Here is a 55,258-nt window from a genome sequence, read left to right as displayed (position 1 = left end):
TGACCGGCGCCGTGCCTGAACGCACAATGGCTCGCATTGCAAAAGACTTACAAGACGATCTGGAAGCACTGGATTCGGTGCTTGAGGCCGGTATCGCGGGCAATCGCGACGAAATGCTTGAGGTCATCATCGACCCCCTGCGGCTCGAGGCCTACAATATCTCGGCCGATGAGTTGATCACTGTTGTTCAGAACAACAACCAACTGATTGCTGCCGGTGAGGTTGATACAGCGCAGGGCACATTCTCGGTCAAGATCCCGTCCTCATTCAAAACGGCCGAGGATGTCTACAGCCTGCCCGTCAAGGTCAACGGTGATCGCGTCGTGACAATGGGAGAGCTGGCGCAGATCAACTACACCTTCGAAGACCGTGAAGGCACCGCCCGTTTTGACGGCGAGTCCACGGTGGCCCTGCAGGTCGTCAAACGCAAGGGTTTCAACCTGATCGACACGGTGGCACAGGTCAAAGAAGCCCTGACCGCCGCACAGGAGAAATGGCCCGCCGAACTGCGTGCTGCGGTGGACGTGGGCACATCGAACGACCAGAGCCGTATTGTTGACTCGATGGTACGCCAGCTTGAGGGCTCGGTTCTGACCGCCATCGCGCTGGTGATGATCGTCGTGCTGGCCTCGCTGGGTACGCGCGCGGCGCTGCTGGTTGGTTTTGCAATCCCGACCTCGTTCCTGCTGAGTTTTGCGTTCCTGGCCATCATGGGTGTCAGCATTTCGAACATGGTGATGTTCGGGCTGATCCTGGCCGTCGGCATGCTGGTCGACGGAGCCATCGTTGTTGTCGAATACGCTGACAAACGCATCAAGGAAGGCATTGGCCCGATGCATGCCTATGTCGAGGCAGCGCAGCGGATGTTCTGGCCCATCGTGTCGTCCACCGCGACGACGCTCTGCGCCTTCCTGCCGATGCTGTTCTGGCCCGGCGTTCCGGGCGAATTCATGAAGATGCTACCGATCACGCTGATCTTCGTACTGTCCTCGTCGCTGATCGTGGCGCTGATCTACCTGCCGGTGGTGGGCGGCGTCTCGGGTCGCCTGAGCCGCATCTTCGACCGCGCGTCGAACTGGCTGCGGGCGGCCGCGCCGTGGTGGCTGCGTGCAGTTCTGGTTCCGCCGTCGCTGTATATGATCTTCCTCGGCGCAATGCAGATGCTGAACCCGGCTTATCTGATGCCCGAAGGCAGCGCAGGCGGGGTGGTCTTCGGGGCCCTGCTGCTGGTTGCGGGCGGATTTGCAGGCTCTGTGACCCTCAGCGCGGCCAAGATCGAACGCCACCGGGAAGAGCGTGTGCATACCGCCAAGGAACACACGCTGTTTGGCTATATCGTCAAGTTTCTGGTCGGCAACCCGATCATGCCGATCGTATCGATCATTGTTGTCGGGGTCGCTGTTGTGTCCGTCATGACCGCATTCGGGAACAACAACCGGGGCGTGGAATTCTTCGTCGAAACAGAGCCGGAACAGGCCACAGCCTATGTTCGCGCGCGTGGCAACCTGTCGCTACAGGAAAAAGACGCGCTGGTGCTTGCCGCCGAAGAGGTGATCAGCGCACATCCTGCCGTGACCAATGTCTTTGCGTTCGCTGGGCAAGGCGGCCTCAACCAGAACAACGGCGGTGCCGAAGCCCCGGCAGATACCGTCGGCCGCGTACAGTTCGAGATCACCCCATGGGAAGACCGCCCCAAGCAATCAGAGCCTATCTTATTCGGGTTGTTCGACCGCGAGATCATCGTACCGGAATATGACGGAGATTTTGTTCTGGACGAACTGAATGCAGAACTCGCCCAGTTGCCCGGTTTCATCGTGGAAATCCTGCCTCTGGAACAGGGTCCGGCCTCGGCCAAGCCCGTGCATCTGCGCATCAAAGGGGATGGCTGGGAAGACCTGACCGCCGCCGCCCTTGCTGCCCGCGCGGTCTTCGACGAAACACCCGGCCTGATCAAGATCGAGGACACGATGCCTCTGCCCGGCATCGACTGGCAGATCGACGTGGATGTCGCGCAGGCCGGTCGGTTCGGCGCCGATGTGGCCACGGTCGGCGCGATGGTGCAACTGGTCACGCGCGGTATCCTGCTGGGTGAAATGCGCCCCGACAACACGGATGAAGAGGTCGAAATCCGCGTCCGCCTGCCCGAAGAAGACCGCGTGCTGTCCACGCTGGATTCGCTCAAGGTGCGCACCCCGGACGGCCTTGTGCCGCTGTCGAATTTCGTCACCCGCAAACCGGTGGCGAAACTGGCCGAGATCAACCGGATTGATCAGGAACGGTATTACGACGTCAAAGCCGATGTCGAACCCGGCCTGTCCAAGGTGGTTGTCGACGGGCCGGAAGGTGCTGAACAACGGCTGGCCGTTGTTCGCGCAGTGGCCGAAGGGGCCGAGCCGACGGGCACGGTTATCGCCAGCCCCGATGGCACCCGGTTCGAACTTGTGCAACTGACCGGCGCCGAAACAACCGAGGGTCTGCGCGCCGCCATCGACAGCGGAGACGCGCGCTTTGCGCTGATCAACCCGAACGAGCGGATCGCCGTTCTGACCGAGTGGCTGGACACAAGCCCTTTCTCGACCGCCATAAGCTGGGAATGGACCGGCGATCAGGAAGATCAGGAGGAATCCGGTGCGTTCCTGATGAACGCCTTCGCCGGTGCGCTGGGGCTGATGTTCGTGATCCTGCTGGCCCAGTTCAACTCGTTCTACAACTCGATCCTGGTGCTGCTGGCGGTGGTTCTGTCCACCACCGGGGTTCTGATCGGGATGCTGGTGATGCAACAGCCTTTCTCGATCATCATGACCGGTACGGGCATCGTGGCGCTGGCGGGGATCGTGGTGAACAACAACATTGTTCTGATCGACACCTATCAGGAATACAGCCGCTACATGCCCCGGATCGACGCCATCGTCCGCACGGCCGAGGCGCGTATCCGTCCGGTTCTGCTGACCACCCTGACCACAATGGCGGGCCTGACACCGATGATGTTCGGCCTGTCGCTGGACTTCATCAACGGCGGTTATTCCATCGACAGCCCCACCGCGCTGTGGTGGAAGCAACTGGCGACCGCCGTAGTGTTCGGGCTTGGTATTGCCACGGTGCTGACGCTGATCGTCACGCCTTCGTTCCTGGCGCTGCGGGTCTGGGTGACAACCTATGCAGTTTGGCTGGGCAAGGTGCTGGCGCGGGTCACTGCTGGCCGGTCCAGCAAGATCGCGCAGGACATGGCCATCGGACGCAGCGCGCGCGACATGCAATCGACCGAGATTGTCTGGAGCGACTCGCCCGCCCCGTCACCGGATGCCGCAGATCATCGGGACGATCTTCCGCCCGGCACACCGCTCAAAGCCGCAGAATAGCACCACAAGTGCCGGAGATTCCGGCCCTTGTTGCTTTCAAATGCCACGGGAAACAGGCCCCGCTTATCTGGCCTGTTTGACCTTCAGTGTACCCTTGGGCAGGAAAATTTTGTACTTCACCGCCATCGAAGAGGATTCCTCGACTGATTTTGCGGTCGTCAACTCCGAGCCACCTTTTACCACTGTAAAATCAACACCAAGCGTTCCTTTCACACTTTTGCTTTGTACTGCTTTCGCCCCGCTCGTGGCGGTGGGTTCCAATATGATGGGTTCTTCGGCGGCGTCGATCAGCAGCGTCTTCCCGCTGACCATGCCCTTGTAGGTCAGGTTCTGCTTCATAACCGGCTTGACCTTGCGCCGCATGTGCAACTCGATATTCACCTTGCCCGAGGGTTCCATCATAATACCGCGAAACCTGACCGCGCCGCGCTGCAACGTCTCTTTCAGCTTCACGCGGCCTGGCTTGGAGTCCACGGTCAGGATAACCGTTCCGCGACCCAGTTGTCTGTTGTAGAAATCCGTCCCGCTAAAGCTGATGTCACATTCGACAAGCTTGTTCTTCCGGCCCTGTGCATCGTCGGCCTTTTCCGCCTTGGTCACCAACTGAATAGATTTTCTGATCTTGGGGATCAGGTTTTTGAGGCCTTTTTCAACAGGTGTCCTTTTTGCCAGCTTGTGGCTGACCAGCTTTCTGGTCGCCTTGAGAGCGATGTTAAGCTCGATGAGCATCTGATTGAATCTTGGCGGCTTCAGGCCCTGCAGTACCACGTAATACTGGTTGAACAGGCCCTCGAATTCTTTCGCTTCCCCCTTTTTCAGATTGGGGTGGGCCTTGGCGAGAGGACTGTAAACGTTCTTCAAGTAATCGTCTGCCAACTTTGCAAACCCAAATTGGTCAGCCATTGGTAAATTCCTTTCAGTCAAATAACTTGAGCGATCAGAGGGCAAAAAGTCTTGGGTCCTGAATATCGCTCTGGAAAAAAGTAATTTTCTAAATCGCGTCGGTGCCGGTCTCGACACAGACGCCAGTGCAGTATCACGACGTCGCGCCTGATACAGTTAACCAAGTCACACATTGGACATGTCCTCGGTGTTGCCCGGCGGAGAGCCGCCCATTCAGCAGTGTGCTAGCTTTGGCAAACGCCGTTGATCAGATGTCTCGCTAGGTTTCCACAGCCAAACCCTCTGACAACATGAGTTCGAGATGCGTGCCGCCATCGCCCTCAGGCGCAGGATCAAGCCGCCTGACTGTCCGATTGCTGACGGTTCCACAGCTGAGCATAGCGCCCCTGCTGCGACAGCAGCTCGTCATGCGTGCCCTGCTCGATGATCTCACCGCTTTCCAGAACCACGATCCGGTCGGCCTCGGCGATGGTGCTTAGGCGATGCGCGATGGTGATCACCGTCCGCCCCTCACCGGCGCGGGCCAGGGCATCCTTGATGTCCTGTTCCGTATCCGTATCGAGGGCCGAGGTCGCCTCGTCCAGCAGCAGGATCGGCGGGTTCTTCAGCAGGGTCCGCGCGATACCGACGCGTTGTTTTTCACCACCGGACAGTTTCAGGCCGCGTTCCCCGACCTTGGTGTCGTACCCTTCGGGCAGTGTCGCGATGAAGTCGTGAATCTGAGCGGCCCGGGCCGTCGCCTCGACATCCTCCTGCGTGGACCCGTCACGTCCATAGGCGATGTTGTAGCGGATCGTGTCGTTGAACAGCACCGTATCCTGCGGCACGACGCCGATAGCCGCGTGCAGGCTGGTTTGGGTAACGTCCCGCACATCCTGACCATCGATTTTCAACGCGCCGCCGGTCACGTCATAGAACCGGAACAACAATCGCCCGATGGTCGACTTGCCCGATCCGGTCGCCCCGACAATCGCCACCGTCTGTCCCGCCGGAACGGACAGCGACACGCCTTTGAGGATTTCGCGCTCCGGGTCGTAGCCAAAATGGACATTCTCCAAGGTCACTTCACCGCCGTTCACAGCAAGATCAGGCGCATCGGGTTTGTCCTTGACTTCGGCCGGTTGTTCAAGCAGATCGAACATCTGCCCCATATCCACCAGCGATTGCCGGATTTCCCGATAGACCGTGCCCAGAAAGTTCAGCGGCACGGTGATCTGGATCATGTAGGCGTTGACCATGACGAAATCGCCAACGGTCAGAGACCCGTTCTGCACCCCAATCGCCGCCAGAACCATGACGCCGATCAGGCCGCAGGTGATCAGGAACGACTGGCCGAAGTTCAGAAACGCCAGCGAATACGCCGTCTTTAGCGCGGCCCCCGCATAGGCCTTCATCGACACATCATAACGTGCGGCTTCGCGCTGTTCCGCGTTGAAATATTTGACGGTTTCAAAGTTGAGCAGGCTGTCGATGGCGCGCTGGTTGGCCTCGGTGTCCTGATCGTTCATCTCGCGCCGCAGCTTCACCCGCCACTCGGTCACCGCAAAGGTGAACCAGATGTAAAGGGCGATGGTGACGGCGACGACGACCAGATACCACACGTCGAACAGCCACATCAGGATGATGGCCACCAGCAGCAGTTCCAGGATCAGCGGTCCGATCGAGAACAGCAGGAAGCGCAGCAGGAACTCCACACCCTTCACGCCACGCTCGATAATGCGGCTTAGCCCACCGGTGCGGCGGGTGACGTGATAGCGCATCGACAGTTGGTGGATGTGCTGAAAGGTCTCCAGCGCCAGTGCCCTTAGCGCACGCTGCCCGACCGGGGCAAAGGCTGCATCGCGCAGTTGCTGGAACCCCACGGTCATCATACGCGCCACGCCATAGGCAACGGTCAGCCCCACGGCCCCAAGCGCCACGGGCGGCACGCCCTCACCGGCCAAGGCATCAACCGCGCCCTTGTACAGGATCGGGGTATACACCGCGATCAGCTTGGCCAGCACCAGCATACCCAGCGCGATGACCACCCGGCGCTTGACCCAGGGCTCATCATCCGGCCAGAGATAAGGCGCGACCTTGCGGATCGTGCGCCAGCCGGACTGGCGTTCGTCGGTGTCCGGCTTGGTGTCCGAAGTCATGGGGGCTGTCCGTCTCATCACGTACCTTGTCTGCGGTCAGAGGTAGACCCCGGCCCGCGCCGGGGCCAGAGGTGATTTTATTCGGGAATTGTAAAAATCTGCCCCGGATAGATCAGATCGGGGTCACGGATCAACTCGCGATTGGCCTCGAACAGCCGCACATACAGTACGCCGTCGCCAAACCGTTCGCGCGAGATGGCCCAAAGCGTGTCCCCCCTTTGAACCGTGACCGAACGGATCGGCGCCACCTGTTCCTGCGGCGCGCCCTCTGTCGCGGCCTCGGCGGCCTGCAATACCTCGACAGGTTCGCGTTTGAACGGGGTTTCAACGCGGCTGAGCACGGTTCCGTCCGTGTTCACTTCATCCACGCGCAAGGTGTAGACGCCCGGGTCGATCCCTTCGATCTGGCCCCGCCAGTTGCCGTCTTCCTCGGGGTCCAGATCTGCGACAAGGCGGTTGTCCAGATAGAGGCGCACAGCCGACCCGTCCGGCGCGCGCCCGGTCAGTTCGACATCGCCGGTGTCCGAATAGCCGATGGTGTCCAAAGCGATCTGTTCGGGCACGTCATTTGAAGCGGCCGGGGGTTGGACCAGTTCGACGCCTTCTTCACCAGACCGCAGCACAGCGATTTGCTGGTCTTCGCTGGCCTTTTCCGGCGCGGCCTCGGTTGTTTGCGGTTCGGCACCGGCGGTCTGCGTTTCTTCGGGGGCTTCGGTCAGGGTTTCATCGGATGCTTCGGTCGTCGTCTCACCGGAAACTTCTGGCTGAGCCTCGGTCTCGGCAGCGGTGGCGACCTCAGTTTCACTGGTCGGCTCGGCATCTTCGGGCTGCTCATCCCCTAAGGGCGGTTCAGCGGCGGCGATCTGCTCTTCTTCCGGTTTGGGCAGGGCAGCAATCAGATAATCATCCGATTGGGCCGTCCGCTCACCATCCGAGTTTTCCAACACAAGACCCCGCGCCGCATCGCTGAACGGGATCGTGACGAATTCCGCAAACTGACCTCCGGGCCCGACGGTGAATTCGTGCAGCAATGCCCCGTTCAACAGCACCCGCATCCGGCTGCCGGGTTCCGCATCGCCGGACAGCAAGGCATTGCCATCTTTCTCGACAAATATCTGGTCCAGAACCGGCGGCGTGAGAGGGGCAGTTTCCGCTTCCCCTGCCTCATCAGCAGCAACCTCCGCCTGCGGCTCTGACACGGTTTCCTCTGCCTGATCAGCGGCGGGTTCCGCAACCGCCTCTTCCACTGGCTCGGCAGAGGGCTCCTGCTCGGCAGCCTCTTGCACCGGCTCAGCGGTCTGAGTGCTGTTGTCAACGGCTGCGGGTTCCTCGGACGGCTGGCTTTCCGGTGCCGGGGCTTCTGCGGTCTGCTCCTGTTCTGGCTGTTCGACCTCGGGCGGAGTGCTGAAAACGCCCGACAGGTACAGACCACCCGCACCCAAAACTGCGACAAGACCGGCAATCACTCCCCAGACAAAATTCCCAGAGCTTCCGTTTCCCGATTTGGCGTCCATTCTTTTCCTTTCGCTCCGCGGCGCAAATGCTTTGACTTACACGCATTCCGGCGGACAGTTGAGCCAATCTATCAATCTCGCTATCACGGGTCAAAACGTCTGACACAAGCCCGGAGACCCCCTTAGATGTCCCAGAAATCCGTCTGTGTGTATTGCGGGTCACGCAATGGTGAAAATGCTGCATATTCCGACGCCGCGCGGCAGTTCGGCACTTTGCTGGCAAACGAAGGCTGGCGGCTGGTTTATGGCGCCGGAGATGTCGGTCTGATGGGCGAAGTGGCGCGGGCCGCACAGACTGCCGGAGGGGATACGTTCGGCGTGATCCCCGTCCACCTTTTGCAGCGCGAGGTCGGCAAGACCGACCTGACCCGTTTCGTCGTCACCGAAACGATGCACGAGCGCAAGAAGGTCATGATCATGAACGCCGACGCCGTTGTGGTCCTGCCCGGAGGCCCCGGTTCGCTGGACGAGCTGTTCGAGGCGCTGACATGGCGGCAACTGGGCCTGCACGACAAACCCATTCTGGTCATGAACGTGGATGGATACTGGGACGCGCTGCACAAGCTGCTGGATCAGGTGATCGATCAGGGCTTCGCCGATGCCTCGCTTGGCGCGTTCATCACCTGGGTCGAAGACGCGGATACGGCGATGTCCGCCTTGCGCGAAAAACTGAAGTAATGCCGGAATCGGGCGGCCTGCGCCGCCCGAAGGATCGATCAGGCCAGGCGCGCTGCGGGCTTTAGCCGGTTCGTCAGAACCTTTTCGACCTTGTGCAAAGGATGATTGGTCAGCGTCTTGTCGACCTCGGCCACGACCTTGGCAAGAACTTCACTGTGCAGCCGGCGGCGCAACAGGCCAAGTACGTGCGGGCTGGCCACCAGCACCAAACGCTTAAAGGCCCCTTTCAGCCCTTTGCGGTTCAGCAGATTGGCAAGATCCTGCACGAACAGGGATTTGGCATGGGTTTTCCAGCTTGCGTCCTCGACGGCTGATTTCTGGTTTGGACCGTTGTCATTTCGACGCCCGGCCCGGTCGGTTGGTTTCGGTTTCGGGCTGTCTTGTTCTTCGACCGAAAGGACAACCAGATTCGGGTCCTCGGCATCGGTGATGTTCTCCATGAACAACGCCTTCTCCCCGTCTGCAATGATAACCCATGTTCCCTGTGCAAGTGCGACCATCGTGATCTCCTGTTAAGGTTTCTTTTGGGTATCCCTCGCCTGCCGGACACAATTATTGTGTCACGCGCCAGTCGAAGCAGGCGCGCCGCCCGGTGTTTTTGAATTTGCGGATTTCTCCCTCCCGCACAATATAAGCTAGGGATCGCGGGGCCGCTTACAATGGGTGGGGGTGCCGAAAGTTAACGCATCGGCAGGTTTTCACCCGCCCCCGGATCAGGCGGACAGTTCGATCACCGTAATTTCCGGGGTCACGCCAAACCGAAGCGGCAGCCCCGAGCACCCGATTCCGCCGGACACCACCAGATCGCGACCATCTTCGCGCATATGGCCATACGCGTACCGATTGCCGAACCGGGACGGCACGTAAGGTGCCCAGCCAAAGAAATTGATCTGACCCCCATGCGTATGTCCTGACACTGTCAAGACCACCTGATCGGGCACGTCGGGAAACACGTCCGGCTCATGCGCCATCATGATAACCGGGGCATCATCGGTAATCTGCGCCAGGGTTGCAGGCAAATCATCCAGCCCCTGAAACTGGCGGCGCCCAAGCGGAAACGCGCGTTGATCTTCCAGCCCCGCCAACCAAAACCCCGCGTCCTCAAGCTTGATGGCCGCATTCGACAGCACCGGTATTCCGTTCCGTTCAAGGGCCTCACCATAAATGTTCGGCCTGCCCTTGCGCCTTTTCGCGGCTTCGTCTTCACACCAGTCATGGTTTCCCAGAACGGCATGCACACCAAGCGGTGCGTCCAGCCCGGCCAGAATCGAGGCCAGTTCGTCAGGGTAGACCTCGCGCGTCTCGAACTTGTGCCCGCGCGCAAAGTCGCCCAATAGCAGGATAAGGTCGGGGGCAATCGCATTTGTGCGCCGGACGATCTGCATAAGTCGCTGGCGGCCGACAAACGGCTCTCCGACATGCAGGTCCGAGACCATGGCAATCCGAACCGGTCTGGCCGTCCAATCGTCGCGCCGAATGTGCCATCTGCGGACGCGCAGGCTTAAGGATGGTTCTACGAAATAGCCATAGCCGGATCGAAAAAGGCCTGCTCGCTTAAGCGCCAGCAGGCCTTTAAAAAGTCTTCTTCGGTTCAACCGATCACATCCGCGATGCGACGTTTTCCCAGTTCACCAGATTGTCGAGGAAGTTCGACAGGTAAGCCGGACGCTTGTTGCGGAAGTCGATGTAATACGAATGCTCCCACACGTCGCAGCCCAGCAGCGCGGTCTGACCAAAGCACAGCGGGTTCACGCCGTTCTCGGTCTTGGTCACGGCCAGCGAGCCATCGGCGTTCTTGACCAGCCAAGCCCAGCCCGAGCCGAACTGACCTGCGCCAGCGGCGCTGAACTGCGACTTGAATTCGTCAACCGAGCTGAAGCTTTCGGTCAGCGCCTTCTCCAACTCGCCGGGCATGGCGTTGTCGCCGGGGCCCATCATCTCCCAGAACTGGTTGTGGTTCCACAGCTGGCTGATGTTGTTGAAGATACCGTTCTGCGCGACGGCGTTCGCGTCGTAGGTGCCGGTGATGATCTCTTCCAGCGACTTGCCGTCCCACTCGGTGCCCGCGATCAGCTTGTTGCCGTTGTCGACATAGGCCTTGTGGTGCAGGTCGTGGTGATATTCCAATGTTTCCGCGGACATACCCTTGGCTGCCAGCGCGTCATGTGCATAAGGAAGATCAGGAAGTTCAAAAGCCATCTCGGCCCCCTGTTGAAATGAATGTTGCGGTTTCCAAAGGTTACATGCTTTGGCAAGCGCCGCAGGTCAAGGGCAGAGACGATAAAACCCGGAGGTCCGCGATGCTGACACAGGCGCGCAAGATGTTCTACCGCGCCCGCGGGTACTATGCTGGGCGGCTGAACGGTGAGCCGTTTCGTCTGGACCCCTACCATTCCAAGTTCTGGCGCAAAGCCTCTGCCGGCGACTGGGAGCCTGAAACCTTTGCCGTGCTTGACCGGTTCCTGACCCCTGAAAGCGACTATCTGGATATTGGCGCGTGGATCGGCCCGACCGTCCTCTTTGGCAGCCGAAGGGCGCGCCACGTCTGGTGTTTCGAACCGGACCCCACCGCGTACCGGCATCTGGCGTGGAATCTGGACCTGAACGACATTCGCAACGTCTCGGCCTTCGGCGTGGCGCTGTCGGACCAGTTCGGCGTGGCCCGCATGGCCTCGGTACGCGGCGAGCCGGGAGATTCCACCAGTTCGCTTTTGCACGACGGCGCGCATGGGTCGGATGCGCTGACAATTGGTTGGGACAAGTTCGAGGCCGCGACGGACCTTTCGCGCGTGTCTCTGGTCAAGATGGATATCGAGGGGGCAGAGTTTTTTGTTTTGCCAACCCTCATCCCGTTTCTCAAGAAGCACCGACCTGCATTGCTTCTGTCAACGCATGCGCCCCTTCTGGATGAGACCAAACGCAAGGGCAGGATGGCAAACTTAGAGGATTTGCTGTCCTTCTACCGTTTCTGTCACAAAAGCGACGGAACCGCCGCAAAAACAGAAACCATAACCGACGGGACAGCACTATCCGGGTTTCAGACCTTTTTGTTTACTGGCTGAGCGAGACCAAAATCCACCCAGCCAGCCATGGCCTTAAAACAAGTTTGGAGAAGCCACCGACTTGCAGGATCCGACCCCGCTTGGGCGGTTCAGGATGTTGGCTTGCGGGAAACTCGCTGTCATTTTGAAAACAGAGGTCTTGGGATCCACTGTCGCGGTATAGGCCACCCGAAGACGACCAGAACTGGACGCCATAAGATTAATGCGCCACGACATTCTGTATTCACCCTTACGCGTTAACTTGAGCTTTGCTTGGGCAGGCGTTTCATCCGGCAGGTTTGCCAGCTCATTCGACGTCCGGATCGCACCATCATACGCCCGGGCCTGATTGGCGTCGGCATCAACGCTCAGCAGAACTCTGCTCGGAATCCATCCTTGGTCTTCAATGCTGTGCAACTCGCAATCATAGTTTTGGATATCGGCCTGGGCCGTTCCAGCGGCGCACGCCAAAGTGAGTACAGAGAGTAGAGATTTCATTTACTGTTGACCTTCAAATCTACTTAGGTGTCGGAATTGGTTTGCACCGCCCGTTCGCGAAACCGTCACGCGGAAGGTATGTGGCTGAGGTGCGCGACTTGGCGATGGCTTTCATGGTTTTGCGGTTCAAGTTGACTGAGAACTCCAGATCAAGCAGGTCGATCGCGTCGTACCGGTTCTCGTTTGATGCGTAGGTACGTCCTGATGCCGTGTAAACTTAGTTCGAACCAACCCACGCAATAAGCAGAACCTTGGGCGTGTCTCGTGACACCCGGCCGACTCCGGCGGCTGTGGTGATCTTGGGAATCTTGACATCGTGCAGCCGGACTGACCGGCCAAATTCATCTACCGAAAACACCAAGCGTTGTGGCGTTGGACGGTTCACAAGACCGGGTTCAAAAGTACATTCAAAACTTTCTTTGAAAGTCTCTGCAGCAGCAGTCCATGGAGCAGCGGAAAAGGCCGCCAATACAATCGCTAACGTTTTATGAATATTCATTGATTCTCTATTCTCCTAATATTCCCGCCCAAGATTTTAGTACTCGGATCATGTCTTCGCTACATGTAATGCGATAGCTTTTTGCAAGCCCACTCTTACTAAAAGTGTGAGGAGGCGCCACCCAATACCGGAGTTTGAGGTGGTTCTTCAGAATTTCTTTCAAACTGAGACATTGGTGTCACAAAAAAACCGCCCGTGCAAACGGGCGGTCTTTTGTCGGGCACGCAGGCGGAAGCTCAGTAAACCCCAACCTCACTGCCCGGCTGCGCCGCGACCTTGAGCAGTTTGAAGACATAATCCGCCGTCGAGCGGAAGCAGACCACGCGGAAGGTCTCGGCGTCGTCCATCCAGAACGCGCCCGCCACCTGTGCCAGACGCGAGCGGCGGATTTGGCCGGGTTGGAAAGCGCCCGCCGACAGATCGACCGGGGCCAGCTTGCCCAGCACCTCGCGCGCGCTGCTGCCCGAGATGCGGAAGACCGCGCGCGCGTCCGAGACGTTGACGGCCAGAGCATGAGTGCCGCTCAGGGCACCCGCCATGTCTGCCAGTTTGGCCTCGACCTCGGCGTAAGGCACCAGCACCAGCAACTCGTCGGGGGACATCCAGCAGACGCCGGTGTCGCCCTTGACCTGCGCTTCGCGCTGGCCGGGGACTTTCTGCCCGGTGGCGTCCTTGACGGCCTTGGCCAGAACCTTGTCGGACAGATTACCCCGCAGGGTGATCATGCCCTGCAGGCCGCATTCCTCGACCCTTGCGATGCCGTCAAAGCTGGCATGGTTCAGTGCGCTGATGGGTTCAGACATTCTGCTTCTCCCCGTCCTTGTCGTAGAAGACCTGATCCACGATCTTGGCTTTATAGATTTTACCATCGGTGCCCGGAAACTCGACAATCTCACCCATCCGGTCGGGGCCGTGCTTGATCAGGCCCATGGCAATGCCCTTTTCCAGATTGGCCGAGTAATAGGTCGAGGTCACGCGCCCGATCATATTGCGCTGACCGTTGGCGTTGACGCCCTCGCCCACCGCATAGGCACCGTCCGGCAGAACCGATCCATCCACAGTCTCAAGACCGACCAGTTTCCAGCGGTCGGGGTCGGCCATATGGGTCCGCGAATGGGCGCGTTTGCCCAGGTAGTCCTCTTTCTTCTTGGACAACGCCCAGTGCAGCCCCAGATCCTGCGGAATGACCGTGCCGTCGGTCTCATCCCCGATCATGATAAAGCCCTTCTCGGCCCGCAGGATGTGCAGACATTCGGTGCCGTATGGCATCACGCCGAACTCCTGCCCGGCCTCCATCAGCGCATCCCAGAAAGCCTGCCCCTGCGATGCGGGGACCGCGATTTCGTAAGAAAGCTCGCCTGAGAACGAAATGCGGTAGGCCCGCGCGTCGAAGGCGCCGATCTTGCCATCTTGCCACTCCATGAAGGGCAGCGCCTCTTTCGACAGGTCCATACCGCCGAGTTTCTCCAGCACCTTGCGGGCGTTGGGGCCGACCACGGCGACCTGCGCGTATTGCTCGGTCACGTTCGCAACATAGACTTTCCAGTCCCACCATTCGGTCTGCAGCCACTCTTCCATGTGGCCATGGATACGCTCAGCCCCGCCGGTGGTGGTGTGGCACAGCCATGTGTCCTCATCGATACGGGCGACAACACCGTCGTCGACCAGAAAGCCGTTTTCCGAGCACATCAGGCCATAGCGGCATTTTCCGACCTTCAGCGTGGACATCATGTTGGTGTACAGCATGTCCAGGAACTTGCCGGCATCCGGGCCTTTGACGATCAGCTTGCCCAGTGTCGAGGCATCCAGCAGGCCGAGGTTTTCGCGGGTGTTCTTCACCTCGCGGTTCACGGCGTCATGCACGGATTCACCGGGACGGACATAGGCATAGGTCCGGCGCCAGTGACCCACGGGCTCCCAATCGGCGCCGTTCTTGTCGTGCCAGTTGTGCATCGGGGTTTGACGGATCGGCTGGAACACATCACCGCGTGCTTCACCGCCGATCGACGCCAGCGAGATGGGCGTATAGGGAGGACGGAAGGTGGTGGTGCCCACCTTCGGAATTTCCGAATCCAGTGCATCAGCAAGGATCGCCAAGCCGTTGATGTTGCTCAACTTACCCTGATCGGTTGCCATGCCCAGCGTGGTGTAGCGCTTGGTGTGCTCGACGCTTTCGTAACCCTCACGTGCCGCCAGTTGCACGTCCGAGACTTTCACGTCGTTCTGGAAATCCAGCCAGGACTTCATCCGCAGCTGAACCTCGGCATTGGCGGGCATAAGCCAGACGGCTGCCATCGGCGCTTCCTCGGTGGTTTCGCCGACCGGAGCTTTAGTGCGTTTCGCGGTCAGCCCGACTGCCTTTGCCGCCGCCTTACCGGCTGCATCCGCGTCTTTCAGCACGTCGCCCAGCGCCAACGGCCCGTTCGAGGACCCTGCGGCCAGCACAAACCCTTCGCCATCAGCACCCAGCGGAGGGCGGTCGGGATCGGGGCGGAAATGCGCGTGGGCCTCATCCCAGATCAGCTTGCCGCCGCAATGGGACCACATATGCACGACTGGGGACCAGCCACCCGACATGGCGACCGCATCGCAGTCGACCTCTTCCCGCGCGCCGCCGATGCCGTCCTGATTGCAGATGGCAACTTTCTTGACGCGCTTGCCGCCTTTGACTTTGGCGATGGCCTTGCCCGGGTCGACCCGAATACCCAGTTGGCGGGCTTCTTCCGCCAGCGGTCCGGCGGTTGCCCTAGCGTCAACAACGCGCAAAACATCCACACCCGCCTGTTTCAGGGTAATCGCGGTGCGATAGGCGTCGTCATTGTTGGTCGCAACGATGACGCGTTCACCCGGAGTCACCCCCCAGTTGACCACATAGTCGCGCATGGCCGAGGCGAGCATTACACCCGGCACATCGTTACCCGCGAAGGACAATGGGCGTTCTATCGCACCGGTTGCAGTGACAATCTGCTTGGCCCGAATGCGCCACAGGCGATGGCGCGGGCCTTGCGTGCCCGGCTTGTGGTCGGTCAGCCGTTCGTAACCAAGGGCATAGCCGTGGTCGTAAACACCTGCGCCCATGCAGCGAAATCGCATGGTAACACCGCCCATTGTTTCGAGTTCGGAAACCAATTGTTCCACGAACTTATCCACAGGCTCACCATTGATCGTCCCGCCATCAACCGGAGCGCGACCGCCCCAATGCGCGGTCTGTTCGATCAGCATGACTTTCGCGCCCGACGCAGCCGCCACTTTGGCCGCCTGCAGGCCCGCGACACCGCCGCCGACCACCAGCACATCGGTGAAGGCATAGAAATGCTCGTACGTGTCCGCATCGCGGCTGTCCTTGTCGGGCGCTTTGCCCAGACCGGCGGACTGGCGGATGAACGGCTCGTAGACATGTTTCCAGAACGGCTTCGGATGAATGAACATCTTGTAGTAGAAGCCAGCCGGCAGGAAACGCGCCAGATGGGTGTTGATCGCGCCGATGTCGAATTCCAGATTGGGCCAGTGGTTTTGCGAAACGGAAGTCAGTCCGTCGAACAGCTCGGTCGTGGTGGCGCGCTGGTTCGGCTCGAACCGGTTGCCCTCGCCCAGACCGACCAGCGCGTTGGGCTCCTCTGCGCCGCTGGCGACCATGCCGCGCGGGCGGTGGTACTTGAACGACCGGCCCACCATCATCTGATCATTGGCCAGCAGGGCCGAGGCAAGCGTGTCGCCTTCGTAGCCCTGCATCGAGGTGCCGTTGAACGTAAAGGTGACCTGTTTCGACCGGTTAATCAGCCGGCCCTGTTTTGCGAGGCGGGTGCTCATGGTGCGGACCTTTCGCATGTGGAGACGTCGGAGCCTCCGGCGGGAGTATTTTTGAAAAGATGAAGCATCAGGAGAGCTCTCTCCACGTCCAGCCGGGACGTTTGGCGGTGATGGCATCTTTGATGTCTTGCGGCGGCTCGGTGGTCTGGGCCGAATACGTGCCGAACACCTCGAGCGTTTGGGTGCAGCGCGCGGCGTGGAACCACTTGCCGCAGCCATTGGCGTGGCGCCAGCGTTCGAAATGCACGCCCTTGGGGTTTTCGCGCATGAACAGGTAGTCGTGGAAGTCGTCATCCGACGAGCCGGGGCCATAGCGCTTCAGATGCGCCTCGCCACCCGCGGCCAGTTCGGTTTCTTCGGCATCGACGCCACAGTAGGGGCAATTCAGGATCAGCATGTCGTTACACCATTCTCGGGCATTTCAGGTTGCGACCGACTGCGTCTCAGCAGTCAAAGGCACAAAGTTGTTGAAGTGGAACATGGCCTCGACCGGTACTTTTATTTCGCCCGGACGAATAGCAACGATGTCGGCGGCGACCTTAAACGCGACCAGACCGGCCGCATTCAAGATGGAAACGATTGCAAGCTCTTCGTCTCTATTACCACTATTGCTTTCGATAATCGCAAGCTTGATGTTCAAACCGTTCAGATCAACACTGTTTAAAACCGGAAGTTCGTGGCCTTCCACATCAATGACCAGCAGATCGGCAGAGGCTATGTTCAGTTCAGCCAATATGTCGTCAAGCCGACGCGCGACCACGTTGGTCTCATCGATAATAGAATGAGGCAGCGCGTCCTTCTGACGTCGATTGGCCATTTCGACAGCCGCAATCATACGTTCTTTATCCAAAGACGCACAACCGCGCAGCCAAGCCGGGCCATCATTGCGATGCGCTTCATTCAAATGATACAGTTTGATCTGCCCCGCTGCCTCGGACACCGCCGCATTAATTAGACTCACGTTGGGATTTTGGCCATGGCGCGTTTCAAGATCCGAGAAGTACACAGGATGCGGCTCGACAAGAACTCCGCTCCAGGTATCTTTAGACCAATAGGCCGAAATCGGGTCATCCAGCTGTCCATCGTTCGCGCCAATCTGGATGACACGCACCGCGTCAGACTGAGCATCGAAACACGCCAACACAAATCTCTGCAACGCCAATTTTGTCAAACGCGGTCGATCGGGGATGGCAGTTGGAAGAGTGTCAATCTCCATCAGTGAGCCACCCCGGCGGCGACGCTTTCGTCGATGAAGCGGCCCTCTTTGAAGCGGTCCAGCGTGAAGGCTTCGGTCAGCGGCGAATGGCCCGTGGCCATCAGCTGCGCCATCCCCCAGCCCGATCCGGGGATCGCCTTGAAGCCGCCGGTGCCCCAGCCGCAGTTGATGAAGCACCCGCCCAGAGGCGTTTTCGACAGGATCGGAGACCGGTCGCCGGTCATGTCCACGATCCCGCCCCACTGGCGCAGCATCTTCAGGCGCGAGATCATCGGGAAGGTTTCGACCAGCGCCCGTACGGTTTCCTCGATATGATGGAAAGAACCGCGCTGGGTGAAATTGTTGAACCCGTCGGTGCCGCCCCCGATCACCATCTCGCCCTTGTCCGACTGTGACATGTAGCCGTGCACGGTGTTGGCCATCACGACCACGTCCATGCAGGGTTTGATCGGCTCGGACACCAGCGCCTGCAGCGCGATGGCTTCCAGCGGCAGACGGAAGCCTGCCATCTCGGCCAACTGGCCGGAATGGCCGGCCACAACGATGCCCAGCTTGTCGCAATCGATGGCACCTTTTGTGGTGTCCACGCCGACGACACGACCGTTATCCTGGCGCACGCCGGTGACTTCGCATTTCTGGATGATGTCCATGCCCATCGCGGAACAGGCCCGCGCATAGCCCCAGGCCACGGCATCGTGGCGCGCGGTGCCGCCGCGTTCCTGCCAGAGCGCGCCCAGAACCGGATAGCGGGGGCCGTCGATATTGATGATCGGCACCAGTTCTTTCACACGCTCGGGGCCAATCCATTCGGTTTTCACGCCCTGCAGCGCATTGGCATGCGCCGTGCGCTGATAGCCGCGAATCTCGTGCTGGGTTTGCGCCAGCATCATCACGCCGCGCGGGCTGAACATGACGTTGTAGTTCAGATCCTGGCTCAGATCCTCGTACAGGCCCCGCGCTTTTTCATATAGCGCCGCCGAAGGGTCCTGCAGATAGTTCGACCGGATGATGGTCGTGTTCCGGCCGGTGTTGCCGCCGCCCAGCCAGCCCTTCTCGATCACAGCGACATTCTGGATGCCGTAGTTCTTGCCCAGATAATACGCCGTCGCCAGACCATGCCCGCCCGCACCGACGATGATCACGTCGTATTTCTTCTTGGGCTCGGGCGAACGCCATGCGCGTTCCCATCCGGTGTGATAGCGAAGCGCTTCCCGCGCCACAGCAAAGGCTGAGTAGTGTTTCATAAGCGAATCCATCCGGTTCGGTGATTGCACGCAGATATGCCGTGTGGCGGCATAATACCCCCGCCATGCAACGTCACAATACATCGTTATTGCGACATGAACCCGCCTCGCGTCTATTTGTCCCTTTTTTCCGGACGCGCGCAGGTCTAAGTCAGGACAACCATTCCGGAGGGACCATGACGTTCTGGGTTCTGATATTCCTCATCGCGCTGCTGATTGCGGGTTTCCTGAGCTATTCATTGCTGCGCACCCGTCGCGGTGCCGAGCCTGCAGCGGCTTATGATCTGCGTGTTTATCGCGAACAGCTTGCCGGTGTTGACCGGGATCTGGCGCGTGGCGTGATTGGGGAAGCCGATGCCGAGCGGGTGCGCACCGAAATCTCGCGTCGCATTCTGGCGGCGGATGCACAGATGCAGCAGGACGGGAACCGGGCCGGGCCGTCTCGGGTGACATCCGTGATCGCCATTGCGGGCCTGATGTTGGTCCTGATTGGCGGGGCGATGGCGCTGTATCACAGGATGGGCGCGGTCGGCTTGCCCGACATGCCGCTGGAGGCGCGTTTCGAAATGGCCGAAGACGTGCGCGCGAACCGCCCGGGCCAGGCCGCCGCCGAAGAACTGACGACCCCGCCGCAGGCGCGCCAGTTGGAAGAAAACTATGCGTCCCTTCTCAAGCAGTTGCGCGACACGGTCGCAGCGCGGCCCGACGATCTGCAGGGGCATATGCTGCTGGCACAACACGAAACCAACGCCGGGAATTTCAAGGCCGGGTACACCGCTCAGCAGCGGGTGATTGAACTGTCAGGCGACGGCACGTCGGCGGATGCCTATGCGGACCTTGCCGAGATGATGATCCTTGCAGCCGGCGGCTATGTCTCGCCCGAGGCCGAGCAAGCGCTGGAACAGGCGCTGGATCGCGACCCCCAGCATGGTCCGGCCCGGTACTACGTGGGTCAGATGCTGGCGCAGGTTGGACGCCCTGACATTGCCTACCGCGTGTGGGTCGAAACCCTGCAGGATGCGCCAGCGGGCGCGCCCTGGGCGGATGCAATCCGCGCGCAGATCAACGAACTGGCCTTCCGCGCTGGCGTCTTCAACGCACCGGACCTGAGCGTTGCCCCATCCGGCCCCAGTCAGGAAGACATGGCCGCCGCCGCGGAACTGACGCCCGAGGAACGGCAAGAGATGATTCAGGGCATGGTGGATCAGCTATCTGACCGTCTGGCCACCGAAGGCGGATCGCCCGAGGAATGGGCCCGCCTGATCGCCGCCCTCGGGGTTCTGGGCCAAGCCCAGCGCGCCATCGATATCCGGGACGAGGCCATGACCGTCTTCGCCGGTGACGCGGATGCACTGCAAATGATCGACGCCGCCGCCCTGCAGGCCGGGATCGCGCAATGATCCACGATGAATTCGAAGACTTCGCCGCGAGCCTGCCGCCAATGACCGCTTTGATGGGTCTGGACCTTGGTGAAAAGACCATCGGCGTTGCAGTGTCCGACCGGATGCGCGGGGTGGCCAGCCCGCTGGAAACGGTGCGGCGCAAGAAGTTCACGCTGGACTCGGCGCGCCTGCTGGAAATCGTCGCGGATCGCGAGATCGGAGGCGTCCTGCTGGGCCTGCCCAAAAACATGGACGGCACCGAAGGCCCACGCTGCCAATCGACCCGTGCCTTTGCCCGCAACATGTCACGCCTGACCGAATTGCCCATCGGTTTCTGGGACGAACGGCTGAGTACTGTTGCGGCAGAAAAAGCACTGCTTGAGGCGGATACGACCAGAAAACGTCGCGGACAGGTTATCGATCACGTTGCGGCTGGCTATATCCTGCAGGGAGCCTTGGACAGGCTGCGCTTTTTGTAACCGGTCGGAGGCCGCCAATGACGAACATGGTTTGGAAACGAAACGAGGTCGAAAGCCCTTGTATCCAGATCTGTGTTGTGCACCCGACCGAGCGGATCTGCACCGGCTGCTATCGCACCATCGACGAAATCTCGCGGTGGTCGAAAATGGACAGTTCCGAGCGCGCTGAAATCATGCAGGAGCTGCCCGCACGCAAGCCGCAGCTTTCGAAACGGCGCGGTGGCCGCGCGGGGCGTCTTAGCGGGTCGTAATCCAACTTTTTGCAGCGTTCTACGCGCTTTGGCGTCGCTTGCAAGGCGGCAACGCGTGAATTGCGCCGCCGGGATCAGGCCCGGGTTCCGAGGGGGTGAGGAACCCAAGGACTTGGAGTCGAGTAGGCGACGACCCACGGCGGCGCGGCGCGGCCACGCGGCTTCCCTTTGGGTTGGGAAACGCCTGCCTTCTGTTGGTTTTTGACCAATCAATCAAGAAACAATCCCCGCAATCTGGACGTTCCCTTGCGTCATGTCAGGCCTGCTCAGGCGAATGGTTTTTTAACGCCTAACCGGCGGCCAGCCAGGCTTTGGCGTCTTCGACATCTTCCGACGGAAAGAACTGGGTTCGGGTGCCCAGAATATGGCTCGCGACCCGCTGCGCCATATGTTGCCAGGCCTTGTCCCCGACAATCGCTGCGCGGTCGAGCATTCCGATATGGCGGCTGGCCACCCGGAAATGCGCGGCCAGCGCCGACAGGCCCTGCCAGCCATCAAATTCGCGCAGGTCAATCAACAGGCGAAACCCCTCGCGGTCCCGCAGCAGCGTGTCCAGATCGGTTTCAGCCTGACGGTATTCCTCGGGGTCGAGCTTCCCCAGCAGGCTGATCTGCACACATGGCCCGCCCAGATCGGTAACGTGGACCGCGCCCAGCGATTCGCGTATCCAGCGGCGGGCTTCTTCCAGTTCCGCCAGTTCGAAGACCTGCACCGGGCATGGCAGGATCGGGGCCGCCAGCCGGATGCTGGTCTGCACCCAGCCCTGATCCGCAACCACGCCGATCCGGTCGAACCCGCGCCAATGACTGACACCAAGCTTGGTGTCGGACCAGACCGCGCCCAGATCGTAGCCTTTGAATTCCGGCTGCACGATGGCCAGCAGACGCACCGCGTCATGTTCGGCCAGCGCTACCTCGATCGCGGGGACCAGAGTGTCTGAGTAATCGGTGCTGGTGACTTCGCCCGACAATTCGACCTCGATCAGCGCACCATCCGTGTTCGTGTGAACCGTAATCATGACTCAAATCCTCCGAAATCAAAGAATGACAGGAGGTTATGGGGATTCGATCCATTCGGCCACTCCCCCGGCGCATTGCGGGCGGAAATACACGATCATCCGCCCATCCGGACTTGCCGAGGCCCCCTGCCCCCACGGGGCCACGCCGTGCAGGCAATGGCGGTGGAGCAGGTAGGATTCACCGGGTTTCGCGGGCAGTTCGATCCTTGGGCAGGTTTCAAACACCTGACGCCGGGCGGCTTGGTAGGTATCGGTGATGTCCACCAGATGCAGCGTTTCGCGCGGGTGATCGGCCAAGGCGCGCGCGAACGCTTGTTGCAGGATAATGTGGCTGCCTTCCCACAGAACCATTGGCGCGGCATCCGCACTGGCTTCGGTCAACGGGATGCCCAGTATCCACGCATGCGGCTCGTCCACCCGGCGGCGGCGATCCGGCCCCATCGGGCGCAAGCCGTCCACATGGGCGGCATCCCGGTTGCGGCGATAGCGCGTGGCAGCTTCGCCCTCACCCCGGCGCGGGCGGGGATAGCCCGGATAGATGACCGAGACCTGCCCCTTGTGCAGCGGCAATTGCCCATAGTGCTGCGCGATGAACTCTGCCGCCTGCCCGGCCAAGGGGCCGGATTGCCCCACCCGGCCCAACTCGTCGTTCGGCAGGGCATCGACGCCAATGAACCACGTGCCTTCACAGTCCAGCCACTCGGCATGGGCAGGATCGGTGGTCGCGGCGCGGGCAATCGGCAGGGCGTGGTCCACCCACGTGGCCAGTGCCGGATCATAGGGAAACCTGATCCACCCTCTGGTTCGGAAGTCGGTCATAGCCCCAACGCCTTGCGCAGCATGTTCAGGGCAACCAGCGTCAGGAACACAGCAAAGACCCGTTTCAACAGCTTGGAATCCATCGCGTGGGCCAGTTTCACGCCCCAAGGCGCGGTGATCATCGTCATGGTCACAACAACGGCGAAGGCCACAAGGTTGACGGCCCCGATGGTCAGCGGCGGGCGGTGTTCCGGTGCGATGTCGAGAAACAGAAACCCGATCACCGAGGGCACCGCGATGATCACTCCGAACCCGGCAGCGGTTGCCACGGCGCGGTGGATGGGCGTGTTGTAAAGGCTCATCAGCGGCACCCCGAAACTGCCGCCTCCAATCCCCATGAGCACGGACAGAAACCCGACCAAGGGCGACAGCACCGCGCGTTTGATCCCTTTGGGCATCGCATCCCCCAGCCGCCACTCGGACCGGCCGAGCCCCAGATACGCACCGATCACCATGCCCAGCACACCGAACAGTGCCTGCAACATCTCGGTCCTAAGGGCCGAGGCGACCAGAACCCCGATCACCGACCCGATTGCAATCCCCAGGCCCCATCCGCGCAGGATGTCCCAATCCACCGCGCCTTTCTTGTTGTGGGCCAGAACCGAGCGGAGGGAAGTGACGATAATCGTCGCCAGAGAGGTCGCCAGACACAGTTGCATCAACTGCGGCCCGCCATAGCCCAAGGTTTTGAAGGCGTAGAAAAAAGCTGGCACCAGCACGATACCACCGCCGACGCCCAGCAATCCGGCCAGCACACCGGCCAGCGCCCCGATTACAAGCAAAAGGCCCAGCATCTGGGCCAGCAACATCGCGTCGGGCATCTTCCCCCCCCAGATCGGCCATCGGGGCCGTGGTTCAGTTCCTTCAGACCTCGGCCATAGACGCCACGTGATCCAGCGCCTGCAGCATGAGTTCGGGCCCGGCCCCATCGCGCACGGCGCCTTCGGACAAGGCGCGCCGCCACGCGCGCGCCCCGGGACGGCCAGCGAACAGACCCAGCATGTGCCGGGTGATCTGATGCAGCCGCCCGCCCCTGACAAGGTGCTGTTCGACATAGGGCACCATTTGCCGGACGATGGCAATCGGATCGCTGACTTCGCCGGTCTGGTAGATCAGAGGATCGGCCGAGGCCAGAATGTCGGTCGGCTGATGATAGGCCGCGCGTCCGATCATCACGCCATCCAGACCTGCATCCAGATGCGCGCGCGCGTCATCCAGCGAGGTGATACCGCCGTTGATCGAAATATGCAGACCAGGGAAATCCGCCTTCATCCTGTGTACAAGGTCGTAATCCAGCGGCGGGATATCGCGGTTTTCCTTCGGGCTCAGACCCTGAAGCCACGCCTTGCGGGCATGGATCGTCACGCGCCGGCAGCCTGCAGCGCTTATCTGATCCAGAAAGCCGGGCAGAACCTGCTGCGGATCCTGCTCATCCACGCCGATACGGCATTTGACGGTCACATCGACCTCGACTGCCTCGCGCATGGCGGCGACGCATTCGGCGACCCGTGCGGGGTCTTTCATCAACACGGCCCCGAACGTACCCGACTGAACCCGGTCCGAGGGGCAGCCGCAGTTCAGATTGACCTCATCGTACCCGGCCTCGGCCCCCAGCTTTGCGGCCTGCGCCAGTTCATCCGGGTCCGACCCGCCCAGTTGCAGGGCGACCGGGTGTTCTTCGGGGCTATAGTCCAGCAGATGCAACGCGCCGCCCCGCACCAGCGCGGGAGCCGTCACCATTTCGGTATACAGCAACGTCTTTGAACTCAGCAGCCGATGCAGATAGCGGCAATGGCGATCCGTCCAATCCATCATAGGTGCCACGCTCAGGCGAGCGGCAATTTTCAGATTATTTTTCAACCCACTACCCTCACAACGGCCAACTGCCCCTGCAGCAATATTCCCCGGTATCTCCCAATGTCGGCGCAGGCGTCCGACTCGCGCGCGCTAGGCTTTAACACATTCTTTTTGGGAAACAGACCCGAAGCATATTCCGGTCGGAGATTCAATTCACAAGACGCAGATGCCGCGTGATGGCCATCGCCTGCAATCGCTCACCCATTCGCGGCGATGCCATAGCGACTGATCATCATCTCGACGCTGTTCTCAATCGTGTCAGCCATCTCGGACTGGCTTAGAACAGAGCCCGAAAACAGCAGCGGCCAGAAGGCACGGGCCTTGATCAGACCGATGAACTCGCGCCCGGCTTTTTCCGGGTCGTCGATCTGCAACTGGCCGTCTGCGGCGGCGTCCCGAAGCATGGCAATAAAGGCGGCGGTCTTGTCCAGCCTGCCCTGCGCCTCGGCCGCAAGAACCGGGTTGCGCAAAGTTTCGCTGATCACCATCCGGGACATCGCCATCACGTCCGGCGACATCAGAATGCGGCCCTCAGCCCAGGCGAGCTCGGTCAACTGCTCGCGCACATCACGCCCTTTTTCGTACCGGATTTCCACCACTTCGGCAAAGCGTCTGGACAGCTCGATCACGATTGAGCGGAACAGATTTTCCTTACTTTCGAAATACTTGTACAGCGTACGCTTGGACACCTCGGCCTGGGCCGAGATGCGATCCATGCTGGCGGCGGCAAAGCCCTTTTCCTGAAACTCGGCCACGGCAGCTTCGATGATCTGCGCGTGCTTCGACGCATTGGGTGCGCTGCATTCACTCATGTCAGAGCTATAGACCCATTGACGGGTCGTGGTCAAACGCCAGGTAAACGCAAGAGTTTACAGGCTCGATTTTCTGTGCCACTAGTAAACCCGTGAGTTTACCGACTCAGGTAACCAGCCCAACATGGAGATCCCCCTCATGCCACTCACACTGAAACTGAACGGCGAGACCCACACGGTTGACGCCGAACCCGGCACCCCGCTTCTGTGGGTGATCCGGGATGAGCTTAAGCTGACCGGAACCAAATTTGGCTGCGGCGTTGCGTCCTGCGGTGCCTGCACCGTGCATCTGAATGGCGAGCCCGTGCGCTCGTGCCAGACCTATGTTGAAGACGTCGAGGATGCTGAAATCACCACGATTGAGGCAATCGGAGACGACAAGGTCGGGGCCGCTGTCCAGCAGGCCTGGGTCGAACTGGACGTGGTGCAGTGCGGTTACTGCCAGTCGGGTCAGGTGATGTCGGCGGTGGGTCTGCTGTCCGAAAACCCCAAGCCCAGCGCCGAAGAGATCGACAGCTACATGCACGGCAACGCCTGCCGGTGCGCCACCTATCAACGTATCCGCGCCGGTGTCCAGCGCGCGTCCGAAATTCTGGAGGCCTGATCCATGACCATCAACACCTCTCGCCGTGGATTTCTGAAAGGGGCCGCAGCTGCCGGTGCCGTTCTGCTGGTTGGCGCCCGTCCCGATGGCGCGCTGGCGGTGGCGTCGTCCGAAAGCGCCATGTTCAATCCGTTCGTGAAGATTGACGCCGATGGCACTGTGACCGCCATCGTCAAGCACTTTGAAAAGGGTCAGGGCCCTGCGACCGGTCTGCCGACGCTGATCGCCGAGGAAATCGGCCTGACCATGGATCAGATCGAGTACGAATTCGCACCCTCTGATCCCAACGTCTACAACAATCTGGCGCTCGGTCCGTTTCAGGGGACCGGCGGCTCGACCGCGATGGCGAATTCCTGGCTGCAATACCGTCAGGCCGGTGCCGCCGCGCGCGAGATGCTGATCAACGCCGCCACCCAAAGCTGGGGCGTGGATGCTTCGGGCGTCACCATCGAAGACGGTATCGTCAAAGCGGGCGACAAGTCGGCACCGATTGCGGAGTTTGTGGCTGCGGCTTCGCAACTGGAGGTCCCGGCTGAGCCACGCCTGAAGGACGCGTCCGAGTTCCGGCTGATCGGCAATGAAGCCGTGCGGCGCAAGGACTCGGCGATCAAGGGCAATGGGCAGGCAATGTACGCGATGGATGTTCATCTGCCGAACCAGATGGTCGCCATGATCAAACGCCCCGAGGCCCGCGGCAGCATCGCCCTTGGCTTTGACGACAGCGCGTCGAAAGACGTCAAAGGCTATATCAACGCTGCCGTTCTGCCCAATCAGGCGGGCGTTGCGGTTTATGCCGAAAATACCTGGGCCGCGATTCAGGCACGCGATGCGCTTGACGTCGAATGGGACCTGTCGGGCGCGGAAACCCGCGATTCCGACCAGATCAAGGCCGAGATCATGGCCGCGCTGGACGCTGAGCCGACGTTTAACGTCAACAAGGCAGATGTCGCGGCAGTGTCGGCGGCGATAGACGGGGCGGATAAGGTCATCGAAAAGACCTGTTACTTCCCGCTGCTCGCCCATGCGCCGATGGAGCCGTTGAACTGCACCATCGAACAGACCGCAGATGGTGACATCGTCCTGCATGATGGCGCGCAAATGCCGACCGGGCCGCATATGGCCTATCAGCAGATCTTCCAACTGCCGGCTGAGAAGATTCACATCAAGACAATGCTGGCCGGTGGCTCTTTCGGGCGTCGCGCCACACCGGATGCGGATTATCAGGTCGAGGCTGCTTTAGCCTTTGTTGTCACCGACCGTACGCGCCCGGTGAAACTGGTCTGGACGCGCGAGGATGATATCCGCAGCGGCTACTACCGCCCCGCCTTTGGCCACAAGGTGCGCGTGGGTCTGGATGCGGATGGCAATATTGTCGGATGGCAGCATCAGGTGGCCGGGCAGTCGATAATCAAGGGCACCGCGTTCGAGGCCATTGCGGTGCATGATGGCATCGATCACACCTCGATCGAAGGGATCGGCGACAGTCCCTACACGATCCCCGGCATGGCGGTAGGCTTGACCGATACGCCCAAGGCGACCTCGGTTCTGTGGTGGCGGTCGGTGGGGCATACCCACACGGCCTACGCGATGGAAACGATGATGGACCTTGCGGCACAGGCCGCCGGTCGCGACCCGGTTGAATTCCGGCTGGCCCATCTGGCTGACGACACCGACGCGGACCAAAAGCGCAAGGCGGGCGTGCTGAAACTGGCGGTTGAAAAGGCCGGTTGGGGCAACGCGCCAGCGGGCCGGGCGCAGGGAGTCGCGGTGCACAAGTCCTTCGGTTCCTACGCCGCGCAGGTGGTCGAAGTGTCCGGCGACCCGGAAAACGGCATTCGGATCGAAAAGGTGACCTGCGCCGTGGATTGCGGTATCGCCGTGAACCCGGACGTGGTGCGCGCCCAGATGGAGGGTGGCATCGGCTATGGCATCGGCCATGTGATGCGTGACCAGATCACGCTGACCGGTGGCACCGTGGACCAGTTCAACTTCCCGGATTACGAGCCGCTGCGGATCGGTGACATCGCCGCCATCGACGTGCATATCGTGCCGTCCGCCGAAGCGCCCTCGGGCGTTGGGGAGCCCGGCACGCCCCCGTCCGCCCCGGCGCTGGCAAACGCGATCAACGCCCTGTCCGGGGTACAGGTCGCCGAAATGCCGATGGCAGAGAACGGTGTTAACTTCGTCTGACCCTCTGGTCCCCGCGCCCTGGCCACAAGGCGCGGGGATTACCACTCAGGGACCCGTCATTAAATTTGATCAAATTTAGTGACAAGCGCGGGCGGCTCCAGTACATCTCGGAAAACGAGAGCAACGGAGGCCCCCATGGACCTGAGCGCCCTGCACAGTTTTCGCGTCGCCGCCTGTGACCTGAACGGTCAGTTGCGGGGCAAACGTGTGCCGCCTGCATATGCCGACAAGCTGGACAAGGGCGCGGTGCGGATGCCGCTTTCGGCGCTGAACGTGGATTTGTGGGGGGCTGACATCGACGGCAGCCCGCTGGTTTTCGAAAGCGGGGATGCCGATGGCGTTCTGCGGCCCACCGAACGCGGCCCCGTCCCGGTGCCCTGGCTCGACGCCGAAACGGCCCTGGTGCCGATGTGCCTGTACGATGACACGGGCCAACCCTTCCCCGGCGATCCCCGGCACGCCCTTTCCGCCGTGCTGGACCGCTACGCACAGCGCGGTTGGTCCGTGATCGCCGCGACCGAGCTGGAGTTCACGCTGATCGACGCCTCTGGGGCGCAGCCGCAACCTCCGATCAACCCGATCACCGGGCGCAGGCTGTGCGATGAGGCGGTCTTGTCCGTTGCCGAAATGGACGCGTTCGAGGCCTTTTTCACCGACCTCTACGATGGCTGCGCGGCAATGGGTATCCCGGCCCAAACCGCGATCTCGGAAAGCGGCATCGGCCAGTTCGAGATCAACCTGAATCATCAGGACGCAATGCGCTGCGCCGATGATACATGGCTTTTCAAGGCATTGACGCGCGGTTTGGCACGGAAACACGGGTTCTGCGCGACCTTCATGGCCAAGCCCTATGCCGACGAAGCGGGCAACGGGATGCATGTGCATTTTTCGGTGCTTGATCGGGATGGGCGCAACGTCTTCGATGACGGCGGTCCAAAGGGCACGGACCTTCTGCGTTCGGCCGTGGCCGGGTGCCTAGCGGCCATGCCCGGCAGTACGCTGATCTTCGCACCACATGGCAATTCCTACACCCGCCTCGTGCCCAGCGCCCATGCGCCAACCGGGGCAAGCTGGGCCTATGAGAACAGAACCGCCGCCATTCGCATCCCCGGCGGCGCCTCGGCTGCGCGGCGTATCGAGCACCGCGTTGCGGGCGGGGACATCAACCCGTATCTGATGCTGGCAGCCGTTCTGGGCGCGGCTCTGGTGGGGATTGAAGATGGTTTGAAACCCCCTGCCGCAATCTCGGGCAATGCCTACGACATCAAGGGCCTGCCGCAATTGGCCAGTGATTGGACCGCTGCCGTTGCGGCCTATGAATCAGACCCGATGGTCGCCCGCCTGTTTCCGCCCGACCTGATCCGGTATATGGCTATGACCAAGCGGCAAGAGATCGCGCGCTTTGCGGACCGCCCCGCCCAGGACCACTGGCTGAGCTATCTCGAGGCTGTCTGACCCCACTTGCCCGACCAAAACAACTCGGGTAGGCTAAATTTGATCAAATTTGGTGAACCATGAAAATCGGTATTCTACAAACCGGCCACTCTCCTGATGGGTTGAAAGACGAATTCGGGGATTATGATGAACTGTTCCCGGCGCTTCTGGACGGCAACGGATTCGACTTTGAAACCTTTGCCGTTGTCGACGGGGTGTTTCCAGACAGCACAGCGGATGCGGATGGCTGGCTGATCACCGGATCACGGTACGGCGCATATGAGGACCTGCCATGGATTCCGCCGCTCGAGCAGTTGATCCGCGACATCCATGCCAGTGGCAAACCGATTGTCGGCGTGTGCTTCGGCCATCAGATCATCGCGCAGGCCCTTGGGGGCCGGGTCGAAAAATTCTCGGGCGGGTGGTCCGTGGGGCGGACTGAGTATGACTTTGACGGCAAAAAGGTCTGGCTGAACGCCTGGCATCAGGATCAGGTTGTCGAGACCCCCGAAGGAGCGGAGGTCGTAGGGCAGAACGACTTCTGCAAGAACGCGATGCTGTCTTATGGCGATACGATCTGGACGGTTCAGGCCCATCCGGAGTTTTCGAACGATTTCGTGACCGGGCTGATGCGGACGCGCGGCAAGGGTCTTGTGCCCGACACTCTGATGGAAGCCGCCACAAACCGGCAAACCGCCCCGGACGACAATGCCGGGATCGCCCGCTACATGGCCGAGTTTCTCAAGAAAGCGAGGGCCTGATGGCCGACTGGACAGATCAACTGCCGCAGGCAGCGCGCACCTATATTGACGGGCACCGACTGGATGAGGTCGAATGCATCATCTCGGACCTGCCCGGCATCGCGCGCGGCAAGGCGGTGCCTGCGTCGAAATTCGCCAAACAGGCTTATTTCCATCTACCCGACAGCATCTTCTACCAGACCATCACCGGTGACTGGGGCGAGGCCGCAGGCGAGGACGGGTTCATCGAACGGGACATGATCCTGAAGCCCGATTTCTCGACCGCATCCGCCGCACCGTGGACCGGCGACTGGACGCTGCAGGTGATCCATGACGCCTATGATCGCGACGACAAGCCGATCCCGTTCAGCCCGCGCAACGTGCTGAAACGCGTCGTGCAGCTGTACCACGACAAGGGCTGGAAACCGGTTGTCGCACCGGAGATGGAGTTCTTTCTGGTCGCCCCCAATGTGGACCCGGCGCAGGGGATCAAGCCGATGATGGGCCGCTCGGGTCGTCCGGCGGCAGCCCGGCAGGCCTATTCGATGACCGCAGTGGATGAATTCGGCCCGGTGATCGACGACATCTACGATTTCGCCGAACATCAGGGGTTCGAGATCGACGGCATCACGCAGGAAGGCGGGGCCGGTCAGCTTGAGATCAACCTGCGTCACGGCAATCCGGTAAAACTGGCTGATGAGGTGTTCTATTTCAAACGCCTGATCCGCGAGGCCGCCCTGCGGCACAACTGTTTCGCCACTTTCATGGCAAAGCCGATCGAGGACGAGCCGGGCTCGGCCATGCATATCCATCACTCGATCATCGACATGGAATCCGGTCAGAATATCTTTTCGGGTCCTCAGGGCGGCGAGACGGATGCGTTTTACAATTACATTGCAGGTCTTCAGAACCACCTGCCCGCGGGGCTGGCGGTGATGGCGCCCTATGTGAACTCGTACCGGCGCTACGTGAAAGACCATGCCGCGCCGATCAATCTGGAGTGGGCGCGCGACAACCGTACGACCGGCATCCGCGTGCCCCTGTCGGGACCCGAGGCGCGGCGGGTGGAAAATCGCATCGCCGGGATGGATTGCAACCCGTATCTGGGCATCGCGCTGTCGCTCGCTTGCGGCTATCTGGGCCTGACCCAGCAGGAACGTCCGCGCCGCCAGTTCTATGGCGACGCCTATGAGGGCGATGGCGACATCCCGCAGGTCATGGGCAGCGCGCTGGACCTGTTCGACGAAGCCACCGCCTTGCACGAGGTTCTGGGCACCGAATTTGCCCGCGTTTACGGGATCGTAAAACGCGCGGAATACGAAGAGTTCCTGCAGGTGATCTCTCCTTGGGAGCGAGAGCATCTTTTGCTGAATGTCTAGGCCTGTGGGACCGTTCGGAATGTCCGTATTTGGCACGAGAAGAAGCCGGGGCGCGGCATGAACCTGCTGTATTCCAATGACCGAAAGGCCGAGTATCCGGCCAGTTGGTACGCGGCGACGGCCAATCCGATGGACCGGTTTCCGGTGTTGGGACGCGACAGTAAGGCGGACGTCTGCATTGTCGGCGGCGGTTATACCGGTTTGTCGGCGGCGCTACATCTGGCCGAGGCGGGGTTTGACGTTGTCCTGCTCGAAGCGCATCGCGTGGGTTTTGGCGCGTCGGGCCGAAATGGCGGCCAGCTTGGCAGCGCGCAGCGGATGGATCAGGAGGATCTGGAGCGGCTGGTTGGCGATGACGATGCCGCCAAGCTGTGGGACCTGGCCGAAGATGCCAAGACGCTGGTCAAATCCCTGATCTCGCGCCATCAGATCGACTGCGATCTGAAACCCGGCGTCGCCAACATGGCGCTGAGCGATGGCGAGCGGCGGGAATTGCATGAACACGCCGCGCATCTGTCCGGACGGTACGGGTATGGGCAGATTGAACCGCTGGACGCGGAGGCAGGCCATGCGTTGTGCCCCTCGCCCGCCTATAAAGGTGGGTATCTGGATAAGGGGGCGGCCCATTTGCACCCTTTGAACTATGCGCTGGGTCTGGCACGGGCCGCCGCGCAGGCGGGCGCGCGTATCCATGAGGGCACCGAGGTTCTGGACATCGAACAGGGTCCCCGCGCTACCGTTCGGACGGCGCAAGGCACGGTCACCGCGGATCACGTCATTCTGGGCTGCAACGGGTATCTGGGCGGTTTGAGCCCGCATGTCGCGGCGCGGGTCATGCCGATCAACAACTTCATCGCCGCGACCGAACCGCTGGGGGCGGATGCGGCCAAGATTCTGACGCAGGACGTGGCCGTCGCCGATACCAAATTCGTGGTGAATTATTTCCGACTCAGCGGTGATGGCCGGTTGCTGTTTGGCGGTGGCGAAAGCTATGGCTATCGCTTCCCCTCGGACATCGCCGCCACCGTCCGCAAGCCGATGGCGCAGATTTTCCCGCATCTGCGCGATGTGAAGATCGACTATGCCTGGGGCGGCACGCTGGCCATAACCATGCGGCGGATGCCCTATCTGGCGCGGGTTGCCCCCAACATCCTGTCGGCGTCGGGCTATTCCGGTCACGGCGTCGGCACGGCCACCCATGCCGGTCAGCTTATGGCCATGGCCATTCAGGGACAGGCCGAAGGCTTCGACACTCTGGCCCGCGTGCCCGCTCTGCCCTTTCCGGGCGGTTCTGCGCTGCGCAGCCCTTTATTGGTGCTGGCGATGACGTGGTACGCGCTGCGGGACCGCTTGGGGATCTGACCCTTCTACCATTGCGACAATTTGGTGAAATTTCGCCGACCCGGCGAAAGGGGACTTGGCATCGGCGGGCTCTTCGATTTAGATAAACAAAAGTTAGAATTCGGGATTTCCAAATATGACACTGCCACCAAACGTGCATGATGCCGAACCCATCCCCGCAGCCGCCCGAGCGGCCATTGACGCCTTGATGCAATCCGGCGACCTGTTCCGCTATACCGCGCCGCAGGACGCCCCGGTTGCCTTGCTCGAGGCTGAGTTTGCTGAACTGCTGGGCTCGAAATACGCGCTGGCGGTGTCATCCTGTTCGGCCGCTTTGTTCCTGTCGCTAAAGGCGCTTGGCCTGCCCCGCGACGCGCGGGTGCTGATACCGGGCTTTACCTTTGCCGCCGTGCCCTCATCCATTGTGCATGCAGACTGCATCCCGGTCCTGTGCGAAGTGGGTGAAAACTATCGCATCGATATGGCAGACTTTGCCGCCAAGCTGGACGATGTTCAGGCGGTGATCATCAGCCACATGCGCGGGCATACCTCGGACATGGATGCGATCATGGCGCTGTGCGATGCGCGCGACATTCCGGTGATCGAGGACGCGGCCCATTCGCTGGGCACAACCTGGCATGGGCGCAATATCGGCACCATTGGCAAGGTCGGCTGTTTCTCGTTCCAGTCCTACAAGATGATCAACGCGGGCGAAGGCGGCATCCTGATCACCGATGACGCCGATTTGGTTGCGCGTGCCGTGATCATGTCGGGCGCCTATGAGCATAACTGGAAAAAGCACAAAGGCCCGCACGGCGACAATTCGCCCGAGTTGCAGCAGGCCTTTGCCCGCTGGCAGAACCAGTTGCCGCTTTATAACCTGCGGATGAGCAACCTCAGCGCCGCCGTGATCCGCCCACAAATCCCCGAACTGGCGCGGCGTGTGCGGGATGGGCTGGCGAACCACGATTACGTGGCCGACCGCCTGAACACATCGCCCTATATCGACGTCCCTGCCCCGCTGGCCCCGGAACTCCGCGCGCCGGATTCGATCCAGTTCAATCTGGTCGGGTTGAGCGAGGATGAAATCCGCGCCTTTGCCGCAGCCTCGGACGCGCGGGGCGTCAAGGTTCAGGTCTTTGGTCTGAGCGAAGACAACGCCCGTGCCTTCTGGAACTGGCAATTCCTGCCCGAAAAGTTCGACCTGCCGCAGACCCGCGAGATGCTGATGAAGGCCTGCGACGTGCGCCTGCCGGTGCGCCTGACCCGCGAGGAACTGGACGTGATTGCTGACATCCTGCTGGCCTCGGTCGGCGAGGTGATCGGGCCGGTTCCTGCCTACGGGACCTGAGCTTTAATCTGCAATCGCATCAACCGATACAAACATCGCCGTGATCCCTTCGGGGGTCGCTGCGATGCGTGACAGGATACCTGCCACCTGCAAACCGGATGGGGCTTGGATCAACAGCGGCGCGCCGGAATCGCCCATCATCACCGGGCAGGTCGCAATCATCAGCCCGTCAGCCAGCGGACGCGGAAAACAGTCCTGCGTCCGGCTCTGGACATGAGGCCGCAGGCCGGGGTAACCGGCAACTGTTCCGGCGGTGAGCCCGGCGCTGGTTTCTGCGAGTTCGAAAAACCCGAGCGATTGTCCTAAAGGCTCAACCAGTTCAAGCACCGCCCAATCCAGTTCGGGGCGGCTGTCAAAACCTTCGGCGGTTTGATCAGGGTGCAAACGGTAGCTTTCGACGGTTGAAACCAAAACGGCTTCTCCGCGCTGATAGCCGGCGGCAAAGCGGATGCTGGCGGCGGGAATCCAGCGGTTGCGGGTTCTGTTGTAAAGACAATGGGCGGCGGTCAGGACCAGCCTGTCAGAGATCAGAACGCCGGTGCAGTGCGACCGCTGATCCCGGCTGGCAAAGTTGACCCGCCCAATCGCACGCCATGGTGTGGCAAAGGCATCCAGAATCTCGCGTGCGCGGATGTCATCGCATCCGGCATCCGACTTGGCACCCAAGGTGCACACAGGCGACCAGACTTCGGCAAAGCGGCCCTGGGCCAGCGCCATTTGCCCGCAAAGCAAAGCGACGCAAATGGCAAGCCAGCGCATCGCGTGAGGGATCAGTTCAGCTTGGACAGCTTCTGCTGCAACTCGGCGAGTTGCTTTTTGATGTCATCCAGATCCTCTTTGGGTTCGGGCTTTTCCTCATCGCCTTCGGGACCGGACCAGTTGCCCGACAAACCGCCGGTCATCGCCTTGAGGAATGCCTTTTGCTGCGCCTGCATCGCCTCGAACCCCGGAATCTGGGTCATCGGGTTCATGGCGTTCATGTTTTCCATCATCTTGGACTGGCTTTCGCGCAGCATCTCGAACGAGCTTTGCAGGAACTGCGGCATCATCCCGCCGCCCGGAATCATGTAGCTGCGCACAAGATCATTGAGAACGTTGACCGGCAGAACATTTTCGCCCCGGCTTTCGTGTTCGGCAATGATTTGCAGCAGATACTGGCGCGTCAGGTCGTCGCCGGTTTTCAGATCGATAATCTGGACTTCACGCCCGTCCCGGATGAACCCCGCGATATCTTCAAGCGTGACATAGTCGCTGGTCTCGGTGTTATACAACCGGCGGCTGGCATAACGCTTGATCAACAGCGGTTTTTCCTGGTTCGACACCCTTAACCCTCCCAAGGATGATGCATTGCAGCACAGGTTATGCGACTGCAGCACAAAAAGAAAGGGCAGGTCAAGCGACCTGCCCAGCGCAACTGCACCAGTTGGGAGGAATGGGTGCCCGTCGCGCCCCTTCCTTACTTGGCGGCGGCCGCTTTCTTGGCAGCGGTCGTCACTTCGGTGGTTGCTTTCTTGACAGCAGCAGTTGCTTCTTCTGCAGCGTCTTTACCAGCAGCCATCAGCAGCTCGACGGTTTCGGTCTGAACTTTTTTCGCGATTTCAGCGAAAGCAGCCATGTTTTCGGCAGCAACTTCAGCCGACGCGCTTGCGAAGTCGGTTGCAGCTTTTGCGTAGTCAGCAGGCTCGGCCTTTGCTTTCGACATGTCGCTCAGCTTGGCCAGAGTTTCTTTGGTCCATTTGTTCGAGATTTCAGCCGATTTCTCAGCTGCTTCCAGAGCAACGCCCGACAGCTTTTCGTTCAGCGAAGCGGTCGATTTGAATGCGTCTTCCATTGCGGCGGTGTCTACCGGAAATGCACCCATCATGTCTTTCATGATCGCGGTGAAGTCTTGCGTCTTTGCCATTGTCCTAATCCTTTTTGCCGAACCGGGCCCACCCCGGTTTTCATCAGCTTGAGGACAATATGGTTTCTGCATCGCAGCATTGCAAGTATTTTTTGCTGCAATGCAGAAAAAATAGTTTCAAAATGAAATCAGCGGTTTGCCTTGACCAGCACATAGGTTCCCGGTGCCGGGCACAGGGGCGGATGATCCGAATCGCCGGTATCGCGGGCTGGAACCTGCTTGCCGGACCGCTTCTTCAGCCAGGCCTCCCATAGCGGCCACCACGAGCCCTCGTGGAAGTCCGCCTCTTTCAGCCAGGTCTCGGCATCGCCCTTCAGGTCGGGGTTGGTGTAGTGGCCGTATTTCTTCTTGCTGGGCGGGTTGATGATGCCCGCGATATGGCCGGATTCCGAGACCACAAAGGTCTTTGATTTCGACCCGGTCTGCTGAAACCCGCGATAGCAGTCTTTCCAGGTGGCGATATGATCGGTCTCGCAGGTGATCGCCATCATCGGAACATCCACGTCGCTGATGCGCAGCTTGTGGCCCATCAGTTCGAACCCGTCCCCGACCAGATCGTTGCCCTGACACAGACCGCGCAGATACTGGACGGCCATCTTTCCGGGCAGGTTGGACCCGTCGCCGTTCCAGAACAGCAGATCGAATGCCGGCGGAGTTTCACCCATCATGTAGTTGCGGATGGCGGGCGTATAAACAAGGTCGCGCGAGCGCAGGAAGGACATGGTGCGCCCCAGAATCCAAGCGTTCAACAGCCCCTCTTTGGCGACGTGCTCTTCGATCCCGTCTACGAAATCGTCCTGCAGGAAGGGCGTGAACTCTCCCTGCTCGCCAAAATCCGTAAGGGTCGTGAAGAATGTCGCCGATTTGACCGATTTGTCACCGCGCTGCTTGAGCAGCGACAGCGTCAGGTTCAGCGTCGTTCCCGCGATACAGTATCCGACCGCATTGACCTGCTTGACCTTGCAGATCTTCTTGACCTCTTCGATTGCAGTCAGGAACCCTTCCTCGATGTAGTCTTCCATACCCACATCGGCATAAGAGACGTCCGGGTTGATCCAGCTGACCACAAACAGGGTATAGCCCTGTTCGGTAATCCACTTGATCATGCTGTTCTGGGCCTTCAGGTCCAGAATGTAGAATTTGTTGATCCAGGGCGGGAACAGGACGATTGGGGTTTCAAAGACGGTCTCGGTCGCAGGCTTATACTGGATCAGTTCCATCATGCGGTTGCGATAAACCACATCACCCGGAGTGGTCGCCAGATTGCCGCCGACCTCAAAGGCGCTGTCATCCGCCAGCTTGACCACCAGTTCGCCGTCATTGGCCTCGAGGTCCGATACAAGGTTCTCAAGTCCCTGGATCAGCGACTGCCCCTCGGTCTCGATCGCCTTTTCCAGCGCGTCGGGATTGGTGGCCAGGAAATTCGTCGGCGCCATCATGTCGATGATCTGCTGCGAGAAATACTGCAGCCGCTGCTTGTCGTTGTTATCCAGGTCTTCGACCGAGGCCACGGCCTGCTCCAGCGCCTTTGCGTTGGTCTGATACTGCTGACGGATCAACCGGAAATAGGGGTTGCTGTCCCACAAGGGGTTCGAAAACCGTTTGTCACTGGGCCCGGGTTCTTCGTCGTCGACCTCGCCAGTGGTCAGCGCCTGTTGCGCTTCGGCAAAGTTCAGAACCGATTTGCCCCAATATTCGATCTGCTGTTCCAGAAGTTTGGCGGGATTTTGCCAAGCCTCGGCCCAATAGGTTGTTGCTGCTCGTGCGAAAAGCTCTTGATTCGGACCGTCCAGAGCGGTCGTGCGGGGTTTCTTGACCGCCATGACCTCGACCAGGCGCTTGGAGAGTTGTTCGACCTTTTCCATATTTTCTTTAAGTCGTTCAATATGTTCTTCGCTAACGTCAGACATTTGGCCTTCACTTGTTGTCATTTTAACAATTCCCACCTAGTCTTGCTGCCATGCAGAATAACGTCGTGGGTGTCGGGGGGCAAAGCGACGAATGGTCCGAGTTTACAGGATAATACACCGGAGGTCCCTTCGATGCGCTACATGATGACCTACGACTTGATGGAAACCGTGCGAAACACGAACCAGTGGCTTGGCGCGACCGCCAGCGCAATGGCGTCGTACCCGCTGTTTTCCATGGCCCCGAACCCTGCGTTCGGCTGGATGGCCGCCTGGGGCGAGGTGACGGAACGCACCTTCCAGCGCATGGTCGTCAAACCCGACTGGGGTATCCGCACTTACACCTGTGAAGACGGCAAGGATCACCTGGTCGAGGTTACCACGGTTCTGGAACGCCCGTTCGGAGACCTTGTTCATTTCAAGGTAAACGGGCGTGAAACCCAGCCCCGCAAAGTGCTTTTGGTTGCGCCAATGTCCGGCCACTATTCGACTTTGCTGCGGTCGACGGTAAAAAGCCTGCTGGTCAATTGCGAGGTTTACATCACTGATTGGCATAACGCGCGCGATATTCCTGTGTCCGCGGGTAAGTTCGATGTCGAGGACTACACCCTCTACCTTGTCGATTTTATGAAAGAGCTCGGCCCCGACACGCATGTTGTCGCCGTGTGCCAGCCCGCCCCGCTGACATTGGCCGCCACCGCCTATCTGGCCGAGGTCGAACCCAAGGCCCAGCCCAGCACTCTGACGCTGATCGGCGGCCCGGTCGATCCCGACGCCACCCCGACGGACGTGACGGATTTCGGTCGGCGCGTGACGATGGGCCAGTTGGAAAAAACCATGATTCAGCGCGTGGGCTTCAAGTACAAGGGCGTTGGCCGGATGGTCTATCCCGGCCTGCTGCAACTGGCATCCTTCATGTCGATGAACGCGGATCGCCACTCCAAGGCGTTTACGGACCAGATCCAGCGCGTCCTCAGGAACGAGGCGTCGGATCATGACGCCCACAACCGGTTCTACGACGAATATCTGGCAGTCATGGACATGACGGCCGAGTTCTACCTTTCCACCGTCGAACGCGTCTTCAAGAACCGCGAAATCGCCCGCAACGAATTTGTGGTTGCCGGTCACAAGGTGGATATCGGCAAGATCACCGATGTTGCGGTCAAAACCGTCGAGGGCGCGAATGACGATATCTCGGCCCCCGGTCAGTGCATTGCCGCGCTGGATCTTTGTACCGGCCTGCCGGAGAGCAAGAAAGCCAGCCATGTCGAACCCGGTGCCGGCCACTACGGTATTTTCGCAGGGCGCAGTTGGCGGGACAATATCCGCCCTCTGGTGATCAATTTCATGAATGAAAACAGCCGCAAACCGCGCCGCCGGGCGGCCAACAGCAACAAAGTCGCCTGAGGCAGATGGGCGAGAGGGCGCTAGCCGACCTCGCCTTTGCCTGCTCCTGCGGGACCATGAGCGGTCGCATCGCGGCGTCAGCTTTGCCGCAAAGCACACATGTCGTCTGTTTCTGCCGTGATTGCCGCGCGGCGCAGTTGTATTTCGGGCAGCCCGACCCAGCCCCCGGCCCTGTCGACATCCTGCAAATGGCGCCCGAGGCCATCGTGGTCGATCAGGGCGCGAAACATCTGGCTGTGATGCAACTTAGCCCCAATGGCATGCTGCGCTGGTACGCCAAATGCTGCAACGCCCCGCTGGCGACCACGCCGCACAACCCGAAGTTTCCGTTTGCCGGGTTTATTGTCAAACGGCTTGCCGACCCCTCGGGCCTCGGCCCCGTTAAAACGCGGGGGTTTATTCAACTGCCGAACGGCAAGTACAAGCATGAAAATCCAACACCGGCCGCCATCGGGTTGGTGCGGCGCGTTTTCAAATCCCGATTGTCCGGAAGCTGGAAAAACACGCCATTCTTTGATCCGAAGACCCTTGCGCCGGTCGCCCGGCCCACAGTCATCAGCAAAAGCGAGCGGGCCGCACTTTACACGTAAGCCATCATCTGAGGCGCGCTCAGCCAATCCCGCATCGCGTCATTCACGATGTCCGGAGCCTCAAGCGTTGGCAGGTGCCCCGCATTTTCAAGGATTTGCAGCGAGGCTTCGGGGATCAGCTCTGCCATGAAAGCGTGTTTTCGAACCGGCGTCAGCGTGTCGTGGGCACCGCATAGAACCAGTGTCGGCACCTTGATCCGGCGCAGCGCGCCCTGCTGGTCGGGCCGGCGCTGCAACGCCCGCATCTGACGCACGAACACCTCCGGCCCCAGATCCGTCGCCATGGCCAGAAGGGTGTTCAGATGCGGTATCCGCTGCGGTCCCGGAGCCAGCGCATCCGACCCCACGACCCGGCGCATGACCTCTTCCAACCGACCGGCCTGCGCACCGATAATCAGTTCCTCGCGTCCTGCCGCCATTTGCGGCGTGTCCGCCTGCGCGTCGGTCGCCATGAGGCACAGGCGCGAGACCCGCTCGGGCGCGCGACGGATCAGTTCCAGCGCCACAACACCACCCATGCCAAGCCCTGCCAATGCAAACCTGTGCGGCACCTGATCCAAAAGGCCCGAGGCGATTTCTTCGATGCGCTCACCCTGCGAAATCGGCGCAACAGTCACCGCCCGATCCCGCGACAGCACCTCGATCTGAGGGCGAAACAGCCGGGCATCGGCCATGAAATCAGGTAAAAACACCAGCGGCTCGATCACGCGGGTCCTCCCTTTGCTCGGTTCTCCGAGTCCTTTCAGATTGCTCTGAGGATGAAAGTTTTGCCCCGGTGGGGCAAGGAAAACTTCACGGATACCGGATGCCGCGAAAAGCCGGGAAATCCGCGTATCGGGATTGCCGTTTGCGCAGGTCTTCCCCGGGCTCGGCCCCGGGTCGCAACAGGCACCCGCGCGGGGCAATGTAGCTGTCGATCCGGCGATGCGGTTTGGGCCGCCACACCAGATTGAAGGCGCAGAGCTTGGGGAAGAACCAGATCTCGGAATAGTCCAGATGGTCATGCATCCACCACGCCAGATCGCGCCAGTCGCGGCCCTGCGCAAAGCGATCCGCAAACCACGGGATCACGATGGATGCGCCCGCGATGCGCGCCTCGCCCTCGCCCCGATCCCAGATATGGCATTCCATCGGATTGTCATTGCGGGCGCAGTTCAGGCGGTTTTCATTTCCGAACCGGTTCAGCGACGGGGAACGATAGCCCGAGCGCACGGCGATCCGGCCAAAGGTCTCCTCCAAAGGGTCCAGCAGGGTTTCACAAAGGGCACGGCCGGTTTCAATGGCCAGATCGGGATTGTCGGGGATGTTCTGTTTCTGATGAAAACTCCCGATCTCGGAATACAGAAAATCCCGCATGTAGAAATGCCGGGACAGGCGCACGCGGCCAAGCGTCTCAAGGCTCCACATGCTGCCCGGCTTGCGCATCGTCACGTTCGGCTGGGTTGAGAAATGGTCATTCGATCCCCTGCCCCTTCAGCCAAGCCAACATCACCTCGACCGCCGCATCGGTCTGGCCCGGCGACATCAAGCGGCCCGCGATGACATGCGACATCGGATCATCGCCCGGGCCCATCGTCACCGTTTCGACCGTCACCGGCCCTCCCCAGGCTGCGGCCACCTTATGGGTCCGCTTTGGCCGCACGACCTGATCATCATCCGAGAACATGAACAACGCAGGCACCCTCGCGCCCGAGAAATCAAGCGCATAGACCGTATCCACAAGAACCGTCATCGGTACCACTGCCACCCAAGGGTAAACAACCGACCAATATTTGTTCTTCTCGGGGTCCGAGCTGGAAACATCGCGTTCTTCCCCCATCACCAGCGGCAGCCACTTCCGCGCCCAGGGCAGGCCCGGAATGAAGGCAACCGGCGAATTCACGCCAAAATTGGGCGATACGAAGATCATCGCCGCCACATCCGCGCTGAGTTCTGGATCAAGCGCCGCCGCCGCCGTCAGCGTACCCCCGGTCGATGTCGAGATGACGACCACCTTGTCGCCAACGGCCTTGGCTGCGGCCAGTCCCTCGGCCATATCCTGCATCCAGCCCAAGGCGGTCGCCTCGCCCATCGCGGCGCCGTCACGGCCATGCCCCCGCAGGCGGGTGTAGACCAGATTGGCCCCCAGCGCGTCCGCGACCCGGTCAGGCACGGGGCGGATTTCCTCGGAACTGGCCGAAAACCCATGCATATACAGCACCGAATACGGCGTGCGCTGTTCCTTGAACCCGTCCTGCCAGATCACGCGTTTCTCGACGCCGGGCGTGATGTCGTCAAAACCCGACTCGACGCTTTCGAAATAGACCTGCACACCTTCGCCGAACTTGCGGGCATCGAAAGAGGGGTTCAGGTCCACCTCTTCCCGTGGCCCGAACCAGTAGATCAGCCCGCCGACCACGATCAGCGCCAGAAGCAGACGCCCCAATATCCACCCGAAACGCCGCATCAGCCTGCCCCCAGTACGTCAAGTACCGCCTCTTCGATCAGGCCCAAACACGGCCCATCCGAGAACCGATGGTCCGCATCTTTCACCAACCGCAACTGTATATCCGGTCCTTCGGCATGTTCCAGCAACCGCACCGCTGTCTCCACCGAGACGGCTGTATCCGCCGTGCCCTGCAGAAACCGCACCGGGAACGGCAGGCTCAAAGCCGCGCGCAGGACAAGGCGTTCCCGTCCATCCTCAATCATCCGCTTAGTGATGATGTAGGGCTCCATATAGTCCGAAGGCAATTCCACATGCCCAACCGTTTCCAGCGCGGCCTTCTGCGCATCGGTAAATGACGCCCAATACCCATCTTCGGTAAAATCGGGCGCAGCGGCGATGGTCACCATGCCGGCAATCCGCTCGGGCGTTTCTTTGGCCAGCATCAAGGCCTGCCAGCCGCCCATCGAGGACCCCACGACAATCAGTGGCCCATCAGTCAGCGACGCGACCGCAGCAACGGTATCCTCGTGCCAATCCCCGATACAGCCATCCGTGAACGACCCGGAACTTTCGCCGTGGCCCGAATAGTCGAACCGCAGGAACGACTGCTCCCGCGCCTGCGCCCAGGCCTCAAGATGCACCGCTTTGGTGCCCTCCATATCCGACTTCAATCCCCCCAGAAAAACCACCGTAGGCCTCAGACCTTCGGTCTTGTGATACGCCAACCGCCGTCCCTGCGCCGTCTCCAGAAATTCCGTCGCTGCCATGAAACCCTCTTTCGCACTCCCCTCATCATGCACGTCCCACCCCTGACCGCAATTCCCCGATCCGTTCTTCATCTGGCCAAAAATATCCCAGGGAGCGCGAGGGGCAGCGCCCCTCGCTCCGGCCCTTGACACGCGCACCACCACCTGCCAAAGGAGCCTCACGCATAACCCGCAACCGGGCGTTCAGTGGGCGCCAAACCGACGAGGAGAGCCGATATGGCCCTGGATTCAAAATCCGTCTCTCTCACCTTCCCCGATGGCAATGCACGTTCCTATGACGCAGGCGTCACGCCCGCGCAGGTGGCGGCGGACATCTCGACCTCGCTGGCCAAAAAGGCCATCTCGGCCACGGTCGACGGCAAACACTGGGACCTGCAATGGCCTATCGAAGCCGACGCGCAGATCGCCATCCATACCATGAAGGATGAAGAACAGGCCAACGAACTGATCCGCCACGATCTGGCGCATGTCATGGCGCGTGCCGTACAGGAAATCTGGCCCGCGACCAAAGTCACTATCGGCCCCGTCATCGAAAACGGCTGGTATTATGATTTCGACCGGGAAGAGCCGTTTACGCCCGAAGACCTCGGCCTCATCGAAAAGAAGATGAAGGAAATCATCAACAAGCGCGATCCCGTCACCACCGAGGTCTGGGACCGCGACCGCGCGATCGAATTCTACAAGGCCAATAACGAACCCTACAAGGTCGAACTGATCGAGGCCATTCCCGGCGATGAGCCCCTGCGCATGTATTGGCACGGCCATTGGCAGGACCTGTGCCGCGGCCCGCATCTGCAGCACACCGGCCAACTGCCCGGCGATGCCTTCAAGCTGATGTCCATCGCAGGCGCCTATTGGCGCGGCGACAGCAGCCGCGCCATGCTGCAGCGCATCTATGGCGTGGCTTTCACCGGTAAGGAAAAGCTGAAAGCCCACTTGCATATGCTGGAAGAGGCCGCCAAACGCGACCACCGCAAGCTGGGCCGCGAGATGGACCTGTTCCACATGCAGGAAGAGGCCCCCGGTCAGGTGTTCTGGCACCCGAACGGCTGGACCATCTACACGCAACTTCAGGACTATATGCGCCGGAAACAGCGTGCGGGTGGCTATCGCGAGATCAACACCCCTCAGGTCGTTGACCGCAAGTTGTGGGAGGCCTCGGGTCACTGGGAAAAATACCAGCACCACATGTTCCTCGTCGAGGTCGATGAAAGCCGCGATGGCGAAAATGACGATGCCAGTGCCAGAAACAAGGACCAGACCCGCATCAACGCGCTGAAGCCCATGAATTGCCCCTGCCACGTGCAGGTGTTCAATCAGGGCCTCAAAAGCTATCGCGATCTGCCGCTGCGATTGGCGGAATTCGGATCGTGTTCACGCTTTGAACCCTCGGGCGCGCTGCACGGGATCATGCGCGTGCGCGGCTTCACGCAGGACGATGCGCATATTTTCTGCACCGAGGATCAGATTCAGGAAGAATGCGCGCGGTTCATCGATTTTCTGGCAAATGTCTATCAGGAACTGGGTTTCGACAATTTCGAGATCCGTTTTGCGACCCGCCCGGAAAAGCGTGTCGGGTCGGATGAAAGCTGGGATTACGTCGAAGGCGCATTGGAAAACGCGATCAAGGCGGTCGGCCGGGACTACACGCTGGAGCCCGGCGACGGCGCGTTTTATGGTCCCAAGCTGGATTTCTACCTGACAGATGCCATCGGACGGGTCTGGCAATGCGGGACGTTCCAGGTTGATCCCAACCTGCCCGAACGGCTGGGCGCAAGCTACGTCGCCGCGGACGGCGACCGGCACCGCCCCTATATGCTGCACCGCGCCTGTCTGGGATCGTTCGAACGCTTCATCGGTATTCTGATCGAAAACTGGGAAGGCAAGCTTCCGTTCTGGCTGGCCCCGCGTCAGGTTGTGGTCGCCTCGATCACGTCGGATGCCGACGCCTATGTGATGGAAGTTGTCGAAACGCTCAAAGCTGCGGGCGTCCGGGCCGAAGCCGACATTCGCAACGAAAAGATCAACTACAAGGTCCGCGAGCATTCGGTTGGCAAAGTGCCGGTCATTCTGGCCGTCGGTCACCGCGAGGTGGACGAGCGTACCGTCAGCGTCCGCCGTCTGGGTGAAAAACAGACGCAGGTTCAACCGCTTGAGACTGTAACAAATGAGCTGTCGCAGGCGGCGACGCCGCCGGACCTGCTGTAACATTCGGCAGCATATCGCCGCCAATCCGGCCCCCGCTTCGGGGACGGATTGAAACATTTCCCCTTTTTCAATTCAAAAACAGTATGTTAACTTACAAGTGGGCACAGTGCTGCCTGACACGCTTGTGAGACACGGGCTCGTGAATTTAACTGTGGCTCACTAGCCATTACCTTTGTCATTGTCACAAGCAGACATACGCAGTCATCAAAAGGGATTACCGAGATGTCGAACACCGCAAAAACACTGGTCATCGCAAGCGCCGTGGCAGCAGCCGTATCGGGCGCGGCCACAACCGCAACCGCTCAGGCAAAAGAGAAATGCTATGGCGTTTCGCTGGCCGGTCAGAACGACTGCGCCGCAGGTCCCGGCACCACCTGCGCGGGCACTTCGACCGTCGACTATCAGGGCAACGCGTGGACGCTGGTTGATGCAGGCACCTGCAGCGATATCGAACTGCCGAAAACCGCAGACGGCGCGGACCGCAAAGGCTCGCTCGAGCCGCTGGATCGCGACCTGCCCGCATAAGGCTGTCCGAATGAATTGCGAAGGGCGGGCAGGTTCGCCCGCCCTTCTGCTATGATCAGGGGATTTGCAGATGTTGGATGACGCACTCAGGTCAAACCGGTTGCCCGCAGCGCCGGGCGTTGGCTACAAACCGCAGCATTTTGCGCAGATCCTTGATCACGCCAAGCCTGTAGCGTGGCTTGAGATTCATGCCGAAAACTACATGGGCGATGGCGGGCGGCCTCTGGCGCAATTGCGCCACCTGTCCGAACAGTTTCCGATCTCGGTTCACGGCGTCGGACTGTCCATCGGCGGCGAGGGCCCGCTGGATGCCGATCATCTGGCGCGTCTGAAACATCTGGTCGGTTGGCTGAACCCGGCCAGCTTCTCGGAACATCTGGCCTGGTCCACCCACGACACCAGCTTTTTCAACGATCTTCTGCCCCTGCCCTATACCGACGCAACGCTGGCGCGGGTCTGCGAACATATCGATCAGGTGCAGAATACTGTCGGGCGGCAAATGCTGCTGGAAAACCCCTCCAGCTATCTGGCGTTCGAGGAAAGCACATGGTCCGAGCCCGATTTCCTGCGCGAGATTTCGAAACGCACCGGGTGTGGCCTGTTGCTGGACGTCAACAATGTCTTTGTTTCGGCCACCAATCTGGATTTCTCGCCCCAAGGCTATATCGACGCCTACCCGCTTGAGAAAGTGGGCGAAATTCATCTGGGCGGACATGATGAAGACGAAGACGATCACGGCCATCCCCTGCTGATCGACAGCCACGGGCGCGAAGTGATCGACCCCGTCTGGGCACTGCTGGATTACGTGCTGGACAAATGCGGCCCGAAACCGCTGCTGGTCGAGTGGGATACCGACGTCCCGGACTGGCCCGTACTGCGGGCCGAGGCCGAACGCGCCCAAGCCGCTTTGGACAGGGTACACGCATGAGCGTTTCTCAATCCACCTTTCAGGCGGCGTTGCTGGATGCGCAGGCCCCCGTCCCGGACGGGTTGACGGATGCTCAGGCCCGGCCCGCAGGCCGGCGGTACAGCGTCTATCGCAATAACGTGGCGGTTTCGCTGACCGAAGCGATGCAGCAGGCGTTTCCGGTGATCACCAAGCTTCTGGGCACGCAGAACATGGAAGGCCTGTCGGGCGTTTTCCTGCGGCAGCACCCTCCGTCCTCGCCGCTGATGATGTTCTATGGCGACAGATTCCCCGAATTTCTGGCCGACATGCCGCAGCTGTCGCATCTGGGATACCTGCCCGACGTCGCCCGGCTGGAACTGGCATTGCGGCGGTCGTATCACGCTGCCGATAGCACCCCGGCACCGGCGGATGCACTGGCGGTCCCGCCCGAAGATGTCATGCGGGCGAAACTTTGCTTTGCCCCGTCGATGCAGATCGTCCGCTCGGACTGGCCCATTCACGCCATCTGGCGGTTCAACAGCGAAGCGGACGCACCGAAACCCGAACCACGAGCCGAGGATGTGCTGATCACTCGCCCCGAATATGACCCCTTTCCGCAGGCGTTGCCGCCGGGCGGGGCCATCTGGATCGCGCATATGCAAGCGGGTGAAACCATCGGCGGCGCGTTTGAAAAAACCACCACGGACATCCCGGATTTTGATCTGGGAACCACTCTGGCACTGCTTTTGCAGGGCGGTGCAATAACTTCTGTGACTATCGAAAGGCTGGAGACATGACTGCCCTGATCTCACTTCACAATAACACCTTGGGGAAACTGGAACTGACGTCTGGCTGGTTGACACCGACCTTGGCCAGACTGGTCTTTGCTGCGACCTTGCTGATCTACTATTGGAATTCGGCGACGACCAAACTGGGCAGCGGCTTGTTCGGTTTTCTGTTCCCGTCTGACGGCGCTTATGTTCAGATCTTTCCCAAGGCGATGGAAGCTGTCAGCTATGACAGTTCGCAGTTGGGCATCTTCCACTGGGCAATCGCAGTCGCGGGAACCTGGGCCGAATTCCTTTTGCCAGCGCTTATCGTGATCGGCCTGCTGTCGCGGTTCGCGGCCTTGGGCATGATCGGCTTTGTCTGGGTGCAGACGATCGTGGATGTCACGGGGCACGGCGCTGAGTTGGGCAGCTACTTCACCAACGCTCCGACATTGCTGGATGACCGGACAATCTGGACATTCCTGTTCGCGGTGATCGTGATCAATGGCGCCGGACCGCTGTCGGTGGACCGCATCCTGCACATTAAGTGACCTAGAAATGCGCCTTGGGCTTGTCCGGCTGACCCGCGGCAAGCCCAAGCAGGCCGGCCACACCGGCAAAAGCGATAGGGAACATGGTGAAAACACCAAACCCGAACGCGTAATACATCCCCGCCGCCGATATCAGCAGCAACAGACCCGCGATCAAGGCGCGGGCATGGGCCATTGCTCCGCCAGCGATCGCCAAAAGCGGGGCCAGGATGGACACCGTCTGAACCAGAGCAGGATTGTCCACCGGCTCGGCCAGACCTTCGACGCCACCGAAATGGCGGATCGCCTCGACATAGCCATACCCAACGAAACCGACGATCATGCCGATCAATCCGGCGATGACACCCAAAACCATAGCGGCGTTCCGCATTCCATATCCTCGCGATTGCTGTTCAGCAGATATGCACGCAATCAGGCAACGCCAAGCGCCGCCCGCGTTTCAGCCGTCCAACCTAGCGACAATTGACCCTCATTTTCGATCAGGGGGCGTTTCATCAGGGTCGGATGATCCACCAGCAGCTCCATCACAGGGCGCGTGCGCTGGCCTTCATCCAATCCACGCCAGGTTGTAGACCGTGTGTTGAGCAAAGCCTCGCCGAACTCGGCAAAAGCCTGCGACAGCACGGATTCGGGCACACCGTCGCCGCGCACGTCCACAAATTGCGCATCCGGCAACGATTTCAGCGCCTTACGGCACGTGTCACATGTCTTCAGTCCATAAAGTCGCATTCTGCGGCTGCTCCTGCATTTGGTTCTATTTTGGGCAATTTTGCCGGATTCCAGCGGTAATTCTTGATTTTTTACTTCACCGTGCAATGTTGAAAAAGGTGAAACTTGCAATGTGGGGCGTATCGGTTGCCCGAAACGACCGCGTTGCTGTCTTGCCAGTCACCGCCCCCACCAATTTGTGGGACAATGCGTAAGTAGAAGGAGACACGGGACATGCCAACCGGCACCGTGAAATGGTTCAATACCACCAAAGGCTATGGGTTTATTGCCCCCGACGAAGGTGGCAAAGATGTGTTTGTTCATATCTCGGCCGTAGAACGCTCCGGCCTGACCGGGCTCGCTGACAATCAGAAAGTCTCGTACGAGTTGCAGGACGGGCGCGATGGCCGCCAGATGGCAGCTGATTTGAAGCCGTTGTAAAAAACAGCCCCGCATTGCGCGGGGAGATTTCAGAGAAGGTTGGCGGCCAATTTCAGGCCGCCGGCCGCCCCCATCCGGCAAATGCCCTATCCTCGTGCTGGCACGTTGTCCGCATGGGTAAACCAGTCTTGTCCCATCGCGACGATGCAGGACGTGCCGGTCGCATATGTCACGACCATGGTCCAGTCACCGCGATCACTGCTCCAGACCTCCATGATCTGTTCGGGCCCGCGCACACCGGTTGCGACGCGCTGGGACGCGAATTGCCGGGTCAGTTTTTCATGAAGCCTTTGGGTCGGCTCACACAGGACCTCGGCAATGGGCGATTTGGCCTGCGCGGGCAAGGCCAGCCCCAATATCAGGCACATGGCGGGAAAAATCGAAGCATGGGTCATGAGACCAATGTAACAGTTTCATGACCATGCGTATAGACAAACGATATGCCTCCAAATCAACCTTCGCGGATGATCGCTTCGAACTCACGCCATTCGCGGGCGGTCATGCCTGAAGTGTCCTGAGTGACCGTTTCCCCCGCCAGCATCCGGCGCAGGCTGTCGACCATCTGTGCGGAAAGATTGACGGCGCCCAGGCGATAATCCTCGAACGCTTTGTAGGCGAACGGCACCCAATCGGCGACGATCTTGCACATCGCCTCGGCATACACACGGATTTCGTACTGCGCATGCGGGTCGGCGCGCAGGCGCAGGAAGTGGAACAGGTTGTGCAGGTCCACCTTCCAGTACCATTGCGTGTAGATATTGGCAGGCAGGTTCATCCGAGCCAGTTCCCGCGCCAGACCCTGCTGGCCGTCCTGGCTGATCATGTTTTCGTAGTTGTCATAGCACCGCGCGCTGTCAGCCTTGAGGATGTCGAGCACGCGCGCGGCTTCCTCCCCTTCCAGCGCGGACCCGCGGCCCTGGTTGTTGACCTCGGATTGCGCGGCGACATGTTCGGGCGCGGGAATGTAAAATTCGCGGTCCAGAATCGAATACCGCGCCGAGTATTCATTCACATTCGCCGTGCGGTGACGAATCCACTGACGGGCCACAAAGACCGGCAGTTTGACATGCAGCTTCACTTCGCACATCTCGAACGGGGTGGAATGCCAGTGGCGCATCAGATAGCGGATCAGCCCTTCGTCATTCTGGACCGATTTGGTGCCTTTGCCATAAGACACGCGGGCCGCCTGACAGATTGCGGCATCATCGCCCATATAGTCGATCACGCGCACGAAGCCGTGGTCCAGAACCTGATGAGCAGTGTACAGACGCTCTTCCATGCCTGCTGCGACAACGCGACGGGTTGGATGCGATTGCGCGCGTTGCGCTTCGATCTCGGCCTGATGTTCGGCGGACAGCGGCATGAAATTTTCCTTTCTGGCAATGAGTCGCTGACCACTATATATCGACAGTCCAGACACCGGAACCGCCATATGTACCGTCGCGCGGGCAATTTTGAAATTGTGTTCCTGCTGCCCCCTCGACACGTCGGGTCGGCGCGCTAAGCTGCGGTAAATCACAATCATCGAAAGGAAGCCATGATGGGGCTGACATATCTTCACACCATGATCCGGGTGAAGGATCTGGAAAAATCCATGGCGTTTTACAAGCTGCTGGGTCTGGAGGAAACGCGCCGGTATGACAGCGAACAGGGCCGTTTTTCCCTGATCTTCATGGCGCCTCCGGGGCAGGAGGATCGTCCTATCGAGCTGACCCACAACTGGGATGGCGATGACGGGCTGCCCAGCGACAGCCGCCATTTCGGTCACCTCGCCTTTGGCGTCGACAATATTTACGAGACCTGCCAGCACCTGCAGGACAATGGCATCGTGATCAACCGGCCCCCGCGCGACGGGCGCATGGCGTTTGTACGCTCGCCGGACAATATCTCGGTCGAACTTCTTCAGCACGGGCATGCGCTGGAACCCGCAGAACCCTGGGCCAGCATGGAGAGCACCGGCCACTGGTGATCCGACCGATGATAGCGTTGGGGCTGGCCGCGCTGGCCGGCCCCGTTCAGGCCGCGCCCTGCCGTCTGGCGCTGGCCCTTGCGCTGGATATTTCCGTCTCGGTGGATGCGACCGAGGATATCCTGCAGCGCCAAGGCCTTGCCGCCGCCCTGATCGCGCCCGAGGTTCAGGACGCGTTCTTTTCCTCGCCCATGCCGGTGGCATTGGCGGTTTATGAATGGAGCGGGCCAACCAATCAGCATGTGATTCTGAACTGGCGTCTGATTGAAGGCAGTGGCGATCTGTTGGCGGCGGCAGAACGGGTCAGCCGGTCGGTTCGGTCTGACACCGCTTCGGCCACGGCCATGGGACATGCCCTGACCTTTGGCGCATCTCTGTTGGAACAGGCCCCGCCCTGCCTGTTTCAGACCATCGATCTGTCCGGCGACGGCACCAACAATGACGGGTACAGCACGCAAGCGGCCTATCGGCTGCCATCCTTTCAGAACACGGTCGTCAACGGTCTGGTGATCAACGCCAATGACTTTGAAGCCGAGTTGTTTCTGGTCCCGTTCTTCCGGAACAATGTGCTTCACGGGCCCGGTGCGTTTCTGGAAATCGCCGACGGGTTCGAGGACTTTGAACGGGCCATGCGCCAAAAGCTGGAACGAGAGCTGACGGGGATGCAAATCGGGTCCTTGGACAGGCCGTCTCGATGATCCTGCGTTTTCTGGCCATCCTGTTGGCTCTCGCTGCCGGACCCGCCATGGCTCAGTGCCGGCAGGCTCTGGCGCTTGGGCTGGACGTGTCCGGATCGGTTGACGCGCGGGAATACCAGTTGCAGCTTGACGGGCTCGCCTCGGCTCTGAGCCATCCCAAAGTTGGCCAGTTGATCCTGTCAAACTCTGCCGTCCCGGTGCGTCTGGCGGTTTTCGAATGGAGCGAACCGGGGCATCACAGGATGCTGCTGGACTGGACCGAGGTCCGCTCGGCTGCCGATCTGTCGCGGATTGCGGCGCGCTTGCGAAAGGTGGACCGCAGCGCAGCGCCACAGGGAACCGCGGTCGGGTCGGCCATGACATTTGGCGCTGAGCTGTTGTCGCAACAGCAAGAGTGCTGGAAGCGAACGTTGGATCTGTCGGGGGACGGAAAGCACAATCTGGGCCCGCATCCGCGCGACGTGAAGCCCAGCCTCAGATCGACAGGTATCACCGTCAACGGTCTGGTGATCGGCGCGGACGATCCAGGCAACGGCGACAGGCGCTATGTTCAGGTGGGAGAGTTGTCCGCCTACTATAACGCATGGGTCATTCTGGGGCCCGATGCCTTTGTCGAGGTTGCCTTGGGTTTCGAAGCCTACGAGGATGCCATGGTGCGCAAGCTGATCCGGGAACTTGACAGTCTGGTGCTGTCGGATGCGCGCCCCTGATCAGTAGATGTAGCGGATTTGATCGGTCCAGTACCGTTCGACCCGGCGCAGAGAGATGGTGATATCCTCGATCCCTTCCAGTCCCAGCACGCCCCTGCCCTGCAGCCCCTCGGCATGGCGTAAGAACAGCTCGGAAACGATGTCGCGTATCTCACGCCCGCGCGGGGTCAGCCGCACCCGGACCGAGCGCCGGTCGATCTCGCACCTTTGGTGATGCATATACCCCATCTCGACCAGTTTCTTGAGGTTGTAGCTGACATTGCTGCCCTGATAGTAGCCGCGGCTTTTCAACTCGCCCGCCGTCACCTCATGATCGCCGATGTTGAACAGCAGCAGGGCCTGTACGGCGTTGATCTCAAGCACTCCAACGCGTTCGAATTCGTCCTTGATGACGTCCAGCAACAGCCGGTGCAGCCGTTCGACAAGGGCCAGCGCCTCAAGATAGCTGGTCATGAACCCTTTGGATTCCGGCAGCGAGACCTGCATTTCCATACTCATCCGACCCTCCGATTCAGTCGCGCAGTTTCACACACGATGAACCGAATTCACCAATAATCGGTTAAGCCGGATTTTCCGTTATTTCTGAAAGGTCTGCGCGATATCCGCGATCAAATCCGCATATACGGCCGGCGGCTGAACCTGGCCCGTGACCCACTGGTACAGGTCCTGATCGTTTTCATGCAGCAGGGCGTCATAGGTATCCAGCCCGGCTTTGTCCATCTGCGCCAGGTGGCGGTCTGCATAGGCAGACAGGATCAGGTCCATCTCTTTGATCCCCCGCCGCATCGAGCGCATTTTCATGCGCTTTATCCTGACGTCCTGCGCCTCGGTCAAACCTGCTCCTCCAGCATCAGGCGTAGTCTTTTCTCGAGCCGTGCGGCGCGTTCGGCGCTCAGCCGCATTTCGCTGCGGATCGCACGCAGTTCGGCAACCGCATCCGCCACATTCAAATCGCCCTCAGCGTAATCCTGCGGCGCATCCATACCTTCGCCTTCGCCGGTCAACAGCCACATGATCGAGACGTTGATCATGCCGGCCATCATCGACAACCGGTTAGCGCGCGGCTCGGACAGGTCATTCTCCCACGCGGCGATTGTGGACTTTTTCACGCCCAGCCGCCGGGCCATCTGGGATTGGGTCATCCCCGCGGCCTCGCGCGCGCCCGCCAGCCGGTCTCCGAACGTTGCTGCATCCGGGCCGTACCAGTCGTATTCGTCGTTCATCAGGGCCTCCGATTCTCCGCCTTATACTGCTTGATCGTCATTCGGGCGCACCCTATGACAGACAAGTTGATCATTCAAACCGAGGCCGACCATGAGTTTCCTGTCTGCGACACTGTCACGCGTTAAACCGTCGCCCACGATCGCAATGACGGCAAAAGCCGCCGAATTGCGGGCCGCAGGGCGCGACGTAATCGGGCTGAGCGCGGGGGAACCGGATTTCGACACGCCCCAGAACATCAAGGATGCGGCTGTGGCGGCCATCGCGGCGGGCAAGACGAAATACACCGCGCCCGACGGTATCCCCGAGCTGAAACAGGCCGCCTGCGCCAAGATGAAACGCGATCACGGGCTGGACTATACGCCAGCGCAAATCTCGGTCGGAACCGGCGGCAAGCAGACGCTTTACAACGCGCTGATGGCAACGATGAACGCGGGCGATGAGGTGATCATCCCCGCGCCCTACTGGGTCAGCTATCCCGATATGGTGCTGCTGGCGGGCGGCACGCCGGTTGTTGTGGAAACCGCGCTGGAAAACAGTTTCAAGCTGACGCCCGAACAGCTGGAAGCGGCGATCACGCCAAAGACGAAGTGGTTCATCTTCAACTCTCCATCGAACCCGACCGGCGCGGGCTACAGCCCGGCAGAACTGAAGGCGCTGACGGACGTTCTGATGCGCCACCCCCATGTCTGGATCATGTCGGACGATATGTATGAACACCTCGCCTATGACGGGTTCCAGTTCTGTACCCCGGCCGAGGTCGAGCCCGGGCTTTATGACCGCGCGCTGACCTGCAACGGTGTGTCCAAAGCCTATGCCATGACCGGCTGGCGCATTGGGTACGCGGCAGGTCCGGTCGAGATCATTGCCGCGATGCGCAAGATCCAGTCGCAATCCACATCGAACCCCTGCTCGGTCAGCCAATGGGCGGCGGTTGAGGCACTGAACGGAACACAGGCGTTTCTGGCCCCGAACAACGAAACCTTCAAACGCCGCCGCGATCTGGTGG

At 60.4% G+C, this 55,258-nt stretch carries 58 protein-coding genes (2 of these 58 only partly in view); 25 read left to right on the top strand and 33 right to left on the bottom strand.

Annotated elements, in window-relative coordinates:
• Positions 1-3,359, top strand: partial view of an efflux RND transporter permease subunit gene (locus tag ACR0EZ_RS12980; RefSeq protein WP_480613623.1) — the 3' portion only. Its footprint begins 430 nt before the window's first position; only the last 3,359 of its 3,789 coding nucleotides appear in the window; its start codon lies beyond the left edge, outside the window; the stop codon is at positions 3,357-3,359.
• A 63-nt stretch (positions 3,360-3,422) separates the two neighbouring features.
• Here the strand turns inward: ACR0EZ_RS12980 and ACR0EZ_RS12975 are convergent, their stop codons facing one another.
• The 3 genes from ACR0EZ_RS12975 to ACR0EZ_RS12965 form a co-directional block, all read right to left on the bottom strand.
• Entirely contained in the window at positions 3,423-4,262 is an 840-nt protein-coding gene (locus ACR0EZ_RS12975; protein WP_480613621.1) for a hypothetical protein, read from the bottom strand.
• A gap of 332 nt (positions 4,263-4,594) precedes the next feature.
• Positions 4,595-6,400, bottom strand: coding sequence for an ABCB family ABC transporter ATP-binding protein/permease (locus ACR0EZ_RS12970; protein ID WP_480613619.1), 1,806 nt, complete (start codon positions 6,398-6,400; stop codon positions 4,595-4,597).
• 77 nt (positions 6,401-6,477) lie between these two features.
• A complete protein-coding gene (locus ACR0EZ_RS12965) occupies positions 6,478-7,914 on the bottom strand; it encodes a LysM peptidoglycan-binding domain-containing protein (RefSeq protein WP_480613617.1) in 1,437 nt (478 codons plus the stop codon).
• 126 nt (positions 7,915-8,040) lie between these two features.
• Between ACR0EZ_RS12965 and ACR0EZ_RS12960 the strand changes: the two genes are divergently transcribed.
• On the top strand, positions 8,041-8,592 hold the full coding sequence (locus ACR0EZ_RS12960; protein ID WP_480613616.1) for an LOG family protein: 552 nt from the start codon (positions 8,041-8,043) through the stop codon (positions 8,590-8,592).
• A gap of 38 nt (positions 8,593-8,630) precedes the next feature.
• Here ACR0EZ_RS12960 and ACR0EZ_RS12955 read toward each other — a convergent pair whose 3' ends face one another.
• The 3 genes from ACR0EZ_RS12955 to ACR0EZ_RS12945 all read right to left on the bottom strand — a co-directional run bounded on the left by ACR0EZ_RS12955 (position 8,631) and on the right by ACR0EZ_RS12945 (position 10,791).
• The gene (locus ACR0EZ_RS12955) at positions 8,631-9,092 is read right to left on the bottom strand and encodes a host attachment family protein (RefSeq protein WP_480613614.1); all 462 of its coding nucleotides are present in this window, start codon (positions 9,090-9,092) and stop codon (positions 8,631-8,633) included.
• Between the two features lie 213 nt (positions 9,093-9,305).
• Positions 9,306-10,028, bottom strand: a complete 723-nt coding sequence (locus tag ACR0EZ_RS12950) for a metallophosphoesterase (protein WP_480613612.1) — start codon at positions 10,026-10,028, stop codon at positions 9,306-9,308.
• A gap of 163 nt (positions 10,029-10,191) precedes the next feature.
• On the bottom strand, positions 10,192-10,791 hold the full coding sequence (locus ACR0EZ_RS12945) for a superoxide dismutase (protein WP_480613610.1): 600 nt from the start codon (positions 10,789-10,791) through the stop codon (positions 10,192-10,194).
• 101 nt (positions 10,792-10,892) lie between these two features.
• On the opposite strand from ACR0EZ_RS12945, the gene ACR0EZ_RS12940 reads away from it, so the two are divergent.
• Positions 10,893-11,654, top strand: a complete 762-nt coding sequence (locus ACR0EZ_RS12940; RefSeq protein ID WP_480613608.1) for an FkbM family methyltransferase — start codon at positions 10,893-10,895, stop codon at positions 11,652-11,654.
• Positions 11,655-11,687: 33 nt separating this feature from the next.
• Here the strand turns inward: ACR0EZ_RS12940 and ACR0EZ_RS12935 are convergent, their stop codons facing one another.
• The 7 genes from ACR0EZ_RS12935 to ACR0EZ_RS12905 form a co-directional block, all read right to left on the bottom strand.
• Positions 11,688-12,131 carry a hypothetical protein gene (locus tag ACR0EZ_RS12935; protein WP_480613606.1) on the bottom strand — a complete coding sequence of 148 codons (444 nt, stop codon included), beginning with the start codon at positions 12,129-12,131 and terminating at the stop codon, positions 11,688-11,690.
• A 217-nt stretch (positions 12,132-12,348) separates the two neighbouring features.
• Positions 12,349-12,630 (bottom strand): hypothetical protein, encoded by a 282-nt coding sequence (locus ACR0EZ_RS12930; RefSeq protein ID WP_480613605.1) that lies wholly within the window; start codon positions 12,628-12,630, stop codon positions 12,349-12,351.
• A gap of 236 nt (positions 12,631-12,866) precedes the next feature.
• The gene (locus ACR0EZ_RS12925; protein WP_480613603.1) at positions 12,867-13,433 is read right to left on the bottom strand and encodes a sarcosine oxidase subunit gamma; all 567 of its coding nucleotides are present in this window, start codon (positions 13,431-13,433) and stop codon (positions 12,867-12,869) included.
• Positions 13,426-16,440 carry a sarcosine oxidase subunit alpha family protein gene (locus ACR0EZ_RS12920; protein WP_480613601.1) on the bottom strand — a complete coding sequence of 1,005 codons (3,015 nt, stop codon included), beginning with the start codon at positions 16,438-16,440 and terminating at the stop codon, positions 13,426-13,428. Before ACR0EZ_RS12920 ends, ACR0EZ_RS12925 begins: the two co-directional genes overlap by 8 nt.
• A 67-nt stretch (positions 16,441-16,507) precedes the next feature.
• Positions 16,508-16,837: a sarcosine oxidase subunit delta gene (locus tag ACR0EZ_RS12915; protein WP_480613599.1), complete on the bottom strand. Its 330-nt coding sequence runs from the start codon at positions 16,835-16,837 to the stop codon at positions 16,508-16,510.
• 24 nt (positions 16,838-16,861) lie between these two features.
• Entirely contained in the window at positions 16,862-17,656 is a 795-nt protein-coding gene (locus ACR0EZ_RS12910) for an FkbM family methyltransferase (protein ID WP_480613597.1), read from the bottom strand.
• The gene (locus tag ACR0EZ_RS12905) at positions 17,656-18,900 is read right to left on the bottom strand and encodes a sarcosine oxidase subunit beta family protein (RefSeq protein ID WP_480613595.1); all 1,245 of its coding nucleotides are present in this window, start codon (positions 18,898-18,900) and stop codon (positions 17,656-17,658) included. The genes ACR0EZ_RS12910 and ACR0EZ_RS12905 overlap by 1 nt, the downstream gene beginning before the upstream one ends.
• Before the next feature lie 176 nt (positions 18,901-19,076).
• Between ACR0EZ_RS12905 and ccmI the strand changes: the two genes are divergently transcribed.
• From ccmI to ACR0EZ_RS12890, 3 genes are read left to right on the top strand one after another with little or no spacing between them, the layout of a single operon-like run.
• Positions 19,077-20,300: a c-type cytochrome biogenesis protein CcmI gene (gene ccmI / locus ACR0EZ_RS12900; RefSeq protein WP_480613593.1), complete on the top strand. Its 1,224-nt coding sequence runs from the start codon at positions 19,077-19,079 to the stop codon at positions 20,298-20,300.
• On the top strand, positions 20,297-20,761 hold the full coding sequence (ruvX, locus tag ACR0EZ_RS12895) for a Holliday junction resolvase RuvX (RefSeq protein ID WP_480613591.1): 465 nt from the start codon (positions 20,297-20,299) through the stop codon (positions 20,759-20,761). Before ccmI ends, ruvX begins: the two co-directional genes overlap by 4 nt.
• Before the next feature lie 17 nt (positions 20,762-20,778).
• Positions 20,779-21,012: a DUF1289 domain-containing protein gene (locus ACR0EZ_RS12890; protein WP_480613589.1), complete on the top strand. Its 234-nt coding sequence runs from the start codon at positions 20,779-20,781 to the stop codon at positions 21,010-21,012.
• Positions 21,013-21,301: 289 nt separating this feature from the next.
• On the opposite strand, the gene ACR0EZ_RS12885 is transcribed toward ACR0EZ_RS12890, so the two are convergent.
• From ACR0EZ_RS12885 to ACR0EZ_RS12865, 5 genes are all read right to left on the bottom strand, one after another.
• Positions 21,302-22,030: a SpoIIAA family protein gene (locus ACR0EZ_RS12885; protein ID WP_480613587.1), complete on the bottom strand. Its 729-nt coding sequence runs from the start codon at positions 22,028-22,030 to the stop codon at positions 21,302-21,304.
• Between the two features lie 36 nt (positions 22,031-22,066).
• Complete coding sequence (locus ACR0EZ_RS12880) at positions 22,067-22,849, bottom strand: hypothetical protein (protein WP_480613585.1); 783 nt, start codon at positions 22,847-22,849, stop codon at positions 22,067-22,069.
• Complete coding sequence (locus ACR0EZ_RS12875) at positions 22,846-23,670, bottom strand: sulfite exporter TauE/SafE family protein (RefSeq protein ID WP_480613584.1); 825 nt, start codon at positions 23,668-23,670, stop codon at positions 22,846-22,848. The genes ACR0EZ_RS12880 and ACR0EZ_RS12875 overlap by 4 nt, the downstream gene beginning before the upstream one ends.
• A gap of 43 nt (positions 23,671-23,713) precedes the next feature.
• A complete protein-coding gene (dusA, locus tag ACR0EZ_RS12870) occupies positions 23,714-24,664 on the bottom strand; it encodes a tRNA dihydrouridine(20/20a) synthase DusA (protein WP_480613938.1) in 951 nt (316 codons plus the stop codon).
• Between the two features lie 239 nt (positions 24,665-24,903).
• On the bottom strand, positions 24,904-25,518 hold the full coding sequence (locus ACR0EZ_RS12865) for a TetR/AcrR family transcriptional regulator (protein ID WP_480613582.1): 615 nt from the start codon (positions 25,516-25,518) through the stop codon (positions 24,904-24,906).
• 139 nt (positions 25,519-25,657) lie between these two features.
• On the opposite strand from ACR0EZ_RS12865, the gene ACR0EZ_RS12860 reads away from it, so the two are divergent.
• The 7 genes from ACR0EZ_RS12860 to ACR0EZ_RS12830 all read left to right on the top strand — a co-directional run bounded on the left by ACR0EZ_RS12860 (position 25,658) and on the right by ACR0EZ_RS12830 (position 34,557).
• Positions 25,658-26,122 carry a (2Fe-2S)-binding protein gene (locus tag ACR0EZ_RS12860; protein WP_480613580.1) on the top strand — a complete coding sequence of 155 codons (465 nt, stop codon included), beginning with the start codon at positions 25,658-25,660 and terminating at the stop codon, positions 26,120-26,122.
• Positions 26,123-26,125: 3 nt separating this feature from the next.
• Positions 26,126-28,312: a xanthine dehydrogenase family protein molybdopterin-binding subunit gene (locus tag ACR0EZ_RS12855; RefSeq protein WP_480613578.1), complete on the top strand. Its 2,187-nt coding sequence runs from the start codon at positions 26,126-26,128 to the stop codon at positions 28,310-28,312.
• A 135-nt stretch (positions 28,313-28,447) separates the two neighbouring features.
• The gene (locus ACR0EZ_RS12850) at positions 28,448-29,767 is read left to right on the top strand and encodes a glutamine synthetase family protein (RefSeq protein ID WP_480613576.1); all 1,320 of its coding nucleotides are present in this window, start codon (positions 28,448-28,450) and stop codon (positions 29,765-29,767) included.
• A gap of 59 nt (positions 29,768-29,826) precedes the next feature.
• Positions 29,827-30,507: a type 1 glutamine amidotransferase gene (locus tag ACR0EZ_RS12845; protein ID WP_480613574.1), complete on the top strand. Its 681-nt coding sequence runs from the start codon at positions 29,827-29,829 to the stop codon at positions 30,505-30,507.
• On the top strand, positions 30,507-31,865 hold the full coding sequence (locus ACR0EZ_RS12840) for a glutamine synthetase family protein (RefSeq protein WP_480613572.1): 1,359 nt from the start codon (positions 30,507-30,509) through the stop codon (positions 31,863-31,865). The genes ACR0EZ_RS12845 and ACR0EZ_RS12840 overlap by 1 nt, the downstream gene beginning before the upstream one ends.
• A gap of 57 nt (positions 31,866-31,922) precedes the next feature.
• Positions 31,923-33,227, top strand: coding sequence for an NAD(P)/FAD-dependent oxidoreductase (locus ACR0EZ_RS12835; protein WP_480613571.1), 1,305 nt, complete (start codon positions 31,923-31,925; stop codon positions 33,225-33,227).
• Positions 33,228-33,342: 115 nt separating this feature from the next.
• Positions 33,343-34,557, top strand: a complete 1,215-nt coding sequence (locus tag ACR0EZ_RS12830) for a DegT/DnrJ/EryC1/StrS family aminotransferase (protein WP_480613569.1) — start codon at positions 33,343-33,345, stop codon at positions 34,555-34,557.
• A 3-nt stretch (positions 34,558-34,560) separates the two neighbouring features.
• On the opposite strand, the gene ACR0EZ_RS12825 is transcribed toward ACR0EZ_RS12830, so the two are convergent.
• From ACR0EZ_RS12825 to ACR0EZ_RS12810, 4 genes are all read right to left on the bottom strand, one after another.
• Complete coding sequence (locus ACR0EZ_RS12825; protein ID WP_480613567.1) at positions 34,561-35,316, bottom strand: trypsin-like serine peptidase; 756 nt, start codon at positions 35,314-35,316, stop codon at positions 34,561-34,563.
• A gap of 11 nt (positions 35,317-35,327) precedes the next feature.
• On the bottom strand, positions 35,328-35,879 hold the full coding sequence (phaR, locus tag ACR0EZ_RS12820; protein WP_480613565.1) for a polyhydroxyalkanoate synthesis repressor PhaR: 552 nt from the start codon (positions 35,877-35,879) through the stop codon (positions 35,328-35,330).
• A gap of 134 nt (positions 35,880-36,013) precedes the next feature.
• On the bottom strand, positions 36,014-36,460 hold the full coding sequence (locus tag ACR0EZ_RS12815) for a phasin family protein (RefSeq protein WP_480613936.1): 447 nt from the start codon (positions 36,458-36,460) through the stop codon (positions 36,014-36,016).
• A gap of 128 nt (positions 36,461-36,588) precedes the next feature.
• A complete protein-coding gene (locus ACR0EZ_RS12810) occupies positions 36,589-38,391 on the bottom strand; it encodes a PHA/PHB synthase family protein (RefSeq protein ID WP_480613563.1) in 1,803 nt (600 codons plus the stop codon).
• Between the two features lie 111 nt (positions 38,392-38,502).
• On the opposite strand from ACR0EZ_RS12810, the gene phaZ reads away from it, so the two are divergent.
• Positions 38,503-39,774 (top strand): polyhydroxyalkanoate depolymerase, encoded by a 1,272-nt coding sequence (gene phaZ / locus ACR0EZ_RS12805; protein ID WP_480613562.1) that lies wholly within the window; start codon positions 38,503-38,505, stop codon positions 39,772-39,774.
• A gap of 5 nt (positions 39,775-39,779) precedes the next feature.
• The gene (locus tag ACR0EZ_RS12800; protein WP_480613560.1) at positions 39,780-40,364 is read left to right on the top strand and encodes a DUF6151 family protein; all 585 of its coding nucleotides are present in this window, start codon (positions 39,780-39,782) and stop codon (positions 40,362-40,364) included.
• On the opposite strand, the gene ACR0EZ_RS12795 is transcribed toward ACR0EZ_RS12800, so the two are convergent.
• The 4 genes from ACR0EZ_RS12795 to ACR0EZ_RS12780 form a co-directional block, all read right to left on the bottom strand.
• On the bottom strand, positions 40,355-41,071 hold the full coding sequence (locus ACR0EZ_RS12795; protein WP_480613558.1) for an alpha/beta fold hydrolase: 717 nt from the start codon (positions 41,069-41,071) through the stop codon (positions 40,355-40,357). The genes ACR0EZ_RS12800 and ACR0EZ_RS12795 overlap by 10 nt on opposite strands.
• Before the next feature lie 85 nt (positions 41,072-41,156).
• Positions 41,157-41,771, bottom strand: coding sequence for a hypothetical protein (locus ACR0EZ_RS12790; RefSeq protein WP_480613934.1), 615 nt, complete (start codon positions 41,769-41,771; stop codon positions 41,157-41,159).
• Between the two features lie 46 nt (positions 41,772-41,817).
• Complete coding sequence (locus ACR0EZ_RS12785) at positions 41,818-42,810, bottom strand: alpha/beta hydrolase (protein WP_480613557.1); 993 nt, start codon at positions 42,808-42,810, stop codon at positions 41,818-41,820.
• Positions 42,810-43,559 carry an alpha/beta fold hydrolase gene (locus ACR0EZ_RS12780; protein ID WP_480613932.1) on the bottom strand — a complete coding sequence of 250 codons (750 nt, stop codon included), beginning with the start codon at positions 43,557-43,559 and terminating at the stop codon, positions 42,810-42,812. Before ACR0EZ_RS12780 ends, ACR0EZ_RS12785 begins: the two co-directional genes overlap by 1 nt.
• A gap of 216 nt (positions 43,560-43,775) precedes the next feature.
• Between ACR0EZ_RS12780 and thrS the strand changes: the two genes are divergently transcribed.
• The 5 genes from thrS (at position 43,776) to ACR0EZ_RS12755 (ending at position 48,502) form a co-directional block, all read left to right on the top strand.
• Positions 43,776-45,767, top strand: coding sequence for a threonine--tRNA ligase (gene thrS / locus ACR0EZ_RS12775; protein ID WP_480613555.1), 1,992 nt, complete (start codon positions 43,776-43,778; stop codon positions 45,765-45,767).
• A 222-nt stretch (positions 45,768-45,989) separates the two neighbouring features.
• Positions 45,990-46,292 (top strand): BufA1 family periplasmic bufferin-type metallophore, encoded by a 303-nt coding sequence (locus tag ACR0EZ_RS12770; RefSeq protein WP_480613553.1) that lies wholly within the window; start codon positions 45,990-45,992, stop codon positions 46,290-46,292.
• Positions 46,293-46,362: 70 nt separating this feature from the next.
• A complete protein-coding gene (gene bufB, locus ACR0EZ_RS12765; RefSeq protein WP_480613551.1) occupies positions 46,363-47,220 on the top strand; it encodes an MNIO family bufferin maturase in 858 nt (285 codons plus the stop codon).
• Positions 47,217-47,978, top strand: coding sequence for an HvfC/BufC N-terminal domain-containing protein (locus ACR0EZ_RS12760; protein WP_480613549.1), 762 nt, complete (start codon positions 47,217-47,219; stop codon positions 47,976-47,978). The genes bufB and ACR0EZ_RS12760 overlap by 4 nt, the downstream gene beginning before the upstream one ends.
• Positions 47,975-48,502, top strand: coding sequence for a DoxX family protein (locus tag ACR0EZ_RS12755; RefSeq protein WP_480613547.1), 528 nt, complete (start codon positions 47,975-47,977; stop codon positions 48,500-48,502). The genes ACR0EZ_RS12760 and ACR0EZ_RS12755 overlap by 4 nt, the downstream gene beginning before the upstream one ends.
• 1 nt (position 48,503) lies before the next feature.
• On the opposite strand, the gene ACR0EZ_RS12750 is transcribed toward ACR0EZ_RS12755, so the two are convergent.
• Positions 48,504-48,872 (bottom strand): hypothetical protein, encoded by a 369-nt coding sequence (locus tag ACR0EZ_RS12750; RefSeq protein WP_480613545.1) that lies wholly within the window; start codon positions 48,870-48,872, stop codon positions 48,504-48,506.
• Positions 48,873-48,913: 41 nt separating this feature from the next.
• On the bottom strand, positions 48,914-49,231 hold the full coding sequence (locus tag ACR0EZ_RS12745) for an ArsC/Spx/MgsR family protein (RefSeq protein WP_480613543.1): 318 nt from the start codon (positions 49,229-49,231) through the stop codon (positions 48,914-48,916).
• 213 nt (positions 49,232-49,444) lie between these two features.
• Here ACR0EZ_RS12745 and ACR0EZ_RS12740 point away from each other — a divergent pair, with 213 nt between their 5' ends.
• Complete coding sequence (locus ACR0EZ_RS12740; protein WP_008758035.1) at positions 49,445-49,651, top strand: cold-shock protein; 207 nt, start codon at positions 49,445-49,447, stop codon at positions 49,649-49,651.
• An 86-nt stretch (positions 49,652-49,737) separates the two neighbouring features.
• Here ACR0EZ_RS12740 and ACR0EZ_RS12735 read toward each other — a convergent pair whose 3' ends face one another.
• Positions 49,738-50,046, bottom strand: coding sequence for a hypothetical protein (locus ACR0EZ_RS12735; RefSeq protein ID WP_480613541.1), 309 nt, complete (start codon positions 50,044-50,046; stop codon positions 49,738-49,740).
• Positions 50,047-50,102: 56 nt separating this feature from the next.
• On the bottom strand, positions 50,103-51,014 hold the full coding sequence (gene thyX, locus ACR0EZ_RS12730; protein WP_480613539.1) for an FAD-dependent thymidylate synthase: 912 nt from the start codon (positions 51,012-51,014) through the stop codon (positions 50,103-50,105).
• Between the two features lie 177 nt (positions 51,015-51,191).
• Here thyX and ACR0EZ_RS12725 point away from each other — a divergent pair, with 177 nt between their 5' ends.
• From ACR0EZ_RS12725 to ACR0EZ_RS12715, 3 genes are read left to right on the top strand one after another with little or no spacing between them, the layout of a single operon-like run.
• Positions 51,192-51,620, top strand: coding sequence for a VOC family protein (locus ACR0EZ_RS12725; RefSeq protein WP_480613537.1), 429 nt, complete (start codon positions 51,192-51,194; stop codon positions 51,618-51,620).
• On the top strand, positions 51,617-52,318 hold the full coding sequence (locus ACR0EZ_RS12720) for a DUF1194 domain-containing protein (protein WP_480613535.1): 702 nt from the start codon (positions 51,617-51,619) through the stop codon (positions 52,316-52,318). Before ACR0EZ_RS12725 ends, ACR0EZ_RS12720 begins: the two co-directional genes overlap by 4 nt.
• Positions 52,315-53,028: a DUF1194 domain-containing protein gene (locus ACR0EZ_RS12715; RefSeq protein WP_480613533.1), complete on the top strand. Its 714-nt coding sequence runs from the start codon at positions 52,315-52,317 to the stop codon at positions 53,026-53,028. The genes ACR0EZ_RS12720 and ACR0EZ_RS12715 overlap by 4 nt, the downstream gene beginning before the upstream one ends.
• Here the strand turns inward: ACR0EZ_RS12715 and ACR0EZ_RS12710 are convergent, their stop codons facing one another.
• The 3 genes from ACR0EZ_RS12710 to ACR0EZ_RS12700 form a co-directional block, all read right to left on the bottom strand.
• The gene (locus ACR0EZ_RS12710; RefSeq protein WP_480613531.1) at positions 53,029-53,526 is read right to left on the bottom strand and encodes a MarR family winged helix-turn-helix transcriptional regulator; all 498 of its coding nucleotides are present in this window, start codon (positions 53,524-53,526) and stop codon (positions 53,029-53,031) included.
• Between the two features lie 78 nt (positions 53,527-53,604).
• Entirely contained in the window at positions 53,605-53,829 is a 225-nt protein-coding gene (locus tag ACR0EZ_RS12705) for a succinate dehydrogenase assembly factor 2 (protein ID WP_480613529.1), read from the bottom strand.
• 29 nt (positions 53,830-53,858) lie between these two features.
• The gene (locus ACR0EZ_RS12700) at positions 53,859-54,251 is read right to left on the bottom strand and encodes a helix-turn-helix domain-containing protein (protein WP_480613527.1); all 393 of its coding nucleotides are present in this window, start codon (positions 54,249-54,251) and stop codon (positions 53,859-53,861) included.
• A 91-nt stretch (positions 54,252-54,342) separates the two neighbouring features.
• Between ACR0EZ_RS12700 and ACR0EZ_RS12695 the strand changes: the two genes are divergently transcribed.
• Positions 54,343-55,258, top strand: the 5' portion of a protein-coding gene (locus ACR0EZ_RS12695) for a pyridoxal phosphate-dependent aminotransferase (protein WP_480613525.1). 287 nt of this gene lie beyond the right edge of the window; 916 of the gene's 1,203 nt are visible here — the first part of the coding sequence; its start codon is at positions 54,343-54,345; the stop codon falls past the right edge of the window.

It is taken from the genome of Ruegeria sp. AK4 (genome assembly GCF_056541025.1).
This window is presented reverse-complemented; position numbering and strand designations above follow the sequence as displayed.

Excerpts from the sequence above, each read along its gene's own strand:
- ACR0EZ_RS12850 (WP_480613576.1), top strand. The coding sequence starts at position 28,448 with ATGGACCTGAGCGCCCTGCACAGTTTTCGCGTCGCCGCCTGTGACCTG.
- ACR0EZ_RS12815 (WP_480613936.1), bottom strand. The coding sequence starts at position 36,460 with ATGGCAAAGACGCAAGACTTCACCGCGATCATGAAAGACATGATGGGT.
- ACR0EZ_RS12915 (WP_480613599.1), bottom strand. The coding sequence starts at position 16,837 with ATGCTGATCCTGAATTGCCCCTACTGTGGCGTCGATGCCGAAGAAACC.
- ACR0EZ_RS12975 (WP_480613621.1), bottom strand. The coding sequence starts at position 4,262 with ATGGCTGACCAATTTGGGTTTGCAAAGTTGGCAGACGATTACTTGAAG.
- ACR0EZ_RS12790 (WP_480613934.1), bottom strand. The coding sequence starts at position 41,771 with ATGTGGAGCCTTGAGACGCTTGGCCGCGTGCGCCTGTCCCGGCATTTC.
- ACR0EZ_RS12970 (WP_480613619.1), bottom strand. The coding sequence starts at position 6,400 with ATGACTTCGGACACCAAGCCGGACACCGACGAACGCCAGTCCGGCTGG.
- ACR0EZ_RS12725 (WP_480613537.1), top strand. The coding sequence starts at position 51,192 with ATGGGGCTGACATATCTTCACACCATGATCCGGGTGAAGGATCTGGAA.
- ACR0EZ_RS12920 (WP_480613601.1), bottom strand. The coding sequence starts at position 16,440 with ATGAGCACCCGCCTCGCAAAACAGGGCCGGCTGATTAACCGGTCGAAA.
- ACR0EZ_RS12785 (WP_480613557.1), bottom strand. The coding sequence starts at position 42,810 with ATGCGGCGTTTCGGGTGGATATTGGGGCGTCTGCTTCTGGCGCTGATC.
- ACR0EZ_RS12910 (WP_480613597.1), bottom strand. The coding sequence starts at position 17,656 with ATGGAGATTGACACTCTTCCAACTGCCATCCCCGATCGACCGCGTTTG.
- thyX (WP_480613539.1), bottom strand. The coding sequence starts at position 51,014 with ATGCCGCTGTCCGCCGAACATCAGGCCGAGATCGAAGCGCAACGCGCG.
- ACR0EZ_RS12860 (WP_480613580.1), top strand. The coding sequence starts at position 25,658 with ATGCCACTCACACTGAAACTGAACGGCGAGACCCACACGGTTGACGCC.
- ACR0EZ_RS12890 (WP_480613589.1), top strand. The coding sequence starts at position 20,779 with ATGACGAACATGGTTTGGAAACGAAACGAGGTCGAAAGCCCTTGTATC.
- ACR0EZ_RS12780 (WP_480613932.1), bottom strand. The coding sequence starts at position 43,559 with ATGGCAGCGACGGAATTTCTGGAGACGGCGCAGGGACGGCGGTTGGCG.
- ACR0EZ_RS12760 (WP_480613549.1), top strand. The coding sequence starts at position 47,217 with ATGAGCGTTTCTCAATCCACCTTTCAGGCGGCGTTGCTGGATGCGCAG.
- ACR0EZ_RS12745 (WP_480613543.1), bottom strand. The coding sequence starts at position 49,231 with ATGCGACTTTATGGACTGAAGACATGTGACACGTGCCGTAAGGCGCTG.
- ACR0EZ_RS12755 (WP_480613547.1), top strand. The coding sequence starts at position 47,975 with ATGACTGCCCTGATCTCACTTCACAATAACACCTTGGGGAAACTGGAA.
- ACR0EZ_RS12865 (WP_480613582.1), bottom strand. The coding sequence starts at position 25,518 with ATGAGTGAATGCAGCGCACCCAATGCGTCGAAGCACGCGCAGATCATC.
- ACR0EZ_RS12835 (WP_480613571.1), top strand. The coding sequence starts at position 31,923 with ATGAACCTGCTGTATTCCAATGACCGAAAGGCCGAGTATCCGGCCAGT.
- ACR0EZ_RS12715 (WP_480613533.1), top strand. The coding sequence starts at position 52,315 with ATGATCCTGCGTTTTCTGGCCATCCTGTTGGCTCTCGCTGCCGGACCC.
- ACR0EZ_RS12840 (WP_480613572.1), top strand. The coding sequence starts at position 30,507 with ATGGCCGACTGGACAGATCAACTGCCGCAGGCAGCGCGCACCTATATT.
- ACR0EZ_RS12825 (WP_480613567.1), bottom strand. The coding sequence starts at position 35,316 with ATGCGCTGGCTTGCCATTTGCGTCGCTTTGCTTTGCGGGCAAATGGCG.
- dusA (WP_480613938.1), bottom strand. The coding sequence starts at position 24,664 with ATGATGGATTGGACGGATCGCCATTGCCGCTATCTGCATCGGCTGCTG.
- thrS (WP_480613555.1), top strand. The coding sequence starts at position 43,776 with ATGGCCCTGGATTCAAAATCCGTCTCTCTCACCTTCCCCGATGGCAAT.
- ccmI (WP_480613593.1), top strand. The coding sequence starts at position 19,077 with ATGACGTTCTGGGTTCTGATATTCCTCATCGCGCTGCTGATTGCGGGT.
- ACR0EZ_RS12800 (WP_480613560.1), top strand. The coding sequence starts at position 39,780 with ATGGGCGAGAGGGCGCTAGCCGACCTCGCCTTTGCCTGCTCCTGCGGG.
- ACR0EZ_RS12770 (WP_480613553.1), top strand. The coding sequence starts at position 45,990 with ATGTCGAACACCGCAAAAACACTGGTCATCGCAAGCGCCGTGGCAGCA.
- ACR0EZ_RS12945 (WP_480613610.1), bottom strand. The coding sequence starts at position 10,791 with ATGGCTTTTGAACTTCCTGATCTTCCTTATGCACATGACGCGCTGGCA.
- ACR0EZ_RS12855 (WP_480613578.1), top strand. The coding sequence starts at position 26,126 with ATGACCATCAACACCTCTCGCCGTGGATTTCTGAAAGGGGCCGCAGCT.
- ACR0EZ_RS12905 (WP_480613595.1), bottom strand. The coding sequence starts at position 18,900 with ATGAAACACTACTCAGCCTTTGCTGTGGCGCGGGAAGCGCTTCGCTAT.
- ACR0EZ_RS12930 (WP_480613605.1), bottom strand. The coding sequence starts at position 12,630 with ATGAATATTCATAAAACGTTAGCGATTGTATTGGCGGCCTTTTCCGCT.
- ruvX (WP_480613591.1), top strand. The coding sequence starts at position 20,297 with ATGATCCACGATGAATTCGAAGACTTCGCCGCGAGCCTGCCGCCAATG.
- ACR0EZ_RS12955 (WP_480613614.1), bottom strand. The coding sequence starts at position 9,092 with ATGGTCGCACTTGCACAGGGAACATGGGTTATCATTGCAGACGGGGAG.
- ACR0EZ_RS12965 (WP_480613617.1), bottom strand. The coding sequence starts at position 7,914 with ATGGACGCCAAATCGGGAAACGGAAGCTCTGGGAATTTTGTCTGGGGA.
- ACR0EZ_RS12700 (WP_480613527.1), bottom strand. The coding sequence starts at position 54,251 with ATGAACGACGAATACGACTGGTACGGCCCGGATGCAGCAACGTTCGGA.
- ACR0EZ_RS12830 (WP_480613569.1), top strand. The coding sequence starts at position 33,343 with ATGACACTGCCACCAAACGTGCATGATGCCGAACCCATCCCCGCAGCC.
- ACR0EZ_RS12950 (WP_480613612.1), bottom strand. The coding sequence starts at position 10,028 with ATGGTCTCGGACCTGCATGTCGGAGAGCCGTTTGTCGGCCGCCAGCGA.
- ACR0EZ_RS12845 (WP_480613574.1), top strand. The coding sequence starts at position 29,827 with ATGAAAATCGGTATTCTACAAACCGGCCACTCTCCTGATGGGTTGAAA.
- ACR0EZ_RS12925 (WP_480613603.1), bottom strand. The coding sequence starts at position 13,433 with ATGTCTGAACCCATCAGCGCACTGAACCATGCCAGCTTTGACGGCATC.
- ACR0EZ_RS12750 (WP_480613545.1), bottom strand. The coding sequence starts at position 48,872 with ATGCGGAACGCCGCTATGGTTTTGGGTGTCATCGCCGGATTGATCGGC.
- bufB (WP_480613551.1), top strand. The coding sequence starts at position 46,363 with ATGTTGGATGACGCACTCAGGTCAAACCGGTTGCCCGCAGCGCCGGGC.
- phaZ (WP_480613562.1), top strand. The coding sequence starts at position 38,503 with ATGCGCTACATGATGACCTACGACTTGATGGAAACCGTGCGAAACACG.
- ACR0EZ_RS12710 (WP_480613531.1), bottom strand. The coding sequence starts at position 53,526 with ATGAGTATGGAAATGCAGGTCTCGCTGCCGGAATCCAAAGGGTTCATG.
- ACR0EZ_RS12935 (WP_480613606.1), bottom strand. The coding sequence starts at position 12,131 with ATGAAATCTCTACTCTCTGTACTCACTTTGGCGTGCGCCGCTGGAACG.
- ACR0EZ_RS12940 (WP_480613608.1), top strand. The coding sequence starts at position 10,893 with ATGCTGACACAGGCGCGCAAGATGTTCTACCGCGCCCGCGGGTACTAT.
- ACR0EZ_RS12735 (WP_480613541.1), bottom strand. The coding sequence starts at position 50,046 with ATGACCCATGCTTCGATTTTTCCCGCCATGTGCCTGATATTGGGGCTG.
- ACR0EZ_RS12810 (WP_480613563.1), bottom strand. The coding sequence starts at position 38,391 with ATGACAACAAGTGAAGGCCAAATGTCTGACGTTAGCGAAGAACATATT.
- ACR0EZ_RS12880 (WP_480613585.1), bottom strand. The coding sequence starts at position 22,849 with ATGACCGACTTCCGAACCAGAGGGTGGATCAGGTTTCCCTATGATCCG.
- ACR0EZ_RS12705 (WP_480613529.1), bottom strand. The coding sequence starts at position 53,829 with ATGAAAATGCGCTCGATGCGGCGGGGGATCAAAGAGATGGACCTGATC.
- ACR0EZ_RS12740 (WP_008758035.1), top strand. The coding sequence starts at position 49,445 with ATGCCAACCGGCACCGTGAAATGGTTCAATACCACCAAAGGCTATGGG.
- ACR0EZ_RS12960 (WP_480613616.1), top strand. The coding sequence starts at position 8,041 with ATGTCCCAGAAATCCGTCTGTGTGTATTGCGGGTCACGCAATGGTGAA.
- ACR0EZ_RS12875 (WP_480613584.1), bottom strand. The coding sequence starts at position 23,670 with ATGCCCGACGCGATGTTGCTGGCCCAGATGCTGGGCCTTTTGCTTGTA.
- ACR0EZ_RS12885 (WP_480613587.1), bottom strand. The coding sequence starts at position 22,030 with ATGATTACGGTTCACACGAACACGGATGGTGCGCTGATCGAGGTCGAA.